This window comes from Phenylobacterium sp. (assembly GCF_030697305.1).
Taxonomy (GTDB): Bacteria; Pseudomonadota; Alphaproteobacteria; order Caulobacterales; family Caulobacteraceae; genus Phenylobacterium.
The window spans coordinates 1-53,883 of record NZ_JAUYQL010000048.1; the positions used below are offsets into that span (position 1 = coordinate 1).

Consider the following 53,883-nt stretch of genomic DNA (forward strand, 5'->3'; position numbering starts at 1 on the left):
CTGGAGATTGGAGCCGATTTCCGGCGCCGATCGCGACGTGGTGGAGGTCATCCGCCTGCCGCCCGAACAGGAGGAATTCGCAGGCAGCCTGGACGAGGTCTTCGGGCGGCTGAACGAGAGCGACGCGGTCGGACTGGAGCAGGGCTTTGCGGTGGTGGAGCCGTCCGGCGAGATCGTAGGCTTCTTCGTCTTGCGCGAAGGCTTGCGTCGCCCCCCCTGGGCGCCGCCCGGCACCGTCAGCCTGCATAGTTTCCGCGTCCGTCCGGGCCTTCAAGGCAAGGGCGTCGGCCGACGGTGCATTGCGCTGTTGGAAGAATGGTTTTCCCGCGAGCGGCCGGTGCAACCCCAGTTGATGCTGGCCGTGAACGCTCGCAACGCCCCGGCCATCGCCGCCTATCAAAAGATCGGTTTCATCGACACCGGCGACCGGTACGAAGAAGGCCACGGGCCGCAGTTAATCTTCGTCAAGCCGATGGGCTAGGGGCTCCACATTGCCCCTTGGCTCGCGCCTCGCGAGCCCAGAGGATGACGATCTAGTTGCTAAATCGAACCCACAGTCTTCAGCCGCGCCTTCGGGTGGATTTCGTTTTGGCTCAGGACAGGGGTCTGGCCGCGGAAGCGTTCAATGATCGAGCGCACATAGGGGCGGATCTGCGGGCTGGTCAGCAGCACCGCGCTTTCGCCGGCCAGGGCGGCGCGCTCGAAACTGTCGCGCACCAAGCGGATGAAGTCCTGCAGGCGCGAGGGAGCCAGGGCCAATTGCTTCTCATCGCCCGAACCGATCAGGGCGTCGGCGAAGGCGTTCTCCCATTCGGCCGACATCGTGATGATCGGCAGCGATCCGTCGTCCCCGCGATAGGCGAACGAGAGCTGGCGGGCCAGACGGCCGCGAACCTGTTCGACCAGCAGGGTGATCGATTGGGTGTGCGGAGCCGCCTCACCGATGCCCTCGAGGATCGCCGGCAGGTCGCGGATCGACACCCGCTCGCGCAACAGCGCCTGCAGCACGCGCTGGACTGTGGTGGCCGACACCACGCTGGGGATCAGGTCCTCGACCAGCTTCTTCTGCTCGGTCGGCAGTTCCTTCAGCAGCTTCTGCACCTCGGCGTAGGAGAGCAGGTCTGGCATGTTTTCCTTCAGGATCTCGGTCAGGTGCGTGGTCAGCACCGTGGCCGGATCGACGATGGTGTAGCCGCGGAACGTGGCCTCTTCCCTCAGGGATTCGTCGATCCACGTGGCCGGCAGGCCGAATGCCGGCTCACGCATATGCTCGCCGGGAATGTCCACCTGGCCGCCCGAGGGGTCCATGGCCATCAGCGCTCCGAGCCGAACCTCGCCGCCGCCGCCTTCCATTTCCTTGATGCGGATCATGTAGCCCTGCGAAGGCAGGCGCATGTTGTCGAGGATGCGCACCGCCGGCATGACGAAGCCGAAGTCGGCGGCCAGCGTCCGGCGCAGCGCCTTGATCTGGTCGGTCAGGCGACGGCCTTCCAGGTCGTTGATCAGCGGCAGCAGGCCGTAGCCAAGTTCGATCTTGATCTCGTCGATGGCCAGCGACTGGCTGATCGGCTCTTCCTGATCCTGCACGGGCGTATTGGCTGGAACGATGTCGATGGGCGGCGGCTTGGCCGCATCCTGGGCGCGTTTCCAGGCCAGGAAACCGGCGCCGGCCGCCAGGGCCGCGAACGGAATGATCGGCATGCCGGGGATCAGCGCCAGCATGCCGGCTGAGGCCGAGACCATGCCGAGCGCGATCGGGTTCATGGCGAGCTGGGCGACCAGGGCCTTGTCGGCCGATCCGTCGACGCCCGCCTTCGACACCAGGAAGCCGGCGGCGATGGAGATGATCAGGGCGGGAATCTGGCTGACCAAGCCGTCGCCGATGGTCATCAGGGTGTAGGTGGCCGCGGCTTGGCCGAGTGGGACCTTATGCTGCACCACCCCGATCAGGATGCCGCCGATGATGTTGATGGCCACGATGATCAGGCCGGCGACCGCGTCGCCGCGCACGAACTTCGAAGCGCCGTCCATGGCCCCGAAGAAGGTCGATTCCTGCTCGAGCTCCTTGCGGCGGGTCTTGGCCTCGGTCTCGTCGATCAGTCCCGACGACAGGTCCGCGTCGATCGCCATCTGCTTGCCGGGCATGGCGTCGAGGGTGAAGCGGGCGGCGACTTCGGCGATCCGTCCCGAGCCCTTGGTGACCACCACGAAGTTCACGATCACCAGGATGATGAACACGATCAGGCCGATGACGAAGTTGCCGCCCATCATCAGCTTGCCGAAGGCTTCGATGATCTTGCCGGCGCCGTGGGTGCCCTCGTGCCCATGGCCGAGGATCAGCCGCGTCGAGGCGAGGTTCAGGCCCAGGCGGAACAGGGTGGCGACCAGCAGCACGGTCGGGAAGGCGGTGAATTCCAGCGGCCGCTTGATCAGCAGCGAGGTCATCAGGATCAGCACGGCGCTGGTCAGCGACAGGGCCAGCAGCGTGTCCAGCAGGAACGCCGGGATCGGGACGATCAGCAGGACGACGATGCCGACGACGCCGATCGCCATCGCCACGTCGCCGCGCGCCACCCAGCCCCACACCTCGCGCGCACTAGGCGCGCCGCGGGGGCCTGAGATCCTGGCGTCGGTCATTCCGCGTTAGGCCGCGTGGGCGCCGGCTGCGCCTTGCGGAGCGGGGACCGCGACGCCGGCGTCGCCGTAGTCACGCAGCTTGTTGCGCAGGGTGCGGATCGAGATGCCCAGCAGGTTGGCGGCATGCGTGCGGTTGCCCAGGCAGTGCTGCAGGGTGTCGATGATCAGCTGCTGCTCCATGGCGGCCACCGTCTGGCCGACGAAGGCGCGGCTGACGGTCTCGGCGGCGAAGGAGGCGGCCTGGGCGGCGCGCGAACCGGCGTCTGGCGCGCTCAGCGGCTGGCCGTCGGGAAGGCGCACGGCCGCCTCCTCGATCTCCGGCCCCGGCGACAGCAGCACCGCGCGGTGCATGGCGTTCTCGAGCTCGCGCACGTTGCCCGGCCAGCGGTGTCCGGCCAACCGGCGACGGGCCTCCGCCGAGAGCGTCTTGTTCTCAACCCCGTTGGCGGCGGCGTACTTGCGCGCGAAGTGCTCGGCCAGCGCCAGCACGTCGCCCGGGCGTTCGCGCAACGGCGGCAGGCGCAGGTTGACGACGTTCAGGCGGTACAGCAGGTCCTCGCGGAACGCGCCGTCCTTCACTGCCTGGGCGAGATCGCGGTTCGAGGTGGCGAGTACGCGGATGTCGATCTTGACCGGCTTGGTCCCGCCGACCCGGTCGATCTCGCGTTCCTGCAGGGCGCGTAGCAGCTTGGCCTGCAGGCGCACGTCCATCTCGGAGATTTCATCCAGCAACAGAGTGCCGCCGCTGGCTTCCTCGAACTTGCCGATGCGCCGGGCGACCGCGCCGGTGAAGGCGCCCTTCTCGTGGCCAAACAGCTCGCTTTCCAGCAGGTTGTCGGGGATCGCCGCGCAGTTGACGGTGATGTAGGGGCGCTGCGAACGGCGCGATTTCTGGTGGACGTAGCGGGCGATGACCTCCTTGCCGACGCCGCTTTCGCCGGTGATCAGGATCGAGGCGTCGGAGGCCGCGACCTGGTCTGCGACGGCGATCACCGCACGCATGGAATCGTCGTGCACCACCATCGGGCGGTTGTCGTCGGAGACGGCGGCCAGGACCGCCGCGATCAGCTCGGCGTCCGGTGGGAGCGGGATGAACTCCTTGGCCCCGGCACGGATCGCGTCCGCGGCGCGCTGGGAATCGGCGCCCACACCGCAGGCGACCACCGGGACAGTGATCCGCTCGGCCTCGTTGGCCGCGATCAAGGCACCGATGTCGAGTTCGTAGTCGACCATCAGCAGGTCCGCGCCCTGTCCGGCGCGCAAAGCATGCGTAGCCGCCGCGATGGTCTCCACGTGGCTCACCTTGGCGCCTGCGGCCATCGCCATCTTCACGGCGGTGGACAGTTGCCCGTTCAGTTTTCCGACGACCAGAAGCCGCATCGATTATCTCCCAGAACACGCGCCGTCGTCAGGCCGCAGTGTCTCCGTCCTTGATGATTTCAGTCATGGTCACGCCCAGCCGCTCGTCGACGATGACGACCTCGCCGCGCGCCACGAGGCGGTTGTTCACATAGATGTCGATCGCCTCGCCGACCTTGCGGTCCAACTCCAGCACGCTGCCCTGACTGAGCTGCAGAAGCTGGGCGACCGACATCGTGGCGCGGCCGAGCACGGCCGAGATGTTGACCGGGACCTCGAAGACGGGGGCCAGGTCCGAGGCGTTCTTCTCCTCGAGGTCGATGGACGTCTCGGCCGCAGGGCCGTCGTCGGGAGCGAATTCGTCGAGCTTCAGTTCAGTGTCGGACATGGCTCAACTCTCGTGACCGGGGATGAGGGGTTCAGCGTGAAGTCCCTCGGCGGCGAGCGCCGCGTCGAGGGCTGCGGCAACGCGTTCGGCGGCGGCCTGCGGATCGAAGCTCGCCGATCCGTCGCCGAAATCGAGGGTGAAGGCGCAGGACGGGAGGCCGGCGCCCGGCCGCACCACCAGCGCGCCCGGATAGCCGATCGCCTGGGCGGTCTCGGCGAGTGCGCTCTCCAGGCCATCGACCAGCTCCGGCGACACGGTCGCGACCAGCCTGGGGGACGCCTCGATCTCGCGCGATAGCACTTCCATCGCCGCCTGCAGCGGGGCGTGGGGGAAGCGGAACAGGGCGGCGTCGGCAATCGCCCGCCCGCAGGCGAGCGCCAGGGCGGCGGAGCCTTCGCGGTGACCGTGCGCCACCTCGGCCAGCTTGGGCATGGCGGCGCGGCAGGCCTCGGCGAGGCTCGAAAGCGCCCGCGCCTGCATGGCGGCGACCTCGGCGAGGGCCGCGGCGCGACCGTCGGCGAAGGCGGTCTCGCGCAAGGCCGCGGCCTCCTCGGCCGTGTACAGGCGCTTGTAGCGGGGCGCTGAGAACTCCGTGTCGCCCTGACCGTCGAACACGGTGTCGAAGCCGAACTTCTGGGGAGCCTGGGTCATCGGGCGGACCTCGGCGCCATGGCGCGGAAAGGGGAGGGGGGCGGGCGCATCAGTAGATCAACTCGTCGTCGCCGCCGGCGCCGGCCAGCATGATCTCGCCCTTCGCGGCGAGGTCCTTGGCCACCTGGACCATGTTCATCTGCGCCTGGTCGACGTCCTTCAGGCGCACCGGGCCCATGCCCTCCATGTCCTCGCGCATGATCTTCGCCGCGCGTTCGGACATGTTGGAGAAGAACATCTCGCGCAGGGCGTCGGACGCGCCCTTCAGGGCCAGGCCGAGCTGGTCCTTCTCCACCGCCCGCAGCAGCGTCTGGACGCCGCCCGGGTCCAGTTTCGACAGGTCCTCGAACACGAACATCAGGGCGCGGATGCGCTCGGCGCTTTCGCGGCTGCGCTCTTCCAGGGCGGCGATGAAGCGCGCCTCGGTCTGGCGGTCGAAGGCGTTGAAGATCTCGGCCATCATCTCATGGCTGTCGCGCTTGGAGGTGCGCGCCAGGTTCGACATGAATTCGGTGCGCAGGGTCTGCTCGATCTTGTCGAGGATCTCGCGCTGCACCGGCTCCATGCGCAGCATGCGGGTCACGCATTCCAGCGCGAAGTCCTCGGGCAGCGACCCCAGCACGCGGGCTGCGTGCTCTGACTTGATCTTCGACAGCACGACGGCGACCGTCTGCGGATATTCGTTCTTCAGATAGTTGGCGAGCACGGCCTCGTTCACGTTGCCGAGCTTGTCCCACATGGTGCGGCCCGCCGGACCGCGGATCTCCTCCATCAGGTTCTCGACCTTCTCGGAGGGCATGATCGCGGCGAGCAGCTTCTGGGTCTGTTCGAACGAGCCCATGATCGCGCCGGCCCCGGACATGCCGGAGACGAACTCGACCAGCAGGTCCTCGACCACTTGCGCCGAGACCGTGCCGAGACTGGCCATGGCCTGGGAGACCTCCTTGATCTCCTCCTCGTCCAGCGAACGCCAGATGGTCGCGTGGTCCTCGCCCAGCGACAGCAGGATCACGGCGGCCTTTTCCGGGCCGCTGAGACGCGAGGCGTCTACGATCGTCTTGCCCTTCAGCCGCGTGCTCATGCGCTGTCATGCAGCCATGAGCGGAGGATCGAGACCGACTCCTCCGGATGCTTCTCGACGAATTCCGAGACCCGCTTGACGGAGCTCGCCTTCACCTGGCCCTCGATGCGGGCGATGTCGATCTTCTGGTCCAGCTCGCCCTGCGGGCCGGCGATGGCCAGCGGTTGACCAGTGGCTGGATCGACAGCGAGCTGCATCGACTGGCCGCCGGGGCTGGTGGCGAGGTTGGTCACGCCCGGCAGGAAGCCGCCGCCGCCGCCCGCGCCGCCGGCGCTGCGCAGCAATGGACGGACCACGAACAGCATGATCAACACCGCGACGATCGCCAGGATCAGCAGTTCGACGCCACGCATGATGTCGTTTTTGTCGAAGCCCATCAGCGGGTTCGCCGCGGTCACCCCGTCCTGGTCGTCAACTGAAGGGAAGCGGACATTGACCACAGTCACCTGGTCGCCGCGGTCGGAGCTGAAACCCACGGCCGTGCGCACGAGCTGCTCGATGCGCTGCATCTCCTGGGCGCTGCGCGCGGTGTAGGCGCCCGGTTTGCCGCCCGCGCCGGCCGCGGTGACGCCGTCGACGGCGACCGCCACCGACAGGCGCTTGACCTGGCCGGGTTCCTGGATCTCGGTGCGGGTGGTCTTGGAGATCTCGTAGTTGGTGGTCGACTCGGTGCGGCCGGCGGAGGACCCGGCCTCGCCCTCGTTGGGTCCCACGCCGCCCGGGATGTTGTTGGAGGCCGAGACCTGACCGTTGTCCGCCGGCTCCTTTTCCTTGGAGCTTTCCTCGGTGGTGGACTCCGAACGGATCACCTGGCCGTCCGGATCGAAGGTCTCCTGCTGGACCGTGACGCGCGACTGGTCGAGATCGGCGGTGACGTTGACCCGCGCCTTGCCTGGCCCGACCACGCCCTCGACCAAGTTCTTCACGGTCTTGGCGATGCGTTGCTCGTATTCGTTCTTGCGGCCGTCGGCGGCTTCCGAACCGTCCGTGGGGCCGGAAAGCGTGTTGGCGTGCTGGTCGACTACGGTGACCCGCTCGGGCTTCAGGCCCGGAACCGCCGCACCGACCAGGTTCTGGATCGCTTTGACCTGCTCGCTGCCTGGCTCGCGGGCGCCGACGCCGATGGTCACCGCGGCGCTCGGCGGATCGACTTCTTCTTCAAAGAGCTGGCGCTTCGGCAGCACCAGGTGGACACGGGCCGAGGTCACGCCGTCCAGGCTGCGCACCGTGCGGGCCAGTTCGCCTTCCAGGGCGCGCTGGCGATTGAGTTGCTGGACGAAGTCGGTCTGCCCCAGCGCGTTCGACTGGTCGAAGATCTCGTAACCCACCGAGCCGGAGGTCGGCAGGCCTTTGCCCGACAGCATCAGCCGGGTGGAGGCGACCTCGTCGCGCGGCACCATGATCGTCGCGCCGTCGCCCTTCACCTCGTACTTCACGCCCGACTGGTCGAGCGCCTGGGTGATTGAGGCGGCCTCTTTCATGTCGAGGTTCGAGTAGAGCAGGGCCTTGGGCTGGCCGAGGTTCATGGTCAGGGCGACCAGGGCCGCGGCGACGCCGGCGCCGATGCCGAGGATCGCCATCAGACGCCCGACTCCGAACCGCTGAACCATCGCCGCAAACTGGTTCAAGCCTGGAGTCTCCCTGCGCAACGGCGCTCGCGCGATCAGGAGATCGCCGACGCTAGGCAGGATTTACCCAGTGCTTGGTAAACGGGGCGTTTAAGCGGGACAGTAATTACCTAGCGATCGGCGAATTGCGCCGGTCAGCCGCTCCAGGGGCTGAGGGCGCCCCAGGTCCACAGGACCGCGGAAAACGCGCCGTAGATCAGCACGGTCAGCGTGAAGCCAGCCTTGCGCAGCGGCGTCCAGCTATCGACCCGCCGCCCGCCGCGCCACACCGCCGGCAGGGTCACCACCGTGGCCACGGTGAGGGCCGCGGCGACCAGCGCGCAGGCCGAGGCGATCACCAGGAACGGATGCGGCCAACCGTACATCACCTCGGCGGCGTCGCCGGTCTTCGCCGCCCAAGCGACGAACAGGGCGATGGCGGTGAGCCAAAGGGCCGCCTGCGTGTTCTGCAGGAGCGCGATACGGCTCTGGATGCTGGTCTGGCGGAACTCGCGGCGGTCGCGCGTCACCACGCCGCCCAGCGTGGCCAGAGCCGCCAGAGCGGTCAGACCGGCCAGCAGCGCCAGCGTCGGCGGACGCCGCCAGAACCCGGCGCGTTCGAAGAGATCGCCGCCCGACGAATCCTGGAAGGTGCGCCCGTCGCTCTCGACGTTGAACGCCAGGCGCTGGTTACCCATCGTGTCGATGAAGCGGCCCTGTCTCGCGTCGCCGTCGGGTGTCCATTCGCGCCCGCCCAATAGCAGTCGCCCAGCCGGGGTCACCTGGGAAGAGACGCCGCCACGCAACATGTCGACGAACGCTTCAAGGCCGCCCCGCGCGCGGCCGGCCGGGAGATAGTACCCATCGTAGAGGTGGGCGGACTGGGCCAAAGCCGGGTCGCCGGCCCGAGGGAACGACTGGTCACCGGTATAGAAATGCCGGATGAGCGCCTCCGGCGCCTCCTGCGTCAGCCGCGCGCCGGTCTCAGTATTGGCGGCGATGAACACCCCCAGGCCCAACGCGGGCGCCAGCACCATTCGGGTGCGGAACGACAGGGTCTCTCCGTCATGGCCGTAGCCGCGCACGCCGCCCGGCAGATCATAGACCACGAAGCCATGCGCCCAGCCGTTGATGCCCGGCGCGGTGCGGCGAAGCGGCGTGCGGAAGGCGCGCGCTGCGACCGGCCCGAACACCGTGGCGTTCTCCAAAGTGCCGTTGTTGAGCAACATCAGCATGTAGCGAGACATGTCTCCCGCGGTGGACGAAGCCGAGCCGGCGGGCGCGATGTGGCCCATGTATTCGAACGGCCGCGCCTCGAAGTGGCCGCCGACCCAGCGATAGCCATCGGAGAGCCCGGCGGCCTGCGCCGCGGACATCGGTCCCGGCAGGCCCTGACGGACCGGCCGCGCCTCGCGGAAGGTGGTGCGCGACAGCCCCAGCGGTACGAAGATCTCGTCCTCCACCAAACGCTCGAACGGCTTGTCGGCGACATAGGAGACGGCGGCCCCGGCCAGCGCCACGCCGTAGTTGGAATAGGTCGAGGCCTCGCCCGGCGCGCGGGCGCGGCGCGGCCGCTCCTGGCGCAGATACTGTTGCAAAGGCCGCTCGCGCTCGTAGCGTCGCTCCATCAGGTGGCCGAGCTGGCGGGTCTCGAATCCGGCGGAATGGTCCATCAGCTGGCGCACGCGCACCGGTTGGGTGAAGCCCTGGTCGCGCACCTGCAGCCGCTCCGGCAGGTAGAGATTGATCGGCGCCTCCAGCCCCATGCGGCCGGCCTCGACCTCCTTCATCAGGGCGATCCAGGTGAAGGTCTTGGAGATCGATCCCAGGCGGAACAGCGTGCGGTCGGGATCGACGCGGCGGGCAGGCGAAAGGCTCGCGAACCCATAGCCCTTCTTCATCACCACCTGGCCGTTCTGCACGACCGCGACGGTGACGCCGGCGATGTGGTCGGCGGCCATGGCGTCGCGCACCAGGCCGTCGACGAACGGTTCCAGTTCGCCCGGTGGCAGCGCTTCACCAGTCGCGAGCCGTGCGCCTTGGGCGGTGGTCGGCAGCAGGGCTCCGACCACGGTCGGGACGACGGGCGCCGGCGCTTGGAGCTTGGTCGTGGCGGGGCGGGCAGGGGCCGCGCGGCGCACGGGGGCGGGCTTGGGTCGGAGCTGGGTGTAGGGGATGGGTGCGCTGGGAACGGCGGGCGTCGCAGCCGCCGGAGCCGTCGCCTCTTGAGCCGACAGCAGGGGTGGACAGACGAACAGCGCCGCGAGGACGGCGACGGCGGCTTTGGCGAGGCGACTCATCGGAGGATTTTCCGCGTGCGCTGGGCGTCTAGGGAGCGACGTCTTGTAGGGCGCCCGACAGAGTCGGCAAAGGCCCGCGACGCATGTCAGCGCGACGCGGCTGTGTGCAGTTCGAAGGTATAGAGCGGCAGCATCGGCCGCAGCGCCGCCCCGATCCACACCTGCGGCTCAGACGGCGGCTGCATGCCCTCCTTCAGCTCGCGCGCCGCGACGCAAGCCTGGGCGAGGGTCGCCAGCTCGGGGAAGTCGTGGGCGGCGCCCGCCGACTGCAGGAAGCAATCGTCGAAATACGGGTACTTGTCGGACTCACCGCAGCCGAACGACGTGCGGTCGGGGCGGGCGGCGGTGAGGATCATCCGGTTCGGCCGGGCGAGTTCGGGAATGAACACGCCCGAGAAGCATGCCGAGATGACCACGATGGTTGGTCGGTTGGCGCAGGTCCGATCCAGGATCGCACCCAGCAGCGCCGGCGCCAGCAGATTCTGATCGACGACCACGCCCTGCGGCGCGCCGTGCGAGCTGAAATAGACCAGGCAACCGCCGGTCGCCCGACCCGCCACCTCGTTCAGGGCCTCGTAGATCGCCTTGGGGTCAGACTTGAGCGGGCGGGTGTCCCTGTAGCGTTCGGGGCGTACCGAGAACTGGCGCACGTTGGCCGGCGAGAAGCCCATGCCGGTGAGAGCACGCGAGACGTCGCGCCGGGCGTTGTCGAAGGCTTCGGACGGACCGCCGGAATGGGCGTGCCAGTCGCCGGCCACCACCACCGCAGCCCAATCCTCAAAAGGCCCCGCGGCCAGCGTCGGCGTCGGCGTCGCCTGGACGACGAGTGCAAGCGCGGCGGCGAGCATGAGGCGCAGCGGGCGGATCACCGCGTCACTTTTTCCGGAATTGGTCGAGGGAGACGATCTTGGCCTCTCCGTCCGCGGGCTCCGCGGCGGGTTTCGCGACCTCGCTCGGGCCAGCGACCGCAGAGGGCGCAGAAGCGGCCGCGCCGCCGGGCGGCTCGAACTGCAGCAGGAACTGCACGCTGGGATCGTAGAAGCGGGTGAGCGCCGCGTAGGGCACGGACAGGCGCTTGGGCTGACCGCCGAAATGCAGGGTCACCGAAAAGAAGGTCTCGCCGGGGGCCAGGTCCCAATAGCGGTGCTGCAGGACGATGGTCATCTCGTCCGGGTACTTCGACAGCAGATCGGTGGGGCCGGAGACGCCGGGGGCGTCGGTGCGGAAGGTGATGTAGAAATGATGCGCGCCGGGCAGACCTTCGGGCGCCGCGGCCTTCTTCAGCGCAGCCTTCACCACGCCGCGCATGGCGTCCTGGGCCATCGCTTCGTAGTGCATCAGATCCTGGGCGGGCGGATCCTGCGCCATGGGAACTCCGTTGGTCGGAAGGCGCGAAGCGTAACGCGTCGAACGCTCCGCGAAAAGCCGGCTCGACGCGTAGGTGCGCGTTATTCTGATGGGCGGCTGTCGGTGAAGGAAAGTGGAGGGGTTCTGTTGCCAGGCCCCCTCCGAGCCCCGCCTGACGCTGCTAAGACATCAGGGCTTTAGGTCGAGAAACGACCCGCCACATTACGCGGCGAGGCGAACCTCTTCAGCGAAGTTATCGTTCGCATTTAGTTTAAGGCCCGGAACGGTGGGCAAGGCCGAGAGAAAGCAACACCTTTAGACGTCTGTCGATGCTGATCGGCCCCGCGCTTTCCGGCGATACCCGGAAAGGAAGATTGGTGGAGCCGCCGGGAATCGCACCCGGGTCCAGTCCGCTTATGACGTGCGCGTTTATCTCCATAGTCAGGGCGAACCCTGACCCCCCCAATATAGGCGCGTGGGCCGCGGATTAGAAGGCTGCGTGTGTCAGCGGCGACAATCCGCTCACTCTGGGGGCGCGGGCGCGGTGTTTTCTGGCGCGGGTTCGAAGGTCGGCGGCTGTGCGCGCGCGTCGGGTGCGGCCTTCAGGGTCCCGCCGCCTTCCACGAGACTGCGGTAGGCGTCGCGCGCGCCGCTGAAGTCGATCCTCGGGAACAGCACGTCGATGCGCGGCTCGTGCCCGGCCGCGGCGCGCAAGGCCGGTTCGAGCGCATCGGCGATCTGGCCGAACTCGGCGCTGTCGCACGCGCGTCTGAGCGAGCGCGAGCGCCCTGGGACCACCAGGGTCACGTCGTAGGCCACGCCGTCGACACAGATGGCGTCGCTGGACCCGCCGCTCTCAACCACGCGCACGTCGCGCGGCGCGTTCCACATCGGATGCTCACGCAGCGCCAGGAACGTGCTCGCCGCGCCGTCGGGCAGGGCGGCGTCGAAGCCCACCCGGCGTGCGATCCCCGGCTCGCAGCAGGCGAGGCCGGCGCGCGCCTGGACAAAGGCCTGGCCGTCGCGACGCACGGTGATGCGGGTCACGGTCTGGCGCACGCTCCCGGCGGGCCTGGTCCACACCTCCAGGATCAGCTCGCCCTGGCGCAACACCTGGGTCTGCAGCGGCGGCAGGCCCCACAGGCGATATAGTGTCGGCTCCACGCCGCTGTCGACCGCCGTCAGGCGTTCGCGGGCGGCCAGCTTTCGCCCGCCCAGCGGATCGGCGGCCTCCGCGGGCTTGGGCCGCTCGTCGTCCCACCAGCTTTTCGGATCGGGGGCGGGGAAGGGCCAGACCTGGGCTTCCCAGGCCGGCGTTCCGGCCGGCGCCTGCGATTGCGGCGGCGGTGGCGGCCGCCGCCGCAGGGTGACCTGGGCGCTCACGGCCTCGGCGAGGGTGGCCGCCAGCAGCAGGCCCAGCGAGATCGAACGTCCCCAGGCGCGCGGCATGGCGGCTGGCCTCCTACATCGCCTCGGCGCCCCGGGTGATGGAAAGCACGCCGGTGCGCGACAGTTCCACCAGCCCCAGCGGGCGCATCAGGTCGACGAACTTGTCGATCTTCGACGAGGCGCCGGTGAGTTCGAACACGAAGCTCTCCTGGGTGGTGTCGATCACCTTGGCGCGGAAGATGTCGGCGACGCGCAACGCCTCGACGCGGTCGGGCCCGCTGCCGCGCACCTTGATTAGCGCCAGCTCGCGCTGCACCCCGTTCGGGTCGCGGGTGACGTCCTGCACGTGGCGGGTGGAGACCATCTTCTCCAGTTGCGCCTCGATTTGGGCCAGCACCTGCAGGGTGCCGCGGGTGACGATGGTCACGCGGCTGGTGTGGGCGCGCCGATCAGTCTCCGCGACGGTGAGGCTTTCGATATTGTAGCCCCGCGCCGCGAACAGCCCGACCAGCCGGTGCAGTACGCCCGGCTCATTGTCCACCAGCACCGCATAGGTGGCGAGGTTCTCGGCCTCCACCGCATGGTCGAGGTCGTAGACGGAGGCCGGCTGGGGATCGGGCATGGGGGCGCACGCGGTTTTCTGTGAAATCTCTGCGCCACGACCTGTCACAAGCCGACGGCCGCCGCAACGTCGGGCTTTACAGGTGGCGCGTCTCGGCCGGCGGCTCGAACCAGTTGTCGTGACGGCCGTCCATGTAGCGGACCGGCGCACCGATCAGCGCCTCGGGCGTCGCGTCGTCGAGGCAGTTGACGTTTACCGACACGTAATCGCCGCCGATCTCCTCGACGTAGCCGCGGCTAAAGGAGCGGACGCCGCAGTCGCGGCAGAACAGGCCGTGACTGCTCTTCGTGCCGAACTGATAATCGCTGAGCTTGTCCTCACCTGCCAGGAGACGGAACGCGTTGGGTTGCACGATCGCCGTCCAGGTCCGAGTCTTGGTGCAGATCGAGCAGTTGCATCTGCCCGTGCCGGCCGCGAGGTCGATGTCCGCCTCGTAGCGCACCGACCCGCAATGGCAGCTGCCGTGATAGGTCTTCAGCATTCCCGAGGCCTCCGCCCGCCTAAACCAGCCGCTTGCCGGCGTCGTCGATGATCGAGCCGAGGTCGCGGGCTTCCTCGGCCATGATCATCTCGTTGTGCGCCTTGCCCGAGGGAATCATCGGGAAGCAGTTCTCCAGCTTGGTCACCCGGCAGTCGAACAGCACCGGGCGGTTGACCGAGATCATCTCGCGGATCTTGTCGTCCAGTTCGTCCGGGTGGTCGGCGCGCAGGCCGACGCAGCCGAAGGCGTCGGCCATCTTCACGAAGTCCGGCAGGGACGACGAATAGGAGTGCGAGTAGCGCTCGCCGTGCAGTAACTGCTGCCACTGGCGCACCATGCCCATCCACTCGTTGTTCAAGATGAAGATCTTGATCGGCAGATCGTGCTGAATGGCCGTCGACATCTCCTGCATGGTCATCTGCACGCTGGCGTCGCCGGCGATGTCGATGACCAGGCTGTTCGGGTGGGCGATCTGCACGCCGACCGCGGCGGGCAGGCCGTAGCCCATGGTGCCCAGGCCGCCGGAAGTCATCCAGCGGTTCGGCTCGTCGAAGTGGAAGAACTGCGCCGCCCACATCTGGTGCTGGCCGACCTCGGTGGTGATGTAGACGTCCTTGCCGCGGGTCAGTTCGTACAGCCGCTGGATGGCGTGCTGCGGCTGGATCAGCTTGTCGTCCTTGCGGTAGCGGAAGGAATCGCGCGCCCGCCAGGTCTCGATCTGGCGCCACCACTCGGCGATGGCGGCCTGATCCATCGACAGCTTGCGCGCTTCCCACGCCGCGATCAGGTCCTCCAGCACGGAACCGGCGTCGCCGACCAGGGCGATGTCGGTGCGCACGTTCTTGCCGATCGACGAGGCGTCGATGTCGATGTGGATCTTGCGCGAGGTGGGCGCAAACGCGTCCAGCCGGCCGGTGACCCGGTCGTCGAAGCGCGCGCCGACCGCGATCATCACGTCGCAGTCGTGCATCGCGTTGTTGGACTCGAACGAGCCGTGCATGCCGACCATCCCCAGCCACTTGGGGTCGGACGCCGGAAACGCGCCCAGGCCCATCAGGGTCGAGGTCACCGGCGCGCCGGTCATCTCGGCGAACTTGCGCAGCAGTTCGGCGGCGCGGGGGCCGGAGTTGATGACCCCGCCGCCAGTATAGAGGATCGGGCGGCGCGCCTGGGCGATCATGGCCACGGCCTCGGCGATACGCGACGGCTCGGCCTTGGTGCGCGGGTGGTAGCCGTGCGCGAACTCGACCTCTTTCGGGCCTTTGTAGATCCCGGCTGCGAACTGCACGTCCTTGGGCATGTCGATGACCACCGGGCCGGGGCGGCCCGAGGTGGCGATATGGAACGCCTCGTGGACGATGCGCGGCAGCTCCTCGACGCTCTTCACCAGGTAGTTGTGCTTGGTGCAGGGGCGGGTGATGCCGATGGTGTCGCATTCCTGGAAGGCGTCGGTGCCGATCAGGTGAGTGGCGACCTGGCCGGTGATGACGATCAGCGGGATCGAGTCCATCAGCGCATCGACGATGCCGGTGACCGCATTGGTCGCGCCGGGGCCGGAGGTGACCAGGACGACGCCGGGCTTGCCGGTGGAGCGGGCGTAGCCCTCGGCGGCGTGGGTCGCACCCTGCTCGTGGCGCACCAGCACGTGGCGCAGCCGGGGCTCGGCGAACAGGGCGTCATAGATCGGCAGCACCGCGCCGCCGGGATAACCGAAGATCACCTCGACGCCCTGGTCGATCAGGGCGCGCACGAGGATTTCCGCGCCGGTCATCGTCGCATCCTGGGGCTTGGCGTCGGCTTCGGCGGTGATGGTCTGCTGGGCTGTCATGGTCCGGACCTGGGTTTGGGCGACAAAGCTTTGGGCAATAAAAAAGGCCCGCGAGGGGCCTGGGCAAGCGACCGCTGTCGGCTGACGTTCTACGTCAGTCCGCGCGTGGTCGCCTTACGAGTACGAGGATAGTGCGCAATTGCAGTCTCCGAAATGATCGCGACGATGTCGCACGGCGCTTGGAAGGCGTCAAGCGCGAGCCGTGGCGCGCCAGGGCGTGATCATCGACGTCAGCATCTGCATCGCCAGCCCCGGGTTGCGGCGCAGGATGCGCAGCGCGCTGGGCACGAAGCCTCGGCCGAACGGGACATAGATCCGTGCGGCGACGCCGGCCTCGGACGCGACGCTGAGCAGGCCATCGGTCTGCAGGCCGTGGATCAGCTCCAGTTCGCAGGGCGTGCCGGCTTGCTGCACCCGTGAAATCGCCTCAGCGGAAAGCGCCGCGTCGTGGCTGGCGATGGCGACGTGGGCTTGCGCGCCGGCCACGCCCTGCGCCAGCTCCAGGAAACCCTGGCGCATGTCCCGCGCAGCATCGTCCGGGTCCGGCCACTCGCCCTTGACGATCCGCACGCCGACGCCGCGCTCCAGCAGATGCTTCGCGTCGGCGAGGCTGCGCGACCACCGCCCGGGCGTGGTTACGCTGATCAGATGGGGCGGCAGCTCATGGGCAAGGTCGCTCGCGAAGGCCAGCGTCAGGTCGGCGACCTGGATCCCATGGGAATCGCAGTGCAGTCGCACCCCCGCATCGCGCGCGGCGCGCGCCAGTTCGCGGGCGACGGCGGAGTCGAAGCGCAGCGCCGGCGGCTTGATCGACACATAGCCGTTCCCGCCCGCCTCGCCGATACGGGCGATGGCCTGGCGGTAGACATAGGCGACCTGTTCGGGCGCGTAGGCGGGCGTGTCCCAGAAGCCGAGGGTGTTGGCCAGGCCGCGCCCGCCCAGCGCTTGGGCCACAGCCAGCGCTTCGTCCAGCGTCTCGCCGCCCACATGATCGGGCGCGAGGCGCTTCATCGCCGGCAGCAACAGGCCGCTGGCCGTGTCGGCTAGGCCGGCCTTAAGCGCGCGCAGGCCGGATCGGGGCGCAGATGGCGGAGCGGTGTCATACAGGCGGGCCGCGTTCTGCCCATCGGGCGCGCTGGTCGGGTCCATTCTGGCACGCTCCTCGTCGGTTCGCCGCTTGAGCGAGACGGAGAAGCAATTCCGGAACCGGTCAGACGCCCGAAGGCGCAGCCCCGTAGAACTTCAGCTTGAACGGGCCCCACCAAAGCACCTTGCCGAGGCCGCGAGCGGCGCGGTCGAGGGTGTCGGCGGCGTCCGACGCACGCAGGATCGCCTTCACTGCGGCGAGCATGCCGAACGCGAGCGCCTGGCACACGCCCACCGCCATCCAGTAGGCGATCCCGGGAACGTCCGGCGGCGTCTTCGCCGCGCAAGCCGCCGACGGCCCCTGCCCATAGGCGAAGGCGCGCGCCAGGGTGTAGCGCAGGGTGAGCCGCGACGGCGCGGGGTCCTCCCACACCCAGGCCTCCGGCGCCCAGGCGAAGCGCGCGCCGGCGACCTGCATGGCCGCGAACATCAAGGTGTCCTCGCCGCCGGTCTGGTTGTGGGTCGCGTCGAACGGCTGGTCGCCGCCCGGCAGCGACGCGCGGCGCAAGAGACTGTCGCCGCAGCCGTAGTAGTGGGCGATCAGCCCAGCCTCCGCGGGACCGATGCGTGAGAAGAACGCCTCCAGATAGGCGCGGTGGCGCGTGACGCCGGGCGGAAGGCGGCCGCGCACCGGACCAAACACCGCGTCGGCGTCGAACCCTACCTGGGCCTCAGCAAGCGCGGCCAACCAGCCTGCCGGCGCTTCCTCGTCGTCGTCGAGGAAGGCGATCAACGGCGCGCGCGCGAGGCCCAGCGCGGCGTTGCGGGCGTTGGCGACCCCGGCGCGCGGCTCGTGCAGGTAGATCACCGGGAACGGCGCCTCGGCGGCCAGCGCCTCGACCTGCGCCTGCGCCGAGGGCCGGACGTCGTTGTCGACCACCACCAGCTCCAACGCGCCGGCTTCGAAGCCGGTCTGGGCGAGGGCGGAGCGCATGGCCACGGCCAAACCGCCCGGCCGGCGCTGGGTGGGGATGACGATGCTGATCCGCGGTTCGCTCATGCCTGATCAGAACCATCCTTGCACGATCGCCCGCAGCGGGTTCGCCGGGTCGAGCAGCAGCTTGGCGGTCATCGCCAGCGAAATCACCACCAGCAGCGGGCGGATCAACGAATGGCCCCAGCGCATGGCGGCGTGCGAGCCCAGGTAGCCGCCGATGAACTGTCCCGCCGCCATCGCCGCCCCGACCACCCACAGCACGTGGCCTCCGCCGGCCAACACCACCATGGCGACGATATTGCTGGTCAGGTTCAGCGCCTTGGTGTGGGCGGTGGCGCGGGTCAGGCCCATCCCCATCAGGGTTACCAGGCTGAGCGCGAAGAACGAGCCTGTGCCGGGGCCAAAGAAGCCGTCGTAGAAGCCAATGGCGGCGGCCACAGAAGCGTAGGCGAGCGGCGTCAGGCGCGCGTGGGAGTCGGCGTCGCTGACTTTGGGGCCGAACAGGAAATACAGCGCGATCGCCACCAGCAACACCGGCAGCACCACCATCAACCATCGGGTGTCGGCGACGCTGAGGACGGCCGCTCCCAGCAACGCGCCGGCGGCCGTCGCCAGGATCGGGATCTTCAACGCATTGAAATCGATGCGACCGGCTCGCCAGAAATTCCACACAGCCGAGGCCGTGCCGACGCTGGACTGCACCTTGTTGGTGGCCAGCGCCGCCACCGGGTTGATCCCCGCGGCCAGCAGCGCCGGGACGGTGATCAGCCCGCCGCCGCCGGCGATGGCGTCGATGAAGCCGGCCGCCGTCGCAGCCAAGGCCAAAAGTGCGATGATCTCTGGGGCCAGATGGGTCATCGGTCGAAGGCCTGGTCACGGAGCTGCGCCCACTGCTCTTCAGGCTGGGTGGCGGTGAGCCTGGGCCAGTCCCCCGTCTGGTTGCGGAACCAGGTGAGCTGGCGCTTGGCGTAGTGGCGCGTCGCCTGTTTGGCGCGGGTCGTGGCGTCTTCGAGCGAGACCGTCCCGGCCAGATACGCAGCCAGGTCGCGAACGCCCAGAGCGCCCATGGCTGGCAGCGCGGGGTCCAAGTTGCGAGACGCCAAAGCGCGCACCTCTTCGAGCGCGCCGGCCGCCAACATAGAGTCGAAGCGTGCGTCGCAACGGGCGTAGAGCGCCTCGCGCGGCGGGTCGAGCACCACCCCGCGCCAGGAGCCGGAGGCGAGGACGGGCTGTGTGTCGGCCTGCCAGTCGCTGATCGAGCGGCCTGTCGAGCGGGCCACCTCCAAGGCGCGGACCAGCCGCTGCCGATCGCCCGGCGCGATGCGCATCTGCGCCTGGGGATCCAGCGTGCGCAGATCGTCGCGCACCGCGTCCTCGCCGCTCGTGTCGTAGCGCGCCTCGGCGGCCAGCCGCGCCGCGCCGGGAACCACCGGGATCTCGGCCAGGCCGTCGGTTAGCGCGCGGAAGTAGAGGCCCGTCCCCCCGACCACGACGGCAGGTTTGTCGCGCGCGGCGAGCTCGTCCAGCACCTGCGTCGCGGCGCGCAGCCAGCGACCCGTCGACCAGGCCTCGGCGGCGTCGGCGATCCCGAACAGGTGGTGAGGCGCCTGGGCCTCCTCGGCGGCGTCGGGGCGCGCGCTCAGCACGCGCAGATCGGCGTAGAGCTGCATGGAATCGGCGTTGAGGATCTCGGCCCCGGTCTCGCGCGCCAGCGCCAGGGCGAGCGCCGACTTGCCGCTTGCGGTGGGGCCGGCGATGAGCCAGATGCGGGGCTCCATGCAGCTCGCCCTAACCCTCGTCAGCCCCGACCCGGACGCCGGCGCCGCCGCCGTGTCCATCCTGCCCGCAGCGCTCGCAGGCGCCGGAGCGCGCGTCAAGGAGCCCCGCGCATTGGGCCCCGGGGCCATCGACCTGTTGATCGAGGGCGAGGACATCGCCGCGGTCCGCGCCGCCGCCGAAACCGCCCTGATCGGACGCCCGGTCGACATCTGCGTGCAGCCCTGGGACGGGCGGCGCAAGCGGCTGCTGATCGCCGACATGGATTCCACCATCATCGGCTGCGAATGCCTCGACGAGCTCGCCGATTTCGCCGGCGTCAAGGCCGAGGTCTCAGCGATCACCGAGCGGGCGATGCGCGGCGAACTGGCGTTCGAGGGCGCGTTGCGCGAGCGGGTGGCGATGCTCAAGGGCCTGCCGCTTGGCGCGCTTCAACAGGCCTACGACGAGCGGGTGCGGCTGAACCCAGGCGCGCGGACGCTGGTTCGGACCATGGGGACGGGCGGCGCGCGCTGCGTGCTGGTCTCCGGCGGCTTCTCCTTCTTCACCGGACGGGTCGCAAAGGCGGCCGGCTTCCATGCCGATCGCGCCAATACGCTGGGCGAGGGGGCAGGCGCCCTGGACGGCACGGTGGGTGAGCCGATCCTCGGTCGTGAAGCCAAGCTCTCGGCCCTGCAGTACGAGGCCGCGGGGGTCGACGCACCGCTCTCGGCGACCCTGGCGATCGGCGACGGGGCCAACGACCTGGCGATGATCGAGGCGGCTGGCCTGGGCGTCGCCTATCGCGCCAAGCCGATCGTCGCGGCGCAGGCCGACGCCAAGGTGGACCATGCCGACCTGACCGCTCTGCTCTATTTCCAGGGCTATCGCGCCGCCGAATTCGTCACGGACTGAGGCGATGAGCCTGCCGCGTCCCGTCCGCGCCGTGGTGTTCGACATGGACGGCCTGCTGGTCGACAGCGAAACCCTGGTGTTCGCAGCGCTGCAGGGCGCCGCGGCCGGCATCGACGGCGAGCTGCCGTTCGAGACCTTCCAGCGCATGGTCGGTTTGCCGCAGGCGGCAAGCGACCTGATCCTGCTCGAGCACTTCGGGTCGTCGTTCTCGCTGGAGGGCTTTCGTGACGAGGTCCGCGAGCGCATGCACGAGGCGCTTGTGGCTGGAGCCTGTCTGAAGGCCGGCGTGGTCGAGCTGCTGGATCACCTGGACCAGATCGGCCTGCCGTGCGCCATCGCTACCTCGTCGAGCCTGGAGTCGGTGGGGCGGACGCTTGGACCGAGCGGCCTCGTCCCACGCTTCCGGGCGCTGATAACCCGCGACGTGATCATCCACGGAAAACCGCACCCGGAGCCATTCCTGCGCGCCGCTGAGGCCCTGGACGTCGATCCGGCCGACTGCCTGGCGCTGGAGGACTCGCACAACGGGGTGCGCGCCGCCCACGCCGCCGGGATGATGACCATCATGGTGCCGGACCTGCTGGATCCGACCGAAGAGATGCAGGCCCTCTGCGTGCGCATCGCGGCCGACCTGCACGAGGTCGAGGCGCTGCTGCGCGACGGTGCGAGCGTTTGAGCGAGGGGGCATGCCCCCTCCGTCTTTCGCCTGCGGCGAAATCCACCTCCCCCGCTTCGCAAGGGAGGAGCTTGCACACTTCGCTCCTCCCCGTGCAACGGGGGAGGCGGCGCGCCCCGCTTGGGGCGTGACGGAGGGGGCGTTACGTCAGCCCGACGCCCCATACGGCCGGGTGATCACTTCCAACACGTGGCCGTCGGGGTCGAGGAAGTAGACGCCGCGACCGCCGTCATTGCGGTTGATCTCACCCGAACGCGTGCGGGCAGGGTCGGCCCAGTACTCCAGGCCGCGCGCCTCGATGCGCGCGAAGACGCCGTCGAACTCGGCCTCGCTGGTCAGGAAGGCGTAGTGCTGGACGGTGACGGCCTCGTCTTGCTGGTAGAAGTCGAGCGACACGCTGTTGTCCATCTCCACCACCATGAAATGGTAGAACGCCACCGGATCCGGCCGGCCCAGCATCTGGGCCAGGAACGCCGACGACCGGTGCTTGTCGCTGCACCAGACGATGGTGTGGTTCAACTGCACGCTCATGACGACCGCTCCGTGATGCGGAGGCAGGATAGGTCGATCTGAGGCGTTCCTCCAACCTGTCGAATCCGGCTCTCGCCGGGAGGGGCGGGCGCCTACTTGGCGCCGGGCCCGCGGTCGAAGTAGCGGAAGAAGGCGCTGTCGGGGGAGAGCACCATCGTCGTGTCCCCCTGGCCGAGAGAAGCCTCATAGGCCTGCATCGAGCGGTAGAAGCTTGCGAAGCTCGGGTCCTTGCCGAAGCTGTCGGCGAAGATCCTCGTCCGCTGGCTGTCGCCTTCGCCTCGGGTGCTTTCGGCGACTTCGGTGGCGGTGGCCAAGGTGATCGCCACTTCCTTGTCGGCCGAGGCGATGATCTCGCGCTTCTGCTGCTCGCCGACCGCACGGATCTGCGCGGCTTCCTGCTGACGCGAGGTCTGCATGCGGCGGTAGACGGCGGCCTGGTTGGCGGCGGGCAGGTCGGCGCGCTTGATGCGCACGTCGATGACGCTGATCCCCAGGCGCGAGGAGGCGGCGCGCCGGCTGACGTCGATGCGGGTCTGGCGGACCAGCTCGGCGCGGCGCCCGGAGATGATCTCGTTGGAGGTCGCCGAACCCAGGGTCTGGCGCAACGCCGAATTCAGCAGTCGCTCGATGCGGTCGGCCGCGGTGCGGTCGTCGCGCAGGGTACGATAGTACTGCAGCGGGTCGTTGATGCGGTAGCGGATGAAGGCGTCGACCACCAGGCGCTCCTGGTCGGCGGCGATGATCTCTTCCTGATCGGCTTCCAGCGACAGGTTGCGGCGGTCCAACTTCTTCACGTTCTCCATGAACGGGACCTTGGCGTGCAGGCCCGCCTGCTGGCGGCCGGGCTGGTTGATCACCCGCACGGGCTCGCCGAAGCGGAGCACGAGAGCCTGCTCACGCTGTTCGACGACGAACAGGGTGTTGGCGAGCACGATCACCACGAGGATGGCCAGGATCGCCCAGCCGGTGAGGCGGCGGTTCATGGGCTTACTCCGGTGTCGACTGGCGCAGCCGGAACGGGGACCGGAATCGGGGCCGCCTGCGGCGTCGGTCCAGGCGCGGCCGGATCGAGCGAGCGTGACGGCGCGGTCTGGGCGCGCGCGCGGAAGACGTCGGGCGGCAGAATGATCGGCGCGGACGCGCCCTTGCCGTCGACGATGACCTTGTTGGACCGGGCGAGCACCCTCTGCATGGTCTCCAGATACAAGCGTTCGCGGGTCACGGCTGGGGCGCGGCGATATTCCACCAGGATCTGGTTGAAGCGCGCAGAGTCGCCCAGCGCCTCGCGCACCGCCTGTTCGCGGTAGCCTTGCGCCGACTGGGTGATGCGCGAGGCGTCGCCCTTGGCTTCATTGATCACCCGGTTGCGATAGGTGTTGGCTTCGTTGATCGCCGACTCGGCGTCCTGTCCGGCGTTGGCGACTTCACGGAACGCGGCGACCACTTCCTGCGGCGGGTTGGCGCTGCGGATCTGCACTTCGACGACGTTCACGCCGGCGCTCCAGCCGTCGAGCGTGCGCTGCATCAGTTCGGCGGCCTGCAGCTGGACCTGGCCGCGGCCGCGGGTCAGCACCTGCTGCAGAGGCGTCTTGCCGATCACCTCGCGCATCGAACTCTCGGCCACGGCCTTCACCGCGTCTTCGGGCGAGCGCAGGGTGAACAGGTATTTGGACGCGTCGGACACGCGCCAGGTGACGCTGAAGTCCAGGTCGATGATGTTCTCGTCCCCGGTCAGCATCAGGCTTTCTTCGGGGATGTCCGCGCCGGCCGAGCCGCCGACGTCGATGCGGTTCAGGCTGGTCACCGCGACCTTCTCGACCCGTTCCAGCGGCGCGGGCAGGTGGTAGCGCAGACCCGGCGTCTCGGAGCGCGAATAGGACCCGAAGGTGGTGACCACGCCTTCTTCGTTGGGCTGGATCACATAGATGCCGGAGGCGGCCCAGAGCGCGAATGCGACGCCGGCGATGGCGACCACCGCGCCGGGACGAACACCGCCGCCGCCGGGACCGCCGAACAGGCCGCGAAGCCGCCGCTGCAGGCGCTCCAGCGCCGCGGTCAGGTCGGAGCCTTCAGGGCGGCGTGGACCGCGTCCTGGCCCTTGCGGGCGTCGGGACTGATTGCGGCGATCACCGTCGTCCCCCTGCGGGGGCGAGCCCCAGGGGCCGGGATTGGCATTGTCGTTCCAGGGCATAAGCCGTCGCGTCTCGTTCGTATGTCCCGCGCGGCTGCGTCGTCGGCCCGGAGGGGCTTGTAAACCGGCGCTGTCGCCCGGATATGAGACCCCTTGATGGTCAAAGCAAGACATAGCCGCGCATGAATACCTCGCAGGGTCCCGATCGCGCTGAAGTGCTGGCCGCGCTGGACGGCGTGCGCGACCCGCGATCTGGATTGGGGTTGTCCGCCGCGGGCCTCGTGCGAGGCCTCGTGCTGTCGCCCGGCCGCGCGGCCTTCATGCTGGAGGTCCCTGCCGCCGACGCCGAACTCTACGCGCCGGTGCGCGAGGCCGCCGAACGCGCCCTGGCCGGAGCGCCTGGCGTCGACAGGGCCCAGGTGGTGCTGACCAGCGAAGCCCCGGCGCCAGCCCCGCCGGCGCCAGGCGTGACCCGGGTTCGCAAGGGGGCGCGGGTCTCGCAAGATCCCCAGGCCGCTGCGCCGCCGCCTCCCGACGTCGAACGCCCGGCCTACGTGCGCCGGGTGATCGCGGTCGCCAGCGGCAAGGGCGGGGTGGGCAAGTCGACCATCGCGGTCAACCTGGCCGCGGCGTTTGCTCAGATGGGCCTGGCTGTCGGCCTGCTGGACGCCGACGTCTACGGCCCCTCGGCCCCGCGCATGCTGGGCGTCGAAGGCGAGCCGGCGTTCGGGCCCGACAAGAAGCTGCACCCGCTGCAGGCGTGGGGCATGAAGGTCATGTCCATCGGCTTCCTGGTCGACGAGGGCGCGCCGATGATCTGGCGTGGGCCGATGGCCTCGTCCGCCGTGCGGCAGATGACCCACGACGTCGCCTGGGGGAGCGAGGACGCGCCGCTGGACGTGCTGGTGGTCGACATGCCGCCGGGCACCGGCGACATTCAGCTGACGCTGGTGCAGAAATTGAAGCTGGACGGGGTGGTCGTTGTCTCGACCCCTCAGGAGATCGCGCTGATCGACGCGCGCCGGGCGGCTGCGATGTTCGCCAAGACCGCGACGCCGATCCTGGGCGTCATCCAGAACATGGCCTACTTCGCCGATCCGGCTGGCGGCGCCCCGATCTACATCTTCGGCGAAGGCGGGGCGAAGACCGAGGCCGAGCGACTGGGCGTGCCGTTCCTGGGCGAGATCCCGCTGGAGACGGCGCTGCGCGCCGCCTGCGACGCCGGACGGCCGTTCATCCTGGACTTCCCCGACAGCCCCGCCGCCAAGGCCTTCGCCGAGATCGCCCGCAAGCTGGCGTGAGCTCCGAGTCCGTCTCCCGCAAGGGAGAAGGACGCGACGACCTCAGCCCGCCTGGACCTTGCGCAGGAACTTCATGGTCTGCTCGCCGCCGGCCGTATAGGCCTGGTGGCCGGTCGGATCGGAGATGCGTTCCCAGTTGTCGCGGACTTCCTCGGCCGACAGGCCGTTTTCACCCAGATAGACGCCCTCGGTTTCGTACATCCGGGCGAGCGCAAAGACGCCGGCGCCGGCGGCGAGAATAGCGCCGGTCGGGGCCTCGTCGGACGCCAGGTAAATCACGCCGGCGGTGACGTACTCGGGCTTCAACTTGTCCTGCATCTCGGGCGGCAGCAGATTCTCGGTCATCCGCGTGGCGGCGACCGGGGAGATGGCGTTGACGTGGATGTTGTTCTTCCCGCCTTCGAGCTTCAGCGTGCCCATCAGACCGATCAGGCCCAACTTGGCCGCGCCGTAGTTCGACTGGCCGAAGTTGCCGTAGAGCCCCGTCGACGAGGTGGTGACGACGATGCGGCCGTAGTTCTGGGCGCGCATGATCTCCCACACGGCGTGGGCGCACTTCACCGTGCCCATCAGGTGGACGTCGACCACCAGCTCGAAGTCGGACACCTCCATCTTGGCGAAGCTGCGGTCGCGCAGGATGCCGGCGTTGGCGATCAGGATGTCGATCCGGCCCCACTGGTCCATCGTCTGGCGCACCAGGCCGGCGACGCCCGCGTCGTCGGTGACCGAGGCGCCGTTGGCGATCGCCTGGCCGCCGGCCGCGATGATCTCTTCGACCACCTGACGAGCGGCGTCGGACGAGCCGCCAGAGCCGTCGATCGACGCCCCCAGGTCATTGACCACCACCTTGGCCCCGCGCCGGGCCAGCTCCAGGGCGTGGGAGCGACCAAGGCCGCCGCCTGCACCCGTGACGATCGCCACCTTGTCGTCGAAGCGGACCTCCGCCATGCGAGCCTCCCTGATCGGCTGTTTGTGGGCGGCTTGTGGCGCTCGTTGACGCACGCGTCAAGCGCGCCGCGGCCTTGCGCCGCAAGCCGGCTTGGTGGTCAAACAGTCCCGCGCGGCGCGTCCGCGCAACCCTGACGCAGGGGTAGTAAGGAGCCGTCCGCATGAAACTCTACGACGCATCCGGTGCGCCAAATCCACGCCGCGTCCGCTGGTTCCTGGCCGAGAAGGGCGTCAGCGACCTGGCGATCGCGCCGGTGAACATCATGATCGGCGAGCACAAACAGCCTGGCTACGTCGCCAAGGCCGGCTTCGCCCACGCCCCGGCGCTGGAGATCGACGACGAGGTGACGATCACCGAATCCGTAGCGATCTGCCGCTATCTCGAGTCGATCTACCCAGAACCCAACATGTTCGGACGCACGCCGAAGGAGACGGCGGTGATCGAGATGTGGACTCGGCGCGCCGAGCATCTGGTCGCGGTGCCGTTGATGCTGGGGGTACGCCACACCCATCCGGCGCTGGCGGTGCTTGAAAAGCCAAATCCCGCGGTCGCCGAATACAACACCCAGTACGGGCTGGACGCGTTGAAGGTGTTCGACGCGCAGTTGAGCGGCCGCGAATGGCTGGCCGCCGACCGGCTGACCATCGCCGACATCGTCGCCTTTGTCGGCCTGGACTTCGCCCGCCTGATCAAGCTGCGGCCGCCGGCGGAGCTGGTCGAGCTGAACCGCTGGGCCCAGGCCATGCGCGATCGGCCGGCGGCCAAGGCATCCCAGTGAGGGGTGCGGTCGTCCTGCTCGCCGCTCTGCTGGCCGGCGCGCCGGCGCTGGCCCAGACCCTGACCGTCGTCGGCCTCGACGGGCGCGAGACCATCCTCGACGCAGGCCAGATCGCCGCCATGCCCCGCGGTCAGGTGACGATCAGGGAGAACGACAAGTCCAAGGCCTATGAGGGCACGCTGATCGGCCCGGTGCTACGCGCCGCCGGCGTGCCGCTCGGCCCTCGCCTGCACGGCGACCCGCTGAAGGCCTATGCGGTGGTCACCGGCCGTGACGGCTTTGCAGCGGTCTATGCGCTGGCCGAGTTCGACAAGGACTTCCAGGACGACACTGTCATCCTGGCCGACCGTCTGGACGGAACGAAGCTGGATGAGAAGCGCGGTCCTTGGCGGCTGGTCTCGTCCGGCGATCGCAAGGGTTGGCGCAGCGTCTACGCGGCCCAGCGCATCGAACTTCACGCCGCCGCTCCAGCCCGCGCGATCTCGCCGCGCGCCATGTTGAACTCAAGGCTCGGCGAGGACAGCCGGTCGCTGATGGTCTCACGTGGCGAGAAGGTGGTGTTCAGGTTGCTCGAGGGCGGGCGGCTGGAGCTGGTCTCGACGCAGCCGGCGAGCGAGGCCGACGCCCTGCCGCCGAAGCCGGGCGGCGCGTCCGCGGCGGACCCCGTCGCCGGGACGGTGACGGCGATCCTCGGCGGCGACGCCAAGGCCTCCATCTTGAAACTCGACAGTGGCCTGTCGCACGCCTTCGACTATCGCGTCGCCACCACCGGCGGCCAGACGTCGATCAAGGCCTGCACGGTGCTGCCGTTGCTGGCGAGCTACGACAGCGGACCGGCGGGACTCGCCGCGGTGACGCTGAGCGAATTGAAATCCAAAAAGGACAATCTCGTGGTCTGCGAAGGGGCGGGGCGGTGAGCGAAGCGATCGAGACCGCGATGCTGGAACTCATCGGCAAACTCGCCCCCGGCAAGTCGGTGTCGCCGGAGGAGGTGGCGCGCGCCGCTGATCCTGAGAACTGGCGTCGCCGGCTGGGCCATGTGCGGGCCGTCGCCCGGGGCCTCGCCCGCCAAGGTCGCATCGAGATCACCCGGCACGGCAAGACCGCCGATCCGGAGCAGTTCAAGGGCGTTTACCGTCTGCGCGCGCCGCAGCCGGTAGACGCCGCGCAGGCGCAAGGAGACGGCTCATGATCCTCTACGGCTCATCCATATCGCCCTATGTCCGCAAGACTCTTGCGTTCGCCGCCGAGAAGGGGATCGCGCTGGACCTGCAGCCGGCCGGCATGGGCCGCGGACCCGCGGAATTCATGGAGGCCAGCCCGTTCGGGAAGATGCCGGGGTTCCGGGACGGCGACTTCATGATCTCAGACTCGACCGCCATCATCACCTACCTGGATGCGATCCAGCCGGAGCCGAACCTGCTGCCGCTGGAAGCGCGCGCCCGGGCCCGCACGGTCTGGTACGAGGAGTTCGCCGACACCATCCTGATTGCGGCGGGCGCCAAGATGTTCTTCAACCGCCTGGTCGCGCCGCGCTTCATGGGCCGGCCGGGCGACGAGGCCGCCGCCCTGGCGGCCGAGACGGACGAGCTGCCGCCGATCCTCGACTATCTGGAACGCGCCCTGCCGGCGTCGGGCTTTCTGGTGGAAGACCGCCTGACCCTGGCCGACATCTCGGTGGCGAGCCCGTTCGTCAACCTGGCCCACATCGGGTGGACCCCGGATCCGCAGCGCTGGCCGAAGATCGTCGCCTATACCCAGGCGATCCTGGCCCGGCCGTCGTTCGCCCGCTGGGTCGACGCCGAGACCAAGTTCCTCGCCGCTTGAGACGACTCGCAGTCGGCGCGCGCGCGCCTATCTGCAGGCGATGAGCCTCGACGCCGTCCTGTCCGAGATCCGCGCCTGCCGCGCCTGCGCGCGCGAATTTGCGCATGAGCCGAGGCCTGTGGTCCGCGTGTCACCGCAGACCCGCCTGCTGATCTGCGGCCAGGCTCCTGGGCGAAGGGTGCACGAAAGCGGCCTGCCGTTCGACGATCCGTCGGGCGACCGCCTGCGCGGCTGGATGGGGATCGACCGCGAGACGTTCTACGGGCATCCAGCGATCGGGGTCGCGGCGATGGCGTTCTGCTATCCCGGCACCGCGGCGCGCGGCGGCGACCATCCGCCGCCCGAGCGGTGCGCGACGACTTGGCGTCCGCGTCTGCTGGCGCAGCTTCCGAACGTCGAGCTGACCCTGCTGGTCGGCGGCTACGCCCAGGCGTGGGCGCTCGGCGCGCCCGGCGCCGGCGGGATGACTGCGACCGTGGCCGATTGGCGCGCGTTCGGGCCAGCGGTGCTGCCCACCCCGCATCCGTCGTGGCGAAACACCGGCTGGTTGAAGCGAAATCCGTGGTTCGAGGGCGAGGTCACGCCCTACCTTCGCCGCAGGGTCCGGGAGATCCTGGAGCGATGATGAGATTCGCCGCGATCCTGCTGGCATCGCTCAGCCTGGCGGCCTGCGCGCCGATGATGGTGCAGCAGCCGTTCAGCGCCGTCGCCGGCTTCAACGGGCCGAGGATGGGGGAGGACGACTTCGTCAGTTTCGACGGCGCGCGGCTTGGCCTGACCACCTGGGCGGCGGCGGAAGAGCCGTGGGCGGTGGTCATCGGCCTGCACGGCATGAACGACTACGCCAACGCCTTCCACATGGCCGCGCCGTGGTGGGCGGCCCAGGGGGTGACCACCTACGCCTATGACCAACGGGGTTTCGGCCGCTCGCCGCAGCGGGGCGTCTGGGCGGGCGATCTGATGGAGGAGGACTTGCGCACGATCGTCGCGCTGGCCCGCGCGCGCCATCCCCATGCGGTGTTGGCGGTGGTCGGCGAGAGCATGGGGGGCGGGGTGGCTATCGAGACCTTCGCCTCCGAAAGGCCGCCTGCCGCCGATCGGCTGATCCTTTTGGCGCCGGCGGTGTGGGGCTGGTCCAGCCAGCCGCTACCGAACAAGACCATGCTGTGGTTCGCCGCGCGGTTCACCGGATCGAAGGTCTACAGTCCGCCTGACTGGCTGGCCGAGCGGGTGCATCCCACCGACAACCGCGAGGAACTGATCGCCATGGGCCGCGACCCATTGATGCTGTGGGGCGCGCGCTCGGACACGCTTTATGGACTTGTCAGCATGATGCAACGAGCCTCCGACCTGGCGGGCCAGGATCGCACACCGACTCTGTACCTCTACGGTGCGCACGACGAGATCATCCCCAAACGGGCGACGACGCGGGCGGTCAGCCACCTGCGCCCCGACGACCGCACCATCTACTATCCGAAGGGCTGGCACCTGTTGATGCGCGACAGGCAGGGACCGGTGGTGTGGGCGGACATCATGGCCTTCATCCGAGATCCCAAGGCGGCCTCGCCATCAGGCCTTGGGCCTATTCCGGGGGCTCCGGAGGCGAGGCCGGCGCGCGCGTTGAACGCGGGGTTGTGAAGCCTATCCGCGCGGCGTACAGGCCAACGCTTCCAACCTCGCAGCAGCGCGCAGCCCTTCCCCATGACCCTGTTCGACAATCCCGCCTTCGAAGGCCACGAAGGCGTCCACAGCTTCTACGACGAGCCCACGGGGCTGAAGTGCATCATCGCTGTGCATTCGACGGCGCGCGGGCCGGCCGGCGGCGGCTGTCGCATGTGGCCCTATCCGAGCGCGGAGGCGGCGCTGACTGACGCTCTGCGGCTGTCGCGGGCGATGTCCTACAAGAACGCCATGGCCGACATTGACCTGGGCGGCGGCAAGTCGGTGATCATCGGCGATTCACGCACCCAGAAGACGCCGGCGCTGTTCGAGGCTTTCGGCCGCTGCGTCGAGGCGCTTGGCGGGCGTTACTGGGGTGCGGAGGACGTCGGCGTGTCGCCTCAGGACCTGGCGCATGCACGCACCCAGAGCCGCTATATCGTCGGCCTCGACGGTCACCCGGCGGCTTCCGGCGATCCCAGTCCGGTGACCGCGGACGGCGTGTTCCGCGGGCTCCGCCTGTGCGTGCAACGCGCGCTGGGCCGCGACCTCGACGGGATCACGGTGGCGATCCAGGGGGTCGGCAACGTCGGCCGCCACCTGGCCGACCGGCTGCATGCCGCCGGCGCGAAGCTGGTGGTCACCGACGTCAACGAAGCCGCGGTCGCCGACGTCGTCGCGCGAACCGGGGCTAAGGCCGTGGCGCCTGGCGCGATCTTTGACGCCGAGGCCGAGGTGTTCGCTCCCTGCGCGCTGGGCGGCGCGATCACCGCCGAAACCCTTCCCAGGCTGAGCGCCAAGGTAATCGCCGGCGGCGCAAACAACCAGCTCGCCGACGCGGACGTGGGGCGCGCCGTGTTCGCCCGCGGCATGATCTACGCACCCGACTACGTGCTGAATGGCGGCGGCATCATCAATGTGGCGGGCGAGATCCGTGCGTTGGAGGCCGGCGGCCTGTTCGACCCCTCATGGGTCGAGGCCAAGATCACCCAGATGACTGCGACCCTGGCCGAGGTGCTCGACCGATCGGCCGCTGAAGGCCGTCCCACCAACGAGGTCGCCGACCAGATCGCCCGCGCGCGCCTGGCGGCGGCCAACGCGGCGCGCAAGGCGGCTGCCTAGGCGTCGCGAGGCGCTGCTTGTCGCGGCGTCAGTGGCCGGGTCTTGGAGAGAACGACCGTCGCTCGACGCCAGGGGCGGCGCCGAAATTCGCGGGCAGCGGATCGGGCTTGCGGCCATGCTTGGGACTGGCGGCCGTCTTCATGAACACAGAGTCGGCCGGCCGAGGTTGCTGTTCGAGGCCCTTGAGCATCGCAGTTCCTCCCTTTGTGGTTGTCATAATCGCCTAAGCGGCGACTGAAAGTGTTTCTCCCAGCCGCACATCTACGTGAACCGTAAGCTGCGAATAACCGCCGTCGCCATAGATGGCGCCGGTGACCGGCGCGGCCTGAGCGGGCGAGCGGCTGACCGCCACGGGGATCAGGTCGGCGGATTCGGCGAGGCCGTTGGTGGGGTCGAACTCGACCCAGCCGAGGTCCGGCAGGAACACCTCGCACCAGGCGTGGGTCGCGCCCGCGCCGCGCACCACGCTTGTCGCCGGTGAATAGAGGTAGCCGGTGACGAAGCGCGCGGCGAAGCCCAGCCGCCGAAGCGCCTCCACCATCAGCCAGGCGAAGTCGCGGCAGGTGCCCGAGCGCGTCGCCACGGTGTGGGCAGGATCCTGGGTGCCTTCCTCGACGCGCGCCGAATAGGCGAACTCGGCATGGATGGTCTGGTTCAGCCGCAGCAGGTAGTCGAGCGCCGGCTCCTCCGCCGGTCCGACCTGGGCCCGCAACCACTTCAGCAGCAGATCGTCGGAATCGAGCGTCTCTGGTTCGATGAACGGGTTGAGGATCGTGCGATCGACGTTGTCGTAGACGATGGGCGTCACCGTGCGTGGATTGTCGATGCGCAGCGGCGAGAGCGGGGCCGGGAAGCGCTCAATGACCAATTCGCTGACGATCGACAGTTGATCGGCTTCGCCCTGTGGCGTCAGCCAGCAGACGCTGTTGCCCAAGGCATCATAGGTCCAGCGCGTGCTGCCGGCGGGCGAGAACGACAGGGCGGACGCGACGATGCGCATGGCATGGCTGTCGCGCGGCCGGATCAGCAGGCGATGCGGAGCGAACCGCACCGGCTTTTCATAGGTGTAGAGGGTCTCGTGTCGGAGGGTCAGACGCGTCATGCGCTTGCGAACCCCTGGACGTTATGGAGGTTCCGCAAAGCGGGGCAGTTAAGTCGATGGACGGAACAAAATAAGAACTATACGGTCGAAACATGCCAGTTCTCGACCTTAAGCGTAAGCTTTCCATTCTCGCGGATGCGGCCAAGTACGACGCTTCCTGCGCTTCTTCCGGAACCTCTAAGCGCGACTCCCGCGGCGGGAAGGGGGTGGGGTCGACCGAAGGCATGGGCATATGCCACGCCTATGCGCCGGATGGGCGGTGCATCTCCCTGCTCAAGATCCTGCTGACCAACTACTGCATCTACGACTGCGCCTACTGCGTGAACCGGGTGTCGTCGAACGTCAAACGGGCGCGGTTCTCGGTGGATGAGGTGGTCAACCTCACCCTCGACTTCTACAAGCGTAACTACATTGAGGGGCTATTCCTGTCGTCCGGGATCATCCGCGACGCCGACTACACCATGGAGGCGATGGTCCGGGTGGCGCGCGACCTGCGCCAGGTCCACGACTTCCGCGGTTACATCCACCTGAAGCTGATCCCCGAGGCGTCGCAGGACCTTGCCGACGAGGCTGGACGTTGGGCCGACCGGCTGTCGATCAATGTCGAACTTCCGCGCGACGAAAGCCTCAAGGCCCTGGCGCCGGAGAAGGACGCCGGCGTCATCAAGCGGGCGATGGGCGGGGTTCGCCTGGGCATCGACGCGGCCGGAGAGAAGGGGCGTCGCGCCAAACCAACCGCCTTCGCGCCCGCCGGACAGTCGACCCAGATGATCGTCGGCGCCGACGCCGCCAGCGACGGCGAGATCCTGGCGCGCAGCGAGAGCCTGTACGGCGCCTACCGGCTGCGCCGCGTCTACTATTCGGCGTTCAGCCCGATCCCCGACGCGCCCGGCCGCCTGCCGCCCATGCGCCCGCCGCTGATGCGCGAGCACCGGCTGTACCAGGCTGACTGGTTGATGCGCTTCTACGGCTTCGCGCGCGAAGAGATCGTCGGTCCGGCGGAGAACCTCGAACTGGGCATGGACCCCAAGCTCGCCTGGGCGCTGAAGCATCGCGGCGATTTTCCGGTCGACGTCAATGTCGCCGAACGCGAGACCCTGCTGAGGACGCCGGGGCTGGGGGTGAAGAGCGTCGACAAGATGATCGCGCTGCGCCGTCTGAAGCGGCTGGCGTTGCACGACGTCGGCAAGCTCTGCCGCCGCATCGAGTCCGTGCGACCGTTCATCGTCGCCAGCGACTGGAGCCCGGGCGGGCTCACCGACAGCGCCGGCCTGGCGCGCAGTCTGACGCCGGCGCCGCAGCAGCTCGAGTTGTTTTGATGCCGGTGGTCAGGCTGGACTCCGAGGTGGACTTCGCCGGTTGGCGCACAGCCGCGCGGTCGCTGCGAGCGCAGGGCGTTACGCCGGACGACACGCTATGGACAGTGGATGGAGAAGGCGACCTGTTCGCTCCACCGCTGGAGGCCGCGGCTGCTACTGGCCCGGCCTTCACCGCGCCGCGCGAATTCCTGGCGCTGGCCCAGGCCGTGGTCCTGCATCGTTCGGACGACCGGTTCGCGCTGCTCTACCGCCTGCTGTGGCGATTGGCGCAGACGCCGCACCTGTTGCAGTTGACCACCGACCCGGACGTCGCCCGCGCTCGCGATTTCGCCAAGGCGGTGGAGCGCGCCGCCCACAAGATGAAAGCCTTCGTGCGCTTTCGGAAAGTCGACGAGGCTCCAGGCGAGATGGAGACCTTCGCCGCCTGGTTCGAACCCGCCCACCGGGTGACCGAACGCACCGCGCCGTTCTTCGCCAGGCGCTACGCCAACATGCGCTTTTCCATCCTGACCCCCGACGCCTGCGCGCACTGGGACGGTGATGCGCTCAGCTTCACGCCGGGCGCAGACCCCGCCGACGCGCCTGCCGACGACGCGCTGGAGGAGTTCTGGCGCACCTACTACGCCTCGATCTTCAACCCAGCGCGGCTGAAGGTTGGAGCGATGACCAAGGAGATGCCCAAGCGCTACTGGCGCAACCTGCCGGAGGCCTCGCTCATTCCGCAGCTGATCGAAGCCGCCGAGAGCCGCAGCCAGGCCATGGTCAGCGCGGGCCCCTCAGAACCCAATCGACGCATCGTGCGGGCCGCTCTGCGCGCCAGCCGTGACGCGCCCTATGACGGCGCCGCACCGACGGACCTGGTCGAATTGAACGCCCAGGTTCAGGCCTGCCGGCGTTGCTCGCTGTGGCGCGACGCGACGCAAGGGGTGTCGGGCGAAGGGCCCCGGAGCGCGCGGCTGATGTTCGTCGGCGAACAGCCGGGCGACCAGGAGGACCTGGCGGGACGACCGTTCGTGGGACCGGCGGGCCAGGTGTTCGACAGGGCGCTGGCAGAGGCAAGGGTGGAGCGCGCCGAGACCTTCGTCACCAACGCTGTGCGGCACTTCAAGCACGAGCTGCGGGGCAAGCGCCGGCTGCACAAGACGCCCGACGCCGGTGAGGTTCAGGCCTGTCGATGGTGGCTGGACAACGAACGACGGATGGTGCGCCCGCGGGTGATCGTGGCTCTGGGCGCCACGGCCGCGCTTGCGGTGCTGGGCCGCCCCACGCCGATCGGCAAGAACCGTGGCCAGGCCTTGCAATTGTCCGATCAGGGACAGGCGGTGGTGACCTACCATCCCTCGTACCTGTTGAGGCTGCCGGACGAGGACGCCAAGGCCAAGGCCTACGCGGAATTCGTCGAGGATCTGCGGTTCGCGCAGCGGCTTGCGGCCTAGGCCAGGAACCCTGCCACGGCGAAGTCCAGCATGCGGGCGAGCAGCGCCTCGACGTCGCTTTCCTGGGTCAGGCCGCCGGACAGCACGTTCAGCCGGTCGAACTCGGCAGGCTGGCTGTTGTGGATCAGGCCAAGGCAGAAATGCAGACGCCAGTAGACCTCTTCGCGCGCCAGATCCGGCCTCGCCTGCGCGAGGGCGTCGGCGAAGCGGGCCAGATAGGACACGTCGTTGCGCAACGCCTCGCGCATCGCCTCCGTGCCCTCGCCGCGGGCGCGGATGATGAACTGCAGCGACAGGCGACGGGGATGGTCGAGAGCGGACCAGTGCAACGGCGGGGCGAACAGCGCCTCCAGCACCTCGCGCGCCGGCGGCCGCCCGTCGTGGCGGGCATGGGCTTCGTGCAGCATGCGCGCGCGTTGGCGGTTCAGCTCCGCCGTGCGCCGGCGAAAGATCTCGAACAGCAGCGCGTCCTTGGAGCCGAAGTGGTAGTTGACCGCAGCAAGGTTGACGCCCGCCTCCGTGGTGATGTCGCGCACCGAGACGTTCTGGAAGCCCTGTTCGGCGAACAGCCGCTCGGCGGCGGCGAACACCGCGGCCTTGGTGGCGGCGTCCTGCGTTTCTCCGGGTTCCAACAGCCGCAGATCGATCGGGTTGTCGTTGTCGGAGGTCATTCGCTTGGTGTCGGCGAGGCGGCGGCCGGCGAAGCGTTCAGCGCGAAAGCTCGCGCATCGCCTTGTCGAGGCCATCCAACGTCAGGGGATACATCCGATCGCGGACCAGCTGGCGCATCACCTCGACGGACGGCGTATGCTCCCAATGGCGCTGGGCCGTGGGGTTCAGCCAGATCACGTGTTCGAAGGTCTGGGTCAGACGGTCCAGCCACACCGCGCCCGGCTCCTCGTTCCAGTGCTCCACCGAGCCGCCCGGATAGGTGATCTCGTAGGGGCTCATGGTCGCGTCGCCGACGAAGATCACCTTGTAGTCCTTGGGGAACCTGTGGAGCACGTCCCAGGTGGGGATCTTTTCGGCGTGGCGGCGACGGTTGTCCTTCCAAACCGACTCGTAGAGACAGTTGTGGAAGTAGTAGAACTCCATGTTCTTGAATTCGGTCCGCGCGGCCGAGAACAGCTCTTCGCAGACCTTGATGTGCGAATCCATCGAACCGCCGATGTCGAGGAACAACAGCACGCTGATCTTGTTGCGCCGCTCGGGGCGCACCTGGATGTCGAGGTAGCCCTTCTCCGCGGTGCCGCGGATCGTGCCGTCCATGTCCAGCTCGTCTTCGGACCCGTCGCGCACCCATTTACGTAGGCGGCGCAGCGCGACCTTGATGTTGCGGGTGCCGAGCTCGACCGAGTCGTCGAGGTTCTTGTATTCGCGTTTGTCCCAGACCTTCACCGCGCGGCCGTGGCGGCCCTTGTCCTGGCCGATGCGCTGGCCTTCGGGGTGGTAGCCATTGGCCCCGAACGGCGAACTGCCGTCAGGTTTGGAGCCGCCGTTGCCCTCGCCCTTTTGGCTTTCCTCGCGCATGCGCTGCTGCAGCGCCTCGATGAACTTCTCGAAGCCGCCCATAGCCTCGATCTGGGCCTTCTCCTCATCGGTGAGGAAGCTGTCGCTCATTCGCTTCAGCCATTCGGCCGGAATGTCGCCGGCGATGGTGTCGCCCATCTCTTCCATGCCGCGGAACACGCGGCCGAACACCTGGTCGAACCGATCGAGGTTCTTCTCGTCCTTCACCAGGGCGGCGCGCGACAGGAAATAGAAATCCTCGACGGATCGGTCGATCACCGCCTTGTCGAGCGCCTCGACGAGCATCAGGTATTCTTTAAGCGTCACCGGCACCTTGGCTTGGCGCAACTCGGTGAAAAACCGCATGAACATGGTCACGTCCTAGGGAAGACGAACGTTTGTTTGATCCCGAAGGATGGGGCCGCGCCAGGCGCATGTCCATAGTCGTGCGCGTGGGCGCGCAGCGCGTCAGGCTTCGATGGCCCGCAGCTTGCGCCAAACGGTCATGCGCGAAACGCCAAGCCGCCGCGCGATCTCCACAGGCCCGACGCCCGCCTCCTGCAGCGCCACGATGTCGTTGGCCGAGGCCGCGCCCCGGCGCTTGCGAAGGGCCACGGGAGCCTCGACCGCGGCGACCGCCTGCAGCGCTGCGCGCAAGGCGCGGCCGCCCTCGCCGATGCTGGAGATCTCCGGTTCGGCGACGAACAGGGTCGCGCCCTTGCTCTCAAGCCGGTCGATGACGTCGAGCGCGCTGCGCGAACAGTGGGCCAGGTGCTCGAGCCGGATCACCACCAGTTCGTCGCCCTCGCCGACGAAATCCAAAATCGAGCTGAGGACGGCTGAGTCGTCCTTGCCGGGACCGGCGGCTTCGCCAGCGCGCACGACATGACAACCCATCGCCTTCAACGCCTGGGTGTGGGCCATTGAGTGCGAGTCACGCAGTTTGACGTAGCCGATTCTGAGCATCCCTCGGGGATCCTGTCGCCTTACGGGCGGGGAAGCTCTCAAAAGGAACCCCGTTAGTCAAAGCGCAGAATGTTAAATCGCCGCAATAATCTCTGCGGTCGCCGAGCCGGCTTTCGGCGGTCCTGCTACCGACCGGCGTCCGGCGGGTCCGCGCGCGATCAACCAGCGGTTTACGCCGGGGCGCCAACGCGGCCTGAAATCCCAAAGATTCTTATAGCTTAGCTTGAACGCCCCACCTGATCGGACCGCCTAGCGTCGCGCCGGGCGATCGTTTCGGACACTGAACAACGCCGACCCCAGCGCCCGCCAGGCGCCGCACGAGGCTCCCGCCTTACGTGTTCCGCGCCAATTCGTCGCAGGTGCGGGCGCGGGCTTTCGCCGCAACGCCGGGCGAACAGCGGATCCTGGCGGCATTTCAGCGCCGATACGCTAGAAGGGGACATGACCGTCGCGCTCTATACCCACGCGGACATGTTCGACCATCGACCTGGGGCAGGCCACCCCGAGCGGCCAGAGCGGCTGCGCGCGGTGATTGACGCGCTCGACGACGCCTCCGACCTCGATCTCGAAGCTTTCGACGCGCCGCTGATCGAGGCGGCCGATCTCGCCCGCGTGCACGACCCGCGCTACGTCGAGGCGATCGTCGGGGCCGCCCCTGCGTCCGGGCGGCTGATGCTAGACGCCGACACCTTCATGTCGCCCGGCAGCCTGTCGGCGGCGCGGCGCGCGGCCGGCGCAGTGGTGGCGGCGACGCGCGCGGTCGCATCCGGCCAGGCCGAGCGGGCGTTCTGCGCGGTGCGACCCCCTGGGCACCATGCCGAGCCGGCCGTGCCCATGGGTTTCTGCATCTTCTCAAACGTCGCGGTGGCGGCGCATGCTGCGCAGGCGGCGGGTCTGAAGCGCGTGGCGGTGGTCGACTTCGACGTCCACCACGGCAATGGCACCCAGACGGCGTTCGAGGGTCGGCCGGGCCTGTTCCTCGCCTCGCTGCAACAATGGCCGTTGTGGCCGGGCAGCGGGCATCCGTCGCAGACCGCGGCCGACAACATCGCCAACGCCGTCGTCGCCCCTGGCGCGACCCGCGAGGCCTGGCGTGAAGCCTTCTCCGGTCTGATCGACCAGGTCGACGCTTTCGGCCCTGACCTGATTCTCGTCTCGGCCGGTTTCGACGCCCATGTGCGCGACCCGACCGCCGCCGAGCAGCAGCTCGAGGCGGAGGATTTCGGCTGGGCGACGCGCGCGATCATGTCAGTAGCCAGGGCGCGTTCACGCGGCCGGGTTGTCTCCTCGCTCGAGGGCGGGTACGACCTTGAGGCTCTGGGCCGCTCTGCCGTCGCGCATGTGCGGGCTCTGTCGGAGGGGTAGGACGGGAGACGGGCGCCCTGAATGGGATGCGCCCGGCGCCTTTTCAGATGAGATGGCTCACACTTTGACCGCCGAGCCGCCCGCCAACGCCGCGGCCCGACAGGGGTCGATCACCCTGATCCGTCACGGCGAGCCAGCCCTGTCGCGCAAGGTGCTGCTCAACGCCGAGGGCTACCGCAAGTTCTGGGCTCAGTACGAGGTGCTAGGCCTGCTGCCAGGCCAGACGCCGCCCGCCGAACTGGTCGGCATCGTCGCCGCGGCCGGATCGGTGATCTCCTCCACACGCCTGCGCTCTATCGAGAGCGCCCAGGCGCTGACCGGCGGCGATACGTTCGTCCGCGACCCAATGCTAATCGAAGCGCCGCTGCCTCCGCCCAGGCTGCTGGCGTTCGTCCGCCTGTCGCCGAGAATCTGGGGATTCATGGCGCGGTTCTGGTGGTGGTTCTTCAATCACCACGAGGGTGCGGAGACCCGCCGCGAGGCCGAAGGGCGCGCCGATCGCGCCGCGGCGAGGCTGATCGAGACGACCGCCTCCGGCCAGGACGTCGCGGTGATCGCCCACGGTTTCTTCAACTTCATGATCGGCCGCGCGCTGAAGCGGCGCGGTTGGAGGCTGGCGGCCAGCCAGGGCTACAAATACTGGTCGATGCGCCGCTTTCATCGCGCCTGAGGCCGCCGATCGGCGCGCCGGCGTGCGCCTGGGGCGTTGCGGGCCTTCGCCGCGCTCACTAGGAATGAAGAACGCTCAAGAGGATCCCCATGGCCGACGTCGCGGACATCGCAACCCTGTCGTTCGAGCAGGCGCTGGCCGAACTGGAACGCATCGTCGCTGAGCTGGAATCCGGCCAGGCGCCCCTGGAGCGCTCCATCGAAATGTATGAGCGCGGCGCGGCCCTGAAAGCCCACTGCGAGGAACGCCTGGCGGCCGCGCGCTTGCGCGTCGAGAAGATCGTGGTCGGCGCGCAGGGGTCCGCGCCTGGCGTCGAGCCGGCCGAGTTCAACTGATGGCGTCGGTGAAGCAGCGGGTCGCCGAAGCCGCCGATCTGGTCACCGTCGCCCTCGACGAGCTGCTGCCGCGCGCGGATGGTCCGGAATCGCGGCTGACCGAGGCGATGCGCTATGCGGCGCTGGGGGCCGGCAAGCGGTTGCGCCCGTTCTTCTCCATCGAGACCGGAAAGATGTTCGAGCTGGACGCACGCTCTGTGCTGCGGGCCGCCTGCGCACTGGAGTGCGTGCACGCCTACAGCATGATCCACGACGATCTGCCGGCCATGGATGACGACGATCTGCGCCACGGCCAGCCGACGGTGCACCGCGCCTATGACGAGGCCACCGCCATCCTCGCCGGCGACGCGCTGCAAAGCGCCGCTTTCGAGATCCTCGCCCACCCCGACACTCACAGCGACGGGGCGGTGCGCGCAGAGATGGTCGTGCGCCTCGCCCAGGCCGCCGGCGCGCGGGGCATGTGCGGCGGCCAGATGATCGACCTGCTGGGCGTCCGTGACGACCTCGGCACGGTGGCGCGCATGCAACGGCTGAAGACCGGGGCGCTGATCGCCTGCGCGTTTGAGCTCCCCCTGGTGATGGCGCGGGCAGGAGAGGGCGAGCGGCACGCGCTGATGGGCTTCGCCCAGGACCTCGGGCTCGCCTATCAGATCGTCGATGATCTTCTCGACCTGGAAGGTCAGGAAGCCGACCTGGGCAAGCGCACCGGCAAGGACGCCGCCAAGGGCAAGGTCAACTACGTCACCCTGTTGGGCGCGGAAGCCGCTCGTGACCGCCTTGCGTTATTGACCGAACAGACCAAGGCCCACCTCGATCCCTTCCGCGAACGGGCCGAATTCCTGCGGGAAGCGGTTGATTTCGTGTTAGAGCGCCGCAACTGAATCAAAAGCCGGTTTGCCTCCCGCCCATGGCTCCAGTGACACCCCTGCTCGACACCGTGGCGACGCCTGCGGACACCCGCGCCTTCTCCGTGGCGCAACTTCGCCAACTCGCTGACGAGGTGCGCGCCGAGACCATCGACGCGGTCTCTCAGACCGGCGGGCACCTGGGCGCGGGCCTTGGCGTGGTCGAGCTGACCGTGGCGCTGCACCACGTGTTCGAGACGCCCCGCGACATCCTTATCTGGGACGTCGGCCATCAGGCCTATCCGCACAAGATCCTCACCGGGCGGCGTGACCGCATGCACACCCTGCGTCAGGCGGGGGGGCTTTCGGGCTTCACCCGGCGCGTGGAGAGCGAATACGACCCGTTCGGCGCGGCGCACGCGGCGACCTCGATCTCCGCGGCGCTCGGCTTCTGCGCGGCGCGCGACCGCGAAGGCCGCGACAACAAGGTTGTGGCGGTGATCGGCGACGGCTCGATGAGCGCCGGCATGGCCTATGAGGCGATGAACAACGCCGCGGAGACCACCAAGCAACTGATCGTGGTGCTGAACGACAACGACATGTCGATCGCCCCGCCGGTCGGCGGCATGAGCGCCTATATGGCGAGGCTGGTGTCCGGCGGCGGCTATCGTTCGATCCGCAAGCTCGGCAAGTCGGTCGCCGGCGCCCTGCCCAAGCCGCTGAAGGAGGCGGCCCGCAAGGCCGAGGAATACGCCCGCGGCATGGTCACCGGCGGCACCTTCTTCGAGGAGCTCGGCTTCTTTTACGTGGGCCCGATCGACGGCCACGACATGGACGCGCTGGTCCATGTGCTGAAGAACGCGCGCGAGATCGCCGACCGCCCGGTGCTGGTCCATGTGGTCACCCAGAAAGGCAAGGGCTACGCGCCGGCCGAGAGCGCTGAGGACAAGCACCACGCGGTGGCCCGTTTCGACGTGGTCACCGGCCAGCAGGCCCGCGGCCAGGCGACGGCGCCCAGTTACACCAAGGTGTTCGCCCAGGAACTGATCAAGCAGGCCGAGCGCGACCCGAAGATCGTGGCGATCACTGCGGCCATGCCCTCGGGCACCGGGCTCGACCTGTTCGGCCAGCGCTTTCCCGAGCGCACATTCGACGTCGGCATCGCCGAGCAACACGCGGTGACCTTCGCCGCCGGTTTGGCCGCCGACGGCATGAAGCCGTTCGCGGCGATCTATTCGACCTTCCTGCAGCGCGGTTACGATCAGGTGGTCCACGACGTGGCGATCCAGCGCCTGCCGGTGCGTTTCGCCATGGACCGTGCAGGGCTCGTGGGCGCGGACGGGCCGACGCACGCGGGCTCCTTCGACATCGGCTTCATGGGCGCGCTGCCCGGCATGGTGCTGATGGCCGCCGCCGACGAGGCGGAGCTGGCCCGCATGGTCGCCACGGCGGTCGCCATCGACGACCGGCCGAGCGCCTTCCGCTATCCGCGCGGCGAAGGTCTGGGCGTCGCCATGCCCGACATCGCCGAGCCGCTGGAGATCGGTCGCGGGCGTATCGTGCGCGAAGGAACGGCGGTGGCCATCCTTTCGTTCGGCGCCCGCCTGGGTGAGACCTTGAAGGCGGCCGATATGCTGGCCGCGCGCGGGCTGTCGGCCACGGTCGCCGACGCACGCTTCGCCAAGCCGCTGGATGTTGACCTGATCCTGCGCCTGGCCCGGGAGCACGAGGCCTTGATCACCGTCGAGGAAGGCGCGATGGGCGGCTTCGGGGCCTTCGTGCTGCAGGCGCTGGCCACGCATGGCGCTCTGGATCGCGGCTTGCGGGTCCGCACTTTGGTTCTGCCGGACGTCTTCCAGGAACACGACAAGCCGGAGGTGATGTACGCCGAGGCCGGCCTCGACGCCGAAGGCATCGTGGCTACCGCACTGGTCGCGCTAGGTATCGACAACGTCGCCGCGGCGGGACGTCGGGCTTAGGGACTTCCCGCGTCCTTCTGCCTTGCGCGAGCAGTGGCTGCGAAAGGGTCGGTGAAGGGGTCTCTAGAGCTCAGAGTTTCCGAAGCGGCAAGCTAGCCGCAGACGGCTTTCGACCCCTCATCCGGCTTGCATCCGCAGGCCACCTTCTCCCGCAAGGAAAGAAGGGGCCGCGGAGCGCATCTAGTTCGCTTTGGGCTTGGCCATCTCGGCCATCAGCTCTTGCTTGCGGGCCTTCATGCGTTCGCCCATGGCGTCGAGATCCTCGTCGCCCTTCTTGGCCTGGGCGAAGATGCCGCCCGGCTGTTCCTCTTCCTTGACGTGGTGCTTGATGTACTCGCCGAGCACCTTGACCTTGGCGTCGTAGTACTCGTCGGACGGCTTCATCGCCTCGATCTCGGCGATCAGCTTTTTGGCGCCGTCGTGCTCGACGTAGGCCTCGTCCAGCATGTCGTCTTCGACCGCGCCGCGTTCCTCGGGGTAGAAGATCTCTTCCTCGATGCGCGTGTGCACTTTCAGGGCCAGCGCGATCTTGTTGAACAACGCCAGCTTTTCGGCGTCGGCCTCAAGCTGTTCGTACTCGTCGAACCAGGCGTCGACCTCGCGGTGGTCGGCCTTCAGCAGGGTGATGGCCAGCGGGTCGCGCTGACCGGTCCGGCGCGTGCGGCGCGCGGTCGTCTTCGCGGCTTTAGTCTTGGCGGTGGTGGCGGAAGTCGCCATGGATAGTGCCTCCCTCGGCAGATGCTTGCATGCGCCCCGTGGCGCGTAAGCCTTGCAAACACCCGCCTGCGGAGGCGGTTCCGTAGGTCCTCAGAAGGGCGTGAAACGCTCGACGAGCGACTGGCCTGCGGGCGTTTTCTGCACCCGGCTGATGTCGCCACGACCACCGTAGCTGATCCGCGCTTCGGCGATCTGGGTGTGGCGGATGGTGTTGGACGAGGTGATGTCCTCAGGTCGCACGATGCCGGCCACGGTGAGCTGGCGCAGCTCTGCGTTGGTGCGCACTTCCTGGGTGCCTTGGATCACCATGTTGCCGTTGGGCAGCACCGCGCTGACAACCGCGGCGATGGTCAGGCTGATCTTCTCCGAGCGCGTCACCGCGCCCGAGCCGGCGTTGGACGAGTTCGAACCCGCGCCCACCGCGTTCGCCGGATCGAATCCGCCAGGGAACACCCGGCCGAGGCTGGATTCCAGGCCGAAGAAGTTGCTGACGCCGGCGTTGACCTCGGACGTGCGCGAGCTCGAGGTGGAGTTCGACGTCTTGGCGCTGTCGTCGATATCGATCTGCACGGTCAGGATGTCGCCGACCCGGCTGGCGCGCTGGTCGATGAAGAAGGCGCGCGCACCGGCGCGCCACAGCGAGTTGGGGCCGGCGGGTGATGGGCCTGGATCGCGGGCCGAGGCCAGGATCACCTCCTGGTTCCGAGGCACCAGGGCCGCGGGATAGCCGACGGGGGCGAGTTCGGGGCCACGCACCGCCTCGGTCACGGTGGTGCAGGCGGCGAGCGGTGCGATGGCGAGGAGGGCGAGCAGGGAAAGACGCATGATGTGCCTCTAACGCAGGGCGTACTGGGGTGCGCGCTGGGCGCGGAAATCGTCAGCGGCGGGGCCGACCACGGCTTGTCCTGGACCGGTGGCGACGGCCTGGATCACCTTCTTCGACGCCGGGTTGAGGATCGAGACGGTGTCGCCGACGCCGCCTTGGGCGGTCGCCTTTCCGATCAGCGACAGGGATATGCCGCCGTTCTCGTAAGCCACGGTGACGGTGTCGCCGGCCTTGATCACCAGGGCCGCGGCGAGGTCGCGGGTGGAGACCAGGGCGCCGGCGCGCAACGGCCTGCGTGCGGCCATGCCGATCACCGCGGCCGGGTCGGCCGGCGCGCCGGCCCTGGCGGAGACGGCCTTGCCCCACACCAGGTCCTGCGGCTGTACGACGTCGCCGGCGTTGAAGTTGCGGGCGTAGGTCAGCACATCGACGCCGCCTTTGGCCGCCGACGACTGCGCGGTCGCGCCGGAGCGCACGACGATGCGTCGGTAGCCCTCGGCGTTGGCCCAGTCGAGGCCGGCGCGACGGGCGGCGCCTTGCACGGCGAAGGCGTCGAGCGTCACCGAGGCGCCCGGCTTGCCGGCCACGGGCGTCTTGGCCGCGGCGCCCGCGCCCTCGAACAGTTCGCCCAGGGTGACGACGCCGTCGTCGTCGAGTGGGTCGGTGCGCAGGCTGACCGCCTGGCCGGCGAAGGCCTGGCCGGCGACCAACGCGAGCGCTGCGGTGAGGATAAGAGCGCGGGTCATCTATTTGATCTGGCTCGAAACCGACAGCATCTCGTCGGCGGTGGAGATCACCTTGGAATTCATCTCGTAAGCCCGCTGGGCGATGATCAGGGCGCTGATCTCGGACACGGAATCGACGTTTGAGGCCTCGGTATAACCCTGCAGCAGAGTGCCGATGCCGGCGGTCCCGGGCGATCCGGTAGTGGCCGGACCGGACGCGGCCGTCTCATGGAACAGGTTGTCGCCCAGGGCGTCGAGGCCGGCTTCATTGACGAAGGTCGCCAGCTCGATCTGGCCGACCACCTGGGGCGCGGTCTGCCCTGCCTGGATGGCCTGGACCTGTCCATCCTTGGAGATCGACACGGCGGTCGCGTCCGATGGCACGGTGATGGCCGGCTCGATCAGATAGCCGTCCTCGGTGACGAGCTGTCCCTGGTCGTTGGTCGAGAGGTTGCCGGCGCGGGTGTAGGCGATCTCACCGGACGGCATCTGCACCTGCAGGAAGCCGCGGCCATTGATCGCCAGGTCGTACTGGTTGTCGGTGCGGGTCATCGAACCCTGGGTGGTGATCCGGTAGACCGAGCCGGCCTTCACGCCGCCGCCCACCTGCACGCCGGTCGGCACGATGGTGCCCTGGTCCGACGACTGCGCGCCCGGCGTCTCCAGCGTCTGGTACAGCAGGTCCTGGAACTCGGCCCGCTGACGCTTGAAGCCGATCGTATTCATGTTGGCGATGTTGTTCGAGATGACCTCGACGTTCAGTTGCTGGGCGGCCATGCCCGTGGCTGCGGTGCGAAGAGCCTGCATGAACTTTGACTTTCCTTACTGGATCCGGCCCATCCGCTCGACCGAGCGGCGGGACAGTTCGGCTTCGTTCTCCATCATCCGGGTGATGGACTCATAGGCGCGGCTGATCTCGATCAGCCGGTTCATCTCGATGACGGGTTTGACGTTGGAGGCTTCGAGCATGCCCTGGCGCACCTTGGCGTCAGTCGCCGCCTGGGGCTGGAGGTTCGAGTTGTTCTTCAGCAGGTTGTCGCCGACCTTCTCAAGCACCGAGAGGTCGTCGAAGGACACCGCGCCGACCTTGCCGACGCGCTCGGCGCCCTGGCTCATCGCGCCGTCGGAGGCGATGGTCATCAGGCCCTTCTGCGGATCGACGACGATCTCGCCGCCGCCTTCGTCCAACAGGGCGTCGCCCTGCTGGGTGACGATGCGTCCGCGGTCGTCGAGCATGAAGCGGCCGTCGCGGGTGTAGCGTTCGCCGTCGGCCGTGGAGATCTTGAAGAAGCCGCGGCCTTCGATCGCCAGGTCAAAACTGCCGCCCGTCTGGCGCAGCGAGCCCTGGGTGAAATCGCGCGCCACGCCGTCGGCCATGACGAATTTCACCGGCCGCGGCCCTTGGGCGGTGACCGCCGGGGCGCGGGGCTCGGTCTTGGCCATCAGGCTCTCCACCTTGAAGCCGGTGGTGTCCATGTTGGCGATGTTGTTGGCGGTGATGTCGAGCTCGCGTCGCAGCAGCATCTGCCGCGAGAGTCCGACATAGAGCGCGTTGTCCATCGTTAGGCCTGGCTGAGGGTAAGCTGCGACACTTTCACAAGTCGAACGCCTGCAACCTTCGGGCCAACCCGAAAGATCAATGAAAACAGTCTGAAAGAAGGTTAATTCGCGCCGCTCGGCCGAATTTGCCGGGCAAGTCAGGGCGCACGTTAACGTCCGTTAAAAACCGATCCTTAACCAAGCAGGGTCGATTGGGGAGGAGCCAAGAATCTAAGGAACGCGCGCGTGGCCAAGGACAAGGTCAAGGAAGCCCCGGAAGAGGCCGCCCCCGAGGGGGAGGACGGCGAGGCTGCGCCTGGCAAAAAGAAGCTGCCGCTGAAGATGCTGATCATCGCCGGCGCGGCCGCCCTGGTGGTGCTGGGCGGCGGGGGCACGGCGGCGTTCGTATTCCTCAAGCCCAAGCCCGACGCGGCCCATGCCGAGGACGCGAAGAAGCACGGCAAGGACAAGAAAAAAGACAAAGAGAAGGGCGGCCACGGCGAGAAGAAGGGCGAGGGCGGCGGCGCGGAGGTCAAGGAAGGCCCCGACGGCGTGCTGTTCTACACCCTGCCCGACGTGGTGGTGAACATGCAGACCGCCGAGGGGCGGCCCACGTTCCTGAAGCTCAAGCTGACCCTGGAGCTCCCCGACCAGGAAACCGTCGACGAACTCGATCCGAACATGCCGAGGCTGCAGGACATGTTCCAGACCTTCCTGCGCGAGCTGCGGCCCGAGGACCTGTCGGGCAGCCAGGGCAGCTACCAGCTGCGCATGGAGATCCTGCGCCGCGTCAATCTGGTGATCGCGCCCGGCAAGGCGAACGCCGTGCTCATCGAGGAGATGCTGATCAACTAGGGGCCCGAAAGGGCGCCTGGGCGGCGAACACGCATGGCCGAGAACACCGACATCGACGACGCCGACATCACCACAGCCGACGGTGCGGAGCCGAGCGCGTGGGAGAACGCCGAAGCCGACGACAACGGCGCGGGCGAGCGCATCCTGAACCAGGACGAGATCGACAGCCTGCTGGGCTTCGACCTGTCCGACGACGAAGCGGCCGAGCGTACAGGTATCCGGGCGATCATCAATTCGGCGCTGGTCTCGTACGAACGCCTGCCGATGCTGGAGATCGTCTTCGACCGCCTGGTGCGGTACATGACGACGTCCTTGCGCAACTTCACCTCCGATAACGTCGAGGTGAGCCTCGACAATATCTCGTCGATCCGCTTCGGCGACTACCTCAACTCCATCCCGCTGCCGGCCATCCTCTCAGTGTTCAAAGCCGAGGAGCTGGAAAACTACGGTCTGCTGACCGTGGATTCGAACCTGATCTATTCGATCGTCGATGTGCTGTTGGGCGGGCGCCGCGGCACCGCCGCCATGCGCATCGAGGGCCGCCCCTACACCACCATCGAACGCGTGCTGGTGCAGCGGATGGTCGAGGTGGTGCTGGCCGACGCGCGCGCCGCCTTCGAGCCGCTGACGCCTGTGAACTTCACTCTCGACCGGCTGGAGACCAACCCGCGCTTCGCCGCCATCGCCCGGCCGGCCAACGCCGCCATCCTGGTCAAGCTGCGTATCGACATGGAAGACCGCGGCGGACGCATCGAGCTGCTGCTGCCGTATGCGACGCTCGAACCGATCCGCAAGATGCTGCTGCAGCAGTTCATGGGCGAGAAGTTCGGGCGCGACAACATCTGGGAAGGCCACCTGGCCACCGAGCTGTGGTCGACCAAACTCGAGGTCCGCGCCGTGCTGGACGAAAAGCAGATCAGCCTCAAGGAAGTGCTGAACCTGCAGGTTGGCCAGACCGTCTTGCTGAACGCCACTCCCGACAGCCTGATCGAGCTGCGCGCAGGCTCCGTGCCGCTGACGCATGGCCGCATGGGCCGCCGCAACCAGAGCATCGCCATCCGCGTCGAGGCGCCGCTGACGTCCAGCGCGCGTGAAGCCATCCAGAGGTCGAAATGAGCATCATCGCCATCGGACTGAACCTGCTGCTGGCCAGCCTGCTGGCTGCGAGCCTGGTGCTGGGATGGCGCCTTAACCGCCGCCTGCGCGCGCTGCGCGACAGCCAAGAGGGCTTCGCCAAGGCCGTGGCCGAACTGGATCAGGCCGCGCGCCGCGCCGAGACGGGTCTGGCCAGCCTGCGCGCCGCCACCGACGAAGCGACTGAGGCCCTGGCCGACCGGATCGACAAGGCGCGTGCGCTCACCGCCAAGCTGGAGCGCCTGACCGCCCAGGCGCCGCAGGGCGCGCCCGCGCGCGACGAGACACCGCTGGAACTCAACATCGCCGTCGAACGCAGCAGCGAGGGCCGTTTGGGCGCGCTCCTGTCGGCGGCCCGGCAGGGCAAACCCCGGCTGGCTCGTGTCGCCGACCTGCCGATCAGCCGCGAGCAGGCGCTGGCCCGCGGGGTCGCCCAGCTCGACGACGACCTGTTCGAACCCGCAAGTAGCCGCAGCCCCCTGCGAGGCCGTCAATGAAGCCCATTCCCCGCATCCTGCCGCTGGCCGGCATCGCGATAGGCGGCGTGCTGGCCATCAACGCGCTTTCGGGCGCGCGCGACCTGCCGGACCTTCTGAGCGGCGCCAAGGCGTTCGCCGAGCAGGCCGCCAAACCCGAGAAGGGCGCCAAGGCCGATCCGAAGGCGAAGGCCGAGGCGGCCGACGCGGCTGCGGACGCCGCCAAGGATGTCGCGGCCAAGGCGGCCTTGCCGCCGGCGAGCATCAAGCCTGGGGCGGTCTGCGCGCCCACCGCGGCCGAACTCGCCAAGGAAGCCGGACTGTCGCCCGCCGAGCTGCAGGTGCTGCAGAGCCTGGGCGCGCGTCGCGGCCAGCTCGACAGCCGCGAGCAGCAGCTCGATGTGCAACTCGCCCTGCTGGCGGCGGCTGAGAGCAAGCTGGACGCCAAGATCAAGGCGCTGAACGGGCTGAAAGGCGACATCAACGGCCTGCTCAATCAGGCCGATACGAAGGAACAGGCCGAGATCGACCGGCTGGTGAAGGTGTTCGAGGGCATGAAGGCCAAGGACGCCGCGCCGCGCATGGTGCTGATCGACGACGCTGTGCGTCTGCCGATCGCCGCCAAGATGAAGGAGCGCGCGCTGTCGGCGATCCTCGCCCAGATGCCGCCGGCCGAGGCCAAGCGGCTGACCGAGTCCCTGGCCAAACGGTTCACCGACGCTCGCGCAAAGGCGAGCGCCGGGGTCGCCGCCGCCGCACCTGCCGCCACGCCTGCTGCGCCTCCCGCCAAGGCCGCGGCCAAGGCACCCGCGCGCAAGGCCGCCCCGCCGGCGGCCCAGGCCGCCGCCGCGCCCGCGCCCACGCCGGCGAAGGACACAGCGCCTGCCGCGTCGCCGGCGCCCAAGGCGGGCTGAGGCGATGCGGCTGCGTCAGGCTCTGCGCTCCGGCGTCGTGGCGATCTCCATCGGCGCGGTCGCCGCGCCGGCGGGCGCCGCCCCGCCGCCTGCGCGCGCCGGCGTCGAGGTCCGCGTGGCTGAGGCCAAGACCTTCTCGCGCATCGAGTTCCGGGGCGCGTCCGTCGCCGCGCGCCAGGACGGCCAGACGCTGATCCTGACCTTCAACCGTGACGCCGATCCGGACATCGCCAGGCTCAAGGTCGACCCGCCGCGTTGGGTCGAGTCCGCCCGCGCCGCGCACACCGGCGGCCGGCTGCAGATCGTCCTGACGCTGGCCAAGGACGCCGAGGCCAAGGTCGGGACCGCCGACGGCGCGACCTACGTCAACGTCTTCGAACGCAAGGCCCCCGATCCGGCCGAGCAGGCCGCGGCCGACGCTCTAGCGGCCCCGCCTGCCGATCCGGAGCCCAACCGTCCCGACCCGCTGCCGCCCGGCGGCGTGGTGAAGATGGACGCCAAGGTCGCCAACGGCCAGACGGTGCTTAGCTTCCCGTTCGCCCGGCCTGCCGGCGCGGCGGTATTCCGTCGCGGTGAGGCGGTGTGGGTGGTGTTCGACGCGCCGGCCTCGCTCGACATCGCCCAGGCGCCGCGCGGCGTGCGCGAAGCCTCGTCCATCCAGACCTATCGCGGGGCGGATTATGCCGCCCTGCGCATCACTTCGCCGACCGGCACACCGGTGTTCGCCAGCGCCCAGGGGCCGGTGTGGAGCATCGCCTTCGGGCCCGGCGCGCATGGCGAGCAGTCCCTGGTGCGTGTCACCCGCGACGAAGCCGGCGGCCCCGCCGCGCTGAAAGCGCCGCTGGCCGGGGTCACGCGGATCATCCAGTTGCCCGATCCGGGCGCCGGCGACACCCTGACCGTGGCCACCGCTCTTGGTCCTAGCAAGGGCCTGCCGTCACGCCGCGAGTACGTGCAGATGGCGCTGCTGCCGTCGATGCAGGGCTTGGCGGTGGAGTCCTACGTCGAGGACCTGATGGTCGCCCGCGACGGCGACATCCTGCGTATCGGCCGACCCCGGGGTCTGAGCCTGTCGCCCGCCTGGGCGTCGCGCCAGCACGAGGCCTCCGCCGGCCTCGGCGCGCCGCAACCCGCCGCCATGCCGGCGATGATCGGCGCCGACTGGGCCAAGACCGGCTCCGGCGGCTTCCTCGCCCGTTACAACGCCCTGCTCAGCGCGGCTACCGACGAGAGCGGGGCAGGGCGCGACGCGCCGACCGACGCACGCATGGCGCTCGCCCGCTTCCTGGTCGGCAGCGAACTGTCGTTCGAGGCGATCGGCGTGCTTAACGACGCGGCCCGCGCCAAACCCGGGTTGATGGACGACCCGGAATTCCGCGGCCTGCGCGGCATCGCCCGGGTGATGGCCCGCCGCTACAAAGAGGCCCAGGCCGACTTCTCCTCGCCGGTGCTGGCCGACGATCCGTCTAGCGGCCTTTGGCGCGCCTACGCCGCCGCCCAGCTCGCCCAGTGGCCGGAGGTGCGCCAGCAGTTCGCGGTCGGCGCCCAGGCGTTCAGCATGTTCACGCCGATGTGGAAGGCCCGGTTCGCCACCGCCGACGCCCAAGCGGCCCTGGCGCTGGGCGACCTGGACGGAGCGACGGCCCGGATCAACCTCGCGATGATGGACCCACCGGACTCGCTCGAAGTCCTGGCCACCCGCCTGGTGCAGGCCCGCGTCGTAGAGGCCCAGGGGTTCAAGGACCGGGCCTTGCGCATCTACACCGCGATCAGCCGCGCGCCGGTTGAGCAACTCTCGGCGCCGGCGCTGCTGCGCGCCACACAGATCCGCATGGAGAGCGGCAAGATCACGCCCGTGCAGGCGGCCAATGTATTCGACGGCCTGCGCTATCGCTGGCGGGGCGATGCAACCGAGCTGGAGACCATCCGCCTGCTGGGGCGGCTGTATCTCGACCAGGGACGCTACCGGGAGGCGCTGGAGGCGCTGCGTTCGGCGGGCCAGCGGCTGCCGGACCTGCCCGAGGCGCTGCAGCTGCAGGCCGACCTCGCGGCCGCCTTCCGCGCGCTGTTCCTGGAGGGAATGGCCGACGGGCTCGAGCCTGTGCAGGCGCTGGCGCTGTTCTACGACTTCAAGGAGCTGACTCCGATCGGCGCCGACGGCGACCTGATGGTGCGCAAGCTGGTGCGCAGACTGGTCGACGTCGACCTGCTGGACCAGGCGGCCGAGCTGCTGAAATACCAGGCCGACAATCGTCTGGAAGGCCCGGCGCGCTCGCAGGTGGCGACGGATCTGGCGCTCATCTACCTGATGGACCGCAAGCCCGAGCAGGCGATTCAGGCGATCAACAATTCCCGCACCACCGTGCTGCCCACCGCGCTCAACAACGAGCGGCGGCTGATTGAGGCGCGCGCCTGGAGCGCTCTGGGGCGCAATGACTCGGCCCTGGAGATCCTCGGCAAGGACGCCTCGCGCGACGCCGAAGAGCTGCGTGGCGAGATCACCTGGCGCCAGAAGAACTGGGCCGGCGCCGGCGGACTGTTCGAGAAGACCCTGGGCGATCGCTGGAAGAATTCAGAACCCCTGTCGACCGAGGACGAGGGCCGCCTGCTGCGCGCCGGCGTCGCCTACAGTTTGGCGGGCGACGACGCTTCGCTGGCGCGCATGCGCGAGCGCTATCGGGGCTTCTATGATCAGGCGCGCAATCCCGAGGCGCTGCGCGTGGCGCTGTCGGGCGTGGGCGACGGCCCGCTCAGCGTCGGAGACTTCGGCCGGATCACCGCCGACAACGAAGCCTTCGCCGGCTGGGTCGACAAGATGAAGCAGCGTTTCAAGCAGGCCCCGGCCAAGCTCCCCGCCGCTCCGGCGAAGCAGGCCCAGGCCGCTGCTCCGGCTCCGGCGAAGGGGTAGTCGGCTTCCCTCAACACCGCTCATCCCGGCGAAAGTCGGGACCCAAGCGGGCTGTCGGCGCACAAATCGTGACTCAGCTTGGGCCCCGGCTTTCGCCGGGGTGAGCGGGGTGAGGGCTCAACCCCCGCCCGCGCCGCGCTGGAAGCTTTCCACCAGGCTGCCGCAGACCAGACGCCATCCGTCCACCAGGACGAAGAAGATCAGCTTGAACGGCAGGGACACCACCACGGGGGGCAGCATCATCATGCCCATGCTCATCAGCACGCTCGCCACCACCAGGTCGATCACCAGGAACGGCACGAACAGCAGGAAACCGATCTCGAACGCGCGCTTCAGCTCCGAGATCATGAACGCCGGCGTCACCACCTGGATCGGGGTGTCGGCGATGGTGCGGGGCCGTTCGATCTTCGACAGCCGCACGAACAGCGCCAGATCCTCACGGTCCACCTGACTCAGCATGAAGGTCTTCACCGGCGCGCCGGCGGCGTCGAAGGCGGCGGGCAGCTCCATCTGCTGGTCCAGCAGCGGCTTGATCCCGTCGTCGTAGGAGCGCTGAAGGGTCGGGCCCATGACGATGGCGGTGAGGAACAGCGCCAGGCTGATGATCACCGCGTTGGGCGGGCTCTGCTGCAGGCCCAGCGCCGTGCGAAGCAGCGACAGAACCACCACGATGCGCACGAACGAGGTGGTCATGATGACGATCGACGGCGCCAGCGACAGCACCGTCATCAACCCGATGAGCTGGACGACGCGCTCGGTCAGTCCGGCTCCGGTGCCGAGATTTATGTTCAGAGCCTGGGCGGCGGCGGCCATCGGGAAGATCAGGCTGGCCAGCGTGGTGACGGC

General features: G+C 68.7%; 54 protein-coding genes and 1 other RNA gene. 23 read left to right on the forward strand and 32 right to left on the reverse strand.

The window, feature by feature from the left end; translation table 11 throughout:
• Positions 1-481, forward strand: a 481-nt coding sequence (locus tag Q8R27_RS05650; RefSeq protein ID WP_305698091.1) for a GNAT family N-acetyltransferase, incomplete at its 5' end; no start/stop codon positions are given.
• A gap of 59 nt (positions 482-540) precedes the next feature.
• Here Q8R27_RS05650 and flhA read toward each other — a convergent pair.
• From flhA to miaA, 18 genes are all read right to left on the reverse strand, one after another.
• Positions 541-2,553 (reverse strand): flagellar biosynthesis protein FlhA, encoded by a 2,013-nt coding sequence (gene flhA / locus Q8R27_RS05655; RefSeq protein ID WP_371134656.1) that lies wholly within the window; start codon positions 2,551-2,553, stop codon positions 541-543.
• Between the two features lie 90 nt (positions 2,554-2,643).
• Positions 2,644-4,017, reverse strand: a complete 1,374-nt coding sequence (locus Q8R27_RS05660) for a sigma-54-dependent Fis family transcriptional regulator (protein ID WP_305698093.1) — start codon at positions 4,015-4,017, stop codon at positions 2,644-2,646.
• Positions 4,018-4,045: 28 nt separating this feature from the next.
• Complete coding sequence (gene fliN / locus Q8R27_RS05665) at positions 4,046-4,384, reverse strand: flagellar motor switch protein FliN (RefSeq protein ID WP_305698094.1); 339 nt, start codon at positions 4,382-4,384, stop codon at positions 4,046-4,048.
• A 3-nt stretch (positions 4,385-4,387) separates the two neighbouring features.
• Positions 4,388-5,035: a flagellar assembly protein FliH gene (locus Q8R27_RS05670; RefSeq protein WP_305698095.1), complete on the reverse strand. Its 648-nt coding sequence runs from the start codon at positions 5,033-5,035 to the stop codon at positions 4,388-4,390.
• A 49-nt stretch (positions 5,036-5,084) separates the two neighbouring features.
• Positions 5,085-6,116: a flagellar motor switch protein FliG gene (gene fliG, locus Q8R27_RS05675; RefSeq protein WP_305698096.1), complete on the reverse strand. Its 1,032-nt coding sequence runs from the start codon at positions 6,114-6,116 to the stop codon at positions 5,085-5,087.
• Complete coding sequence (gene fliF / locus Q8R27_RS05680; protein ID WP_371134654.1) at positions 6,113-7,744, reverse strand: flagellar basal-body MS-ring/collar protein FliF; 1,632 nt, start codon at positions 7,742-7,744, stop codon at positions 6,113-6,115. The genes fliG and fliF overlap by 4 nt, the downstream gene beginning before the upstream one ends.
• Before the next feature lie 134 nt (positions 7,745-7,878).
• The gene (locus tag Q8R27_RS05685) at positions 7,879-10,023 is read right to left on the reverse strand and encodes a serine hydrolase (RefSeq protein ID WP_305698097.1); all 2,145 of its coding nucleotides are present in this window, start codon (positions 10,021-10,023) and stop codon (positions 7,879-7,881) included.
• A gap of 86 nt (positions 10,024-10,109) precedes the next feature.
• Entirely contained in the window at positions 10,110-10,892 is a 783-nt protein-coding gene (locus Q8R27_RS05690; RefSeq protein ID WP_371134655.1) for a C13 family peptidase, read from the reverse strand.
• A 4-nt stretch (positions 10,893-10,896) separates the two neighbouring features.
• The gene (locus tag Q8R27_RS05695; RefSeq protein WP_305698098.1) at positions 10,897-11,391 is read right to left on the reverse strand and encodes an SspB family protein; all 495 of its coding nucleotides are present in this window, start codon (positions 11,389-11,391) and stop codon (positions 10,897-10,899) included.
• Between the two features lie 111 nt (positions 11,392-11,502).
• Positions 11,503-11,867: a transfer-messenger RNA gene (ssrA, locus tag Q8R27_RS05700) on the reverse strand.
• 25 nt (positions 11,868-11,892) lie between these two features.
• Complete coding sequence (locus Q8R27_RS05705; RefSeq protein WP_305698099.1) at positions 11,893-12,819, reverse strand: hypothetical protein; 927 nt, start codon at positions 12,817-12,819, stop codon at positions 11,893-11,895.
• 13 nt (positions 12,820-12,832) lie between these two features.
• Positions 12,833-13,381: an acetolactate synthase small subunit gene (gene ilvN / locus Q8R27_RS05710; protein WP_305597215.1), complete on the reverse strand. Its 549-nt coding sequence runs from the start codon at positions 13,379-13,381 to the stop codon at positions 12,833-12,835.
• Between the two features lie 76 nt (positions 13,382-13,457).
• On the reverse strand, positions 13,458-13,862 hold the full coding sequence (locus Q8R27_RS05715; protein WP_305698100.1) for a GFA family protein: 405 nt from the start codon (positions 13,860-13,862) through the stop codon (positions 13,458-13,460).
• 19 nt (positions 13,863-13,881) lie between these two features.
• On the reverse strand, positions 13,882-15,690 hold the full coding sequence (locus tag Q8R27_RS05720) for an acetolactate synthase 3 large subunit (RefSeq protein ID WP_305698101.1): 1,809 nt from the start codon (positions 15,688-15,690) through the stop codon (positions 13,882-13,884).
• Between the two features lie 189 nt (positions 15,691-15,879).
• Positions 15,880-16,839 carry a hypothetical protein gene (locus Q8R27_RS05725; RefSeq protein WP_305698102.1) on the reverse strand — a complete coding sequence of 320 codons (960 nt, stop codon included), beginning with the start codon at positions 16,837-16,839 and terminating at the stop codon, positions 15,880-15,882.
• A gap of 61 nt (positions 16,840-16,900) precedes the next feature.
• Positions 16,901-17,836: a glycosyltransferase family 2 protein gene (locus Q8R27_RS05730; protein WP_305698103.1), complete on the reverse strand. Its 936-nt coding sequence runs from the start codon at positions 17,834-17,836 to the stop codon at positions 16,901-16,903.
• Positions 17,837-17,842: 6 nt separating this feature from the next.
• The gene (locus Q8R27_RS05735; protein WP_305698104.1) at positions 17,843-18,631 is read right to left on the reverse strand and encodes a TSUP family transporter; all 789 of its coding nucleotides are present in this window, start codon (positions 18,629-18,631) and stop codon (positions 17,843-17,845) included.
• Positions 18,628-19,551, reverse strand: coding sequence for a tRNA (adenosine(37)-N6)-dimethylallyltransferase MiaA (miaA, locus tag Q8R27_RS05740; protein WP_305698105.1), 924 nt, complete (start codon positions 19,549-19,551; stop codon positions 18,628-18,630). The genes Q8R27_RS05735 and miaA overlap by 4 nt, the downstream gene beginning before the upstream one ends.
• On the opposite strand from miaA, the gene serB reads away from it, so the two are divergent.
• Complete coding sequence (serB, locus tag Q8R27_RS05745; RefSeq protein ID WP_305698106.1) at positions 19,529-20,443, forward strand: phosphoserine phosphatase SerB; 915 nt, start codon at positions 19,529-19,531, stop codon at positions 20,441-20,443. The genes miaA and serB overlap by 23 nt on opposite strands.
• A 4-nt stretch (positions 20,444-20,447) precedes the next feature.
• Positions 20,448-21,119, forward strand: a complete 672-nt coding sequence (locus Q8R27_RS05750; RefSeq protein ID WP_305698107.1) for an HAD family phosphatase — start codon at positions 20,448-20,450, stop codon at positions 21,117-21,119.
• A gap of 147 nt (positions 21,120-21,266) precedes the next feature.
• On the opposite strand, the gene Q8R27_RS05755 is transcribed toward Q8R27_RS05750, so the two are convergent.
• From Q8R27_RS05755 to hflK, 3 genes are all read right to left on the reverse strand, one after another.
• A complete protein-coding gene (locus Q8R27_RS05755; RefSeq protein ID WP_305698108.1) occupies positions 21,267-21,650 on the reverse strand; it encodes a VOC family protein in 384 nt (127 codons plus the stop codon).
• A 92-nt stretch (positions 21,651-21,742) separates the two neighbouring features.
• A complete protein-coding gene (hflC, locus tag Q8R27_RS05760; protein WP_305597569.1) occupies positions 21,743-22,633 on the reverse strand; it encodes a protease modulator HflC in 891 nt (296 codons plus the stop codon).
• Complete coding sequence (hflK, locus tag Q8R27_RS05765) at positions 22,630-23,841, reverse strand: FtsH protease activity modulator HflK (RefSeq protein WP_305698109.1); 1,212 nt, start codon at positions 23,839-23,841, stop codon at positions 22,630-22,632. Before hflK ends, hflC begins: the two co-directional genes overlap by 4 nt.
• Before the next feature lie 122 nt (positions 23,842-23,963).
• Between hflK and Q8R27_RS05770 the strand changes: the two genes are divergently transcribed.
• Complete coding sequence (locus Q8R27_RS05770; RefSeq protein WP_305698110.1) at positions 23,964-25,082, forward strand: Mrp/NBP35 family ATP-binding protein; 1,119 nt, start codon at positions 23,964-23,966, stop codon at positions 25,080-25,082.
• A gap of 42 nt (positions 25,083-25,124) precedes the next feature.
• Here the strand turns inward: Q8R27_RS05770 and Q8R27_RS05775 are convergent, their stop codons facing one another.
• Complete coding sequence (locus tag Q8R27_RS05775) at positions 25,125-26,030, reverse strand: SDR family NAD(P)-dependent oxidoreductase (protein ID WP_305698111.1); 906 nt, start codon at positions 26,028-26,030, stop codon at positions 25,125-25,127.
• A gap of 161 nt (positions 26,031-26,191) precedes the next feature.
• Here Q8R27_RS05775 and Q8R27_RS05780 point away from each other — a divergent pair, with 161 nt between their 5' ends.
• From Q8R27_RS05780 to Q8R27_RS05810, 7 genes are all read left to right on the forward strand, one after another.
• A complete protein-coding gene (locus tag Q8R27_RS05780) occupies positions 26,192-26,809 on the forward strand; it encodes a glutathione S-transferase family protein (protein WP_305698112.1) in 618 nt (205 codons plus the stop codon).
• Entirely contained in the window at positions 26,806-27,726 is a 921-nt protein-coding gene (locus tag Q8R27_RS05785) for a hypothetical protein (RefSeq protein ID WP_305698113.1), read from the forward strand. The genes Q8R27_RS05780 and Q8R27_RS05785 overlap by 4 nt, the downstream gene beginning before the upstream one ends.
• Positions 27,723-28,001 carry a DUF3253 domain-containing protein gene (locus Q8R27_RS05790; RefSeq protein ID WP_305698114.1) on the forward strand — a complete coding sequence of 93 codons (279 nt, stop codon included), beginning with the start codon at positions 27,723-27,725 and terminating at the stop codon, positions 27,999-28,001. The genes Q8R27_RS05785 and Q8R27_RS05790 overlap by 4 nt, the downstream gene beginning before the upstream one ends.
• On the forward strand, positions 27,998-28,636 hold the full coding sequence (locus tag Q8R27_RS05795; RefSeq protein ID WP_305698115.1) for a glutathione S-transferase family protein: 639 nt from the start codon (positions 27,998-28,000) through the stop codon (positions 28,634-28,636). The genes Q8R27_RS05790 and Q8R27_RS05795 overlap by 4 nt, the downstream gene beginning before the upstream one ends.
• 40 nt (positions 28,637-28,676) lie before the next feature.
• A complete protein-coding gene (locus tag Q8R27_RS05800) occupies positions 28,677-29,261 on the forward strand; it encodes a uracil-DNA glycosylase family protein (protein WP_305698116.1) in 585 nt (194 codons plus the stop codon).
• On the forward strand, positions 29,261-30,274 hold the full coding sequence (locus Q8R27_RS05805; RefSeq protein WP_305698117.1) for an alpha/beta fold hydrolase: 1,014 nt from the start codon (positions 29,261-29,263) through the stop codon (positions 30,272-30,274). The genes Q8R27_RS05800 and Q8R27_RS05805 overlap by 1 nt, the downstream gene beginning before the upstream one ends.
• Before the next feature lie 63 nt (positions 30,275-30,337).
• Positions 30,338-31,417, forward strand: coding sequence for a Glu/Leu/Phe/Val dehydrogenase dimerization domain-containing protein (locus Q8R27_RS05810; protein ID WP_305698118.1), 1,080 nt, complete (start codon positions 30,338-30,340; stop codon positions 31,415-31,417).
• A 223-nt stretch (positions 31,418-31,640) separates the two neighbouring features.
• Here Q8R27_RS05810 and Q8R27_RS05815 read toward each other — a convergent pair whose 3' ends face one another.
• Positions 31,641-32,519 carry a transglutaminase family protein gene (locus Q8R27_RS05815; RefSeq protein WP_305594011.1) on the reverse strand — a complete coding sequence of 293 codons (879 nt, stop codon included), beginning with the start codon at positions 32,517-32,519 and terminating at the stop codon, positions 31,641-31,643.
• Positions 32,520-32,611: 92 nt separating this feature from the next.
• Between Q8R27_RS05815 and Q8R27_RS05820 the strand changes: the two genes are divergently transcribed.
• A complete protein-coding gene (locus Q8R27_RS05820; RefSeq protein ID WP_305698119.1) occupies positions 32,612-33,838 on the forward strand; it encodes a putative DNA modification/repair radical SAM protein in 1,227 nt (408 codons plus the stop codon).
• The gene (locus tag Q8R27_RS05825; protein ID WP_305698120.1) at positions 33,838-35,274 is read left to right on the forward strand and encodes a UdgX family uracil-DNA binding protein; all 1,437 of its coding nucleotides are present in this window, start codon (positions 33,838-33,840) and stop codon (positions 35,272-35,274) included. Before Q8R27_RS05820 ends, Q8R27_RS05825 begins: the two co-directional genes overlap by 1 nt.
• Here the strand turns inward: Q8R27_RS05825 and Q8R27_RS05830 are convergent.
• The 3 genes from Q8R27_RS05830 to Q8R27_RS05840 form a co-directional block, all read right to left on the reverse strand.
• The gene (locus Q8R27_RS05830; protein WP_305698121.1) at positions 35,271-35,945 is read right to left on the reverse strand and encodes a TetR/AcrR family transcriptional regulator; all 675 of its coding nucleotides are present in this window, start codon (positions 35,943-35,945) and stop codon (positions 35,271-35,273) included. The genes Q8R27_RS05825 and Q8R27_RS05830 overlap by 4 nt on opposite strands.
• Positions 35,946-35,982: 37 nt before the next feature.
• On the reverse strand, positions 35,983-37,155 hold the full coding sequence (locus Q8R27_RS05835) for a VWA domain-containing protein (RefSeq protein WP_305698122.1): 1,173 nt from the start codon (positions 37,153-37,155) through the stop codon (positions 35,983-35,985).
• A gap of 96 nt (positions 37,156-37,251) precedes the next feature.
• Positions 37,252-37,749, reverse strand: coding sequence for a recombinase family protein (locus tag Q8R27_RS05840; protein WP_305698123.1), 498 nt, complete (start codon positions 37,747-37,749; stop codon positions 37,252-37,254).
• A 441-nt stretch (positions 37,750-38,190) separates the two neighbouring features.
• Between Q8R27_RS05840 and Q8R27_RS05845 the strand changes: the two genes are divergently transcribed.
• From Q8R27_RS05845 to dxs, 5 genes are all read left to right on the forward strand, one after another.
• Complete coding sequence (locus Q8R27_RS05845; RefSeq protein ID WP_305698124.1) at positions 38,191-39,114, forward strand: histone deacetylase family protein; 924 nt, start codon at positions 38,191-38,193, stop codon at positions 39,112-39,114.
• Between the two features lie 52 nt (positions 39,115-39,166).
• On the forward strand, positions 39,167-39,784 hold the full coding sequence (locus Q8R27_RS05850) for a histidine phosphatase family protein (RefSeq protein ID WP_305698125.1): 618 nt from the start codon (positions 39,167-39,169) through the stop codon (positions 39,782-39,784).
• 89 nt (positions 39,785-39,873) lie between these two features.
• Positions 39,874-40,119, forward strand: a complete 246-nt coding sequence (locus Q8R27_RS05855; protein ID WP_305698126.1) for an exodeoxyribonuclease VII small subunit — start codon at positions 39,874-39,876, stop codon at positions 40,117-40,119.
• A complete protein-coding gene (locus Q8R27_RS05860) occupies positions 40,119-41,000 on the forward strand; it encodes a polyprenyl synthetase family protein (protein ID WP_305698127.1) in 882 nt (293 codons plus the stop codon). Before Q8R27_RS05855 ends, Q8R27_RS05860 begins: the two co-directional genes overlap by 1 nt.
• A gap of 26 nt (positions 41,001-41,026) precedes the next feature.
• Positions 41,027-42,943, forward strand: coding sequence for a 1-deoxy-D-xylulose-5-phosphate synthase (gene dxs / locus Q8R27_RS05865; protein ID WP_305698128.1), 1,917 nt, complete (start codon positions 41,027-41,029; stop codon positions 42,941-42,943).
• A gap of 180 nt (positions 42,944-43,123) precedes the next feature.
• On the opposite strand, the gene Q8R27_RS05870 is transcribed toward dxs, so the two are convergent.
• The 5 genes from Q8R27_RS05870 to flgF form a co-directional block, all read right to left on the reverse strand.
• Positions 43,124-43,660: a hemerythrin domain-containing protein gene (locus Q8R27_RS05870; RefSeq protein WP_305698129.1), complete on the reverse strand. Its 537-nt coding sequence runs from the start codon at positions 43,658-43,660 to the stop codon at positions 43,124-43,126.
• A 90-nt stretch (positions 43,661-43,750) separates the two neighbouring features.
• Complete coding sequence (gene flgH, locus Q8R27_RS05875) at positions 43,751-44,485, reverse strand: flagellar basal body L-ring protein FlgH (protein WP_305698130.1); 735 nt, start codon at positions 44,483-44,485, stop codon at positions 43,751-43,753.
• 9 nt (positions 44,486-44,494) lie between these two features.
• Positions 44,495-45,232, reverse strand: coding sequence for a flagellar basal body P-ring formation chaperone FlgA (flgA, locus tag Q8R27_RS05880; RefSeq protein WP_305698131.1), 738 nt, complete (start codon positions 45,230-45,232; stop codon positions 44,495-44,497).
• Complete coding sequence (gene flgG / locus Q8R27_RS05885; protein ID WP_305698132.1) at positions 45,233-46,018, reverse strand: flagellar basal-body rod protein FlgG; 786 nt, start codon at positions 46,016-46,018, stop codon at positions 45,233-45,235.
• Between the two features lie 15 nt (positions 46,019-46,033).
• Positions 46,034-46,771: a flagellar basal-body rod protein FlgF gene (flgF, locus tag Q8R27_RS05890; protein ID WP_305698133.1), complete on the reverse strand. Its 738-nt coding sequence runs from the start codon at positions 46,769-46,771 to the stop codon at positions 46,034-46,036.
• Positions 46,772-46,996: 225 nt separating this feature from the next.
• Between flgF and Q8R27_RS05895 the strand changes: the two genes are divergently transcribed.
• The 5 genes from Q8R27_RS05895 to Q8R27_RS05915 are packed head-to-tail and all read left to right on the forward strand — an operon-like array spanning position 46,997 to position 53,037.
• Complete coding sequence (locus tag Q8R27_RS05895; protein WP_305698134.1) at positions 46,997-47,605, forward strand: flagellar basal body-associated FliL family protein; 609 nt, start codon at positions 46,997-46,999, stop codon at positions 47,603-47,605.
• A gap of 33 nt (positions 47,606-47,638) precedes the next feature.
• Entirely contained in the window at positions 47,639-48,721 is a 1,083-nt protein-coding gene (fliM, locus tag Q8R27_RS05900; protein WP_305698135.1) for a flagellar motor switch protein FliM, read from the forward strand.
• Complete coding sequence (locus Q8R27_RS05905; RefSeq protein ID WP_305698136.1) at positions 48,718-49,236, forward strand: DUF6468 domain-containing protein; 519 nt, start codon at positions 48,718-48,720, stop codon at positions 49,234-49,236. The genes fliM and Q8R27_RS05905 overlap by 4 nt, the downstream gene beginning before the upstream one ends.
• A complete protein-coding gene (locus Q8R27_RS05910; protein ID WP_305698137.1) occupies positions 49,233-50,129 on the forward strand; it encodes a MotE family protein in 897 nt (298 codons plus the stop codon). The genes Q8R27_RS05905 and Q8R27_RS05910 overlap by 4 nt, the downstream gene beginning before the upstream one ends.
• Before the next feature lie 4 nt (positions 50,130-50,133).
• Positions 50,134-53,037, forward strand: coding sequence for an endoglucanase (locus tag Q8R27_RS05915; protein ID WP_305698138.1), 2,904 nt, complete (start codon positions 50,134-50,136; stop codon positions 53,035-53,037).
• Between the two features lie 117 nt (positions 53,038-53,154).
• Here Q8R27_RS05915 and fliP read toward each other — a convergent pair whose 3' ends face one another.
• Positions 53,155-53,850, reverse strand: a complete 696-nt coding sequence (gene fliP, locus Q8R27_RS05920; protein WP_305698141.1) for a flagellar type III secretion system pore protein FliP — start codon at positions 53,848-53,850, stop codon at positions 53,155-53,157.
• Positions 53,851-53,883 lie beyond the last annotated feature (33 nt).

What these genes read in the sequence shown, in the direction of transcription:
- Q8R27_RS05715 (WP_305698100.1), bottom strand. Translation starts at nt 13,862, where the DNA reads ATGCTGAAGACCTATCACGGCAGCTGCCATTGCGGGTCGGTGCGCTAC.
- Q8R27_RS05820 (WP_305698119.1), top strand. Translation starts at nt 32,612, where the DNA reads ATGCCAGTTCTCGACCTTAAGCGTAAGCTTTCCATTCTCGCGGATGCG.
- Q8R27_RS05815 (WP_305594011.1), bottom strand. Translation starts at nt 32,519, where the DNA reads ATGACGCGTCTGACCCTCCGACACGAGACCCTCTACACCTATGAAAAG.
- flgF (WP_305698133.1), bottom strand. Translation starts at nt 46,771, where the DNA reads ATGGACAACGCGCTCTATGTCGGACTCTCGCGGCAGATGCTGCTGCGA.
- Q8R27_RS05705 (WP_305698099.1), bottom strand. Translation starts at nt 12,819, where the DNA reads ATGCCGCGCGCCTGGGGACGTTCGATCTCGCTGGGCCTGCTGCTGGCG.
- flgG (WP_305698132.1), bottom strand. Translation starts at nt 46,018, where the DNA reads ATGCAGGCTCTTCGCACCGCAGCCACGGGCATGGCCGCCCAGCAACTG.
- Q8R27_RS05860 (WP_305698127.1), top strand. Translation starts at nt 40,119, where the DNA reads ATGGCGTCGGTGAAGCAGCGGGTCGCCGAAGCCGCCGATCTGGTCACC.
- flhA (WP_371134656.1), bottom strand. Translation starts at nt 2,553, where the DNA reads ATGGCGATCGGCGTCGTCGGCATCGTCGTCCTGCTGATCGTCCCGATC.
- Q8R27_RS05685 (WP_305698097.1), bottom strand. Translation starts at nt 10,023, where the DNA reads ATGAGTCGCCTCGCCAAAGCCGCCGTCGCCGTCCTCGCGGCGCTGTTC.
- Q8R27_RS05660 (WP_305698093.1), bottom strand. Translation starts at nt 4,017, where the DNA reads ATGCGGCTTCTGGTCGTCGGAAAACTGAACGGGCAACTGTCCACCGCC.
- Q8R27_RS05735 (WP_305698104.1), bottom strand. Translation starts at nt 18,631, where the DNA reads ATGACCCATCTGGCCCCAGAGATCATCGCACTTTTGGCCTTGGCTGCG.
- Q8R27_RS05720 (WP_305698101.1), bottom strand. Translation starts at nt 15,690, where the DNA reads ATGACAGCCCAGCAGACCATCACCGCCGAAGCCGACGCCAAGCCCCAG.
- Q8R27_RS05835 (WP_305698122.1), bottom strand. Translation starts at nt 37,155, where the DNA reads ATGTTCATGCGGTTTTTCACCGAGTTGCGCCAAGCCAAGGTGCCGGTG.
- Q8R27_RS05845 (WP_305698124.1), top strand. Translation starts at nt 38,191, where the DNA reads ATGACCGTCGCGCTCTATACCCACGCGGACATGTTCGACCATCGACCT.
- hflC (WP_305597569.1), bottom strand. Translation starts at nt 22,633, where the DNA reads ATGAACCGCCGCCTCACCGGCTGGGCGATCCTGGCCATCCTCGTGGTG.
- Q8R27_RS05910 (WP_305698137.1), top strand. Translation starts at nt 49,233, where the DNA reads ATGAAGCCCATTCCCCGCATCCTGCCGCTGGCCGGCATCGCGATAGGC.
- Q8R27_RS05695 (WP_305698098.1), bottom strand. Translation starts at nt 11,391, where the DNA reads ATGGCGCAGGATCCGCCCGCCCAGGATCTGATGCACTACGAAGCGATG.
- Q8R27_RS05670 (WP_305698095.1), bottom strand. Translation starts at nt 5,035, where the DNA reads ATGACCCAGGCTCCCCAGAAGTTCGGCTTCGACACCGTGTTCGACGGT.
- fliN (WP_305698094.1), bottom strand. Translation starts at nt 4,384, where the DNA reads ATGTCCGACACTGAACTGAAGCTCGACGAATTCGCTCCCGACGACGGC.
- hflK (WP_305698109.1), bottom strand. Translation starts at nt 23,841, where the DNA reads ATGCCCTGGAACGACAATGCCAATCCCGGCCCCTGGGGCTCGCCCCCG.
- Q8R27_RS05770 (WP_305698110.1), top strand. Translation starts at nt 23,964, where the DNA reads ATGAATACCTCGCAGGGTCCCGATCGCGCTGAAGTGCTGGCCGCGCTG.
- Q8R27_RS05850 (WP_305698125.1), top strand. Translation starts at nt 39,167, where the DNA reads ATGGCTCACACTTTGACCGCCGAGCCGCCCGCCAACGCCGCGGCCCGA.
- Q8R27_RS05780 (WP_305698112.1), top strand. Translation starts at nt 26,192, where the DNA reads ATGAAACTCTACGACGCATCCGGTGCGCCAAATCCACGCCGCGTCCGC.
- Q8R27_RS05725 (WP_305698102.1), bottom strand. Translation starts at nt 16,839, where the DNA reads ATGGACCCGACCAGCGCGCCCGATGGGCAGAACGCGGCCCGCCTGTAT.
- fliM (WP_305698135.1), top strand. Translation starts at nt 47,639, where the DNA reads ATGGCCGAGAACACCGACATCGACGACGCCGACATCACCACAGCCGAC.
- Q8R27_RS05840 (WP_305698123.1), bottom strand. Translation starts at nt 37,749, where the DNA reads ATGCTCAGAATCGGCTACGTCAAACTGCGTGACTCGCACTCAATGGCC.
- fliP (WP_305698141.1), bottom strand. Translation starts at nt 53,850, where the DNA reads ATGGCCGCCGCCGCCCAGGCTCTGAACATAAATCTCGGCACCGGAGCC.
- Q8R27_RS05915 (WP_305698138.1), top strand. Translation starts at nt 50,134, where the DNA reads ATGCGGCTGCGTCAGGCTCTGCGCTCCGGCGTCGTGGCGATCTCCATC.
- Q8R27_RS05905 (WP_305698136.1), top strand. Translation starts at nt 48,718, where the DNA reads ATGAGCATCATCGCCATCGGACTGAACCTGCTGCTGGCCAGCCTGCTG.
- Q8R27_RS05830 (WP_305698121.1), bottom strand. Translation starts at nt 35,945, where the DNA reads ATGACCTCCGACAACGACAACCCGATCGATCTGCGGCTGTTGGAACCC.
- Q8R27_RS05805 (WP_305698117.1), top strand. Translation starts at nt 29,261, where the DNA reads ATGAGATTCGCCGCGATCCTGCTGGCATCGCTCAGCCTGGCGGCCTGC.
- Q8R27_RS05750 (WP_305698107.1), top strand. Translation starts at nt 20,448, where the DNA reads ATGAGCCTGCCGCGTCCCGTCCGCGCCGTGGTGTTCGACATGGACGGC.
- Q8R27_RS05870 (WP_305698129.1), bottom strand. Translation starts at nt 43,660, where the DNA reads ATGGCGACTTCCGCCACCACCGCCAAGACTAAAGCCGCGAAGACGACC.
- Q8R27_RS05825 (WP_305698120.1), top strand. Translation starts at nt 33,838, where the DNA reads ATGCCGGTGGTCAGGCTGGACTCCGAGGTGGACTTCGCCGGTTGGCGC.
- miaA (WP_305698105.1), bottom strand. Translation starts at nt 19,551, where the DNA reads ATGGAGCCCCGCATCTGGCTCATCGCCGGCCCCACCGCAAGCGGCAAG.
- Q8R27_RS05810 (WP_305698118.1), top strand. Translation starts at nt 30,338, where the DNA reads ATGACCCTGTTCGACAATCCCGCCTTCGAAGGCCACGAAGGCGTCCAC.
- ilvN (WP_305597215.1), bottom strand. Translation starts at nt 13,381, where the DNA reads ATGCCCGATCCCCAGCCGGCCTCCGTCTACGACCTCGACCATGCGGTG.
- flgH (WP_305698130.1), bottom strand. Translation starts at nt 44,485, where the DNA reads ATGCGTCTTTCCCTGCTCGCCCTCCTCGCCATCGCACCGCTCGCCGCC.
- Q8R27_RS05800 (WP_305698116.1), top strand. Translation starts at nt 28,677, where the DNA reads ATGAGCCTCGACGCCGTCCTGTCCGAGATCCGCGCCTGCCGCGCCTGC.
- Q8R27_RS05855 (WP_305698126.1), top strand. Translation starts at nt 39,874, where the DNA reads ATGGCCGACGTCGCGGACATCGCAACCCTGTCGTTCGAGCAGGCGCTG.
- fliG (WP_305698096.1), bottom strand. Translation starts at nt 6,116, where the DNA reads ATGAGCACGCGGCTGAAGGGCAAGACGATCGTAGACGCCTCGCGTCTC.
- serB (WP_305698106.1), top strand. Translation starts at nt 19,529, where the DNA reads ATGAGCCAGATGCGGGGCTCCATGCAGCTCGCCCTAACCCTCGTCAGC.
- Q8R27_RS05730 (WP_305698103.1), bottom strand. Translation starts at nt 17,836, where the DNA reads ATGAGCGAACCGCGGATCAGCATCGTCATCCCCACCCAGCGCCGGCCG.
- Q8R27_RS05775 (WP_305698111.1), bottom strand. Translation starts at nt 26,030, where the DNA reads ATGGCGGAGGTCCGCTTCGACGACAAGGTGGCGATCGTCACGGGTGCA.
- Q8R27_RS05795 (WP_305698115.1), top strand. Translation starts at nt 27,998, where the DNA reads ATGATCCTCTACGGCTCATCCATATCGCCCTATGTCCGCAAGACTCTT.
- Q8R27_RS05755 (WP_305698108.1), bottom strand. Translation starts at nt 21,650, where the DNA reads ATGAGCGTGCAGTTGAACCACACCATCGTCTGGTGCAGCGACAAGCAC.
- dxs (WP_305698128.1), top strand. Translation starts at nt 41,027, where the DNA reads ATGGCTCCAGTGACACCCCTGCTCGACACCGTGGCGACGCCTGCGGAC.
- flgA (WP_305698131.1), bottom strand. Translation starts at nt 45,232, where the DNA reads ATGACCCGCGCTCTTATCCTCACCGCAGCGCTCGCGTTGGTCGCCGGC.